Source organism: Paenibacillus agricola (genome assembly GCF_011440305.1).
Lineage (GTDB): Bacteria > Bacillota > Bacilli > Paenibacillales > NBRC-103111 > Paenibacillus_S > Paenibacillus_S agricola.
Genome location: NZ_JAAOIW010000012.1, coordinates 196,505 through 248,007, shown reverse-complemented (window position 1 = coordinate 248,007; position 51,503 = coordinate 196,505). Strand labels below are relative to the sequence as shown.

Below are 51,503 nucleotides of genomic sequence, written 5' to 3'. Positions count from 1 at the left end.
TCCTGCTCATTTTTACTAAAGTGTTTTTTACTCATATGCTCGCCCCCACTATTCTCTCTAGTATACAAAAAGGTACCCATACGCTAAACACTTTTTTTAAAGTGTCCAGTGTATGGGTACCAGTTTAATCTGGAGGCTTCTCTTTTCTTTATATAGCAAGGCGTGGCGCGAGCCTTAGCCAGCCTGGCTGTCACGCAGCTGTCGTGCCTGCTCAATATTATGGTAATAGTCCCGACTAGCGCTTAGAATCCAATTGCGGTGAAGCACGGCAGTTTCATCATGCTCCAGCTCGCCGTACGGCCATGCATCCAAGACGCCTATGGCATAATCCTTCATCAGCATCAGCAACGCTATGCTCCATTGGCGGGTTCCGCGGATACCGGGAACCAGCGGGTAGTACTGGTCGTATGCTGACCTGATCAGCGCATGCACAACCTCCTGCAGTACGCTGGGTACATCGGCTTGCTCCAGCTTCTCAGCCAGCTCAGTCGGCAGCTCAGGCTCATCCGTGGAAGCGAACTGCTCATATTCCGCTTCCGTGACAAAGCCTTGCTTCATCGCAATCCAAAGCTTCATACGGTCCAGTGCCGGCTTGTAAGCGGCTGGAACTGATACCGTCAGCTCAGGAACAGGATTATCCAGATTAATGACGAAGGATTCATCCATTTTTTGAATTCTCGCATTACCGCGAACGCCCAGCCATCTAAGCGCGAGCAAGGCATGGGTTCTCACTTTGCCATCTACCTCTTCATTGCGGCATACCCTGCGCAGCAGCTTCTCGCTGCGATTATCCGGCATCATGCAGAGTAGCCGGACCGCGGAGAGGATCGATTCCGGATCTTCCAGCCAAGCCTGGATCACGCCATATACGGTATCAATCGGCTCCGACATCAGCCAATCCAGCTCGATTTTACGTTCAGCGAACTCATCCAAGCTAAGCATGCCTTGTTCCTTCAATGTATCTTCGCCATGGCGAGTAACCAGGTCTGCGTAGGAAGCCTCCAAATCATCAGCCATTTGGATAAAGGCCTGGCGCTCTTGGGCGTTTACTCCAAATCTTATAGACATGGCCCGTGTCCACTCCGACATCGCATTAGGACTTTGCTGGAACATCATCAGGGCAAAGGTCACCATATCCTTATCGTAGGGCAAGGGCTGCTTAGCGAACCTTGCCAGAATCGTCTGGGCATCATTTTCCCTGCGCATCAAGCTAAGTGACAGAACAAGCCCATTCCAGGCATTCCCATTGTTGGCATCTTCAAGGACGGCACGATAAAAGCAAAAAGCAGATGCTCCATATGACTCCGCTTGCAAATAATGACGACCTAAACCATTAACATCTTGACTCATTGTAAGTTCAACCCCCGTGTCTTGTTTTAAACAAGTATACAACACTAGTAACATCAAGCAAAATTATTTATTTGAGAACGCTCTTCTACACTAAACAAGCCCAAAATATCCTCTTCACAAAGCTCGATTTGGAAGGTTTGCAGGTAGCCAGTTGAAGAATAACCTGTCCCAAAATCATTCATCGCAATAGACAGGCATAGCTTTTTAACTCCATATACCTTTGTGCCTGGTCGCCGTGATCCATAGCATAATGGGAGCGCTCACCGTCGGTATATTCTATACTTTTCCATATATGCAAACGTCATGAAATAGCTCCTTTTAGCTGTCCCTAGTTAGTCATACCGTGTTGTGAAGAAGCCTATAAACCCATATATTCGACATAGCCTGGAGTTTTCCTTTGTAGCTTGCACTAAACCTAAAGCCCTGATCTTTTAGCCGAAGCATGGACTGTGAACATCTTCGCCTCACTTGGGCAAGACAGCAAAAAACCTGCCTACGGGCAGGTCTAAGCTTTATGCTTTGGCAGGGTTATTGTGGTGGTTGGTATATCTTTTATGTCAAACGTTTGGCGCCAACGAACTTCCTACCCCAGTAACCCGTCGTAATACTCTCGACCGAGACCCCACCAGAGGAGGTAGCTGAGATGAATTGCTCGTTGCCCAAATATATCCCTACATGAGAGGTTCTGCTTCCTTCAGCAAAAAAGACCAGATCGCCTTCTTGCAATTCGTTTACTCTTGTTCCTACAGAATCGTACATCTCCACGGAAGTTCTGGGTAGCTTGATCCCGCTTTGTTGAAAAATATAACCTACATAACCAGAGCAGTCAAAACCTTTGGGTGAGCTTCCACCCCATACATATGGCACGCCTAAGTAATTAAAGGCTGTTTGTAAAACAGACGATTGTGGCTTCGGAGCATACCAAGCCGGGGCGTGATAGGCACCATCTACACCGATGATAGCAACGCGATTCGTGACATCCCATTGAACCCTGTAGCCGAGCGAATCCGCAATCAAACGAAGTGGGACATGCTCGCTTTCTGGTGAAAGTCCAGAATTCGCATTCTTGAATAACGGCAGTTGGTTCGCTTGAAAACCGAGCTGCTCACTTAAATACTTCAAAGGCACATACAAATTACCGCTACCACGTTCGATAAAGGGCTGTGGTGTACCTTCGGGGAAAGCCACTACACTATCATTGATTTGGATCCTTACTCCGATTGTTGCAGCGGCATGTACTTCTTGCGTTTGCAGGAGCGAAAACAGGCTCAGCGTGAAAAAAGCGATCAACAAATAAAGCTTCATAGAAAAAAGATTCAAATGATTCCTCCTGCGGCCTTCGAGGTTAGTTGACGGATTCGGGAAGAGGTAGCTCCCTAGTTCGAAGTAAACGAACATTCACCCCATGTGAATAATCCCCCGTACCAGCTCTTATGATGAGCTAGATTCGACCTTTTTTAACAGGTTAGCACACTTTGTAACCAAACTTCAAACTTATGAAACGATTCAACCGTCCTTTTTTATGGATTGGGTACTAATTATTTTTGATTTTCGTCATAGTTTTACCATATTTAGGGATATATCAAGAGAAAAGGCAATCTATATCCGTCAATACCTGCTCCGTTAATGGAAAGACTAGCTCTTCCTCTTTAACAAAATGCTCCTGCAAAATACGGCACGCTTGAACCAAATACGCCGCTGCCTGGTTTAAGCTCATGGCTTCGGGATTCGCCTTAAGCTTATGAACCGCTCTTAAAAAAGACTGCATGTATTCGTCCGCCAACTCGTGGTCCTTCTCTATCGTCCAAAAGGATGGAATCATGGTGGGTGCCATATTACTATTGAAATAAGCGTTCAGGAATGGGAATAGCTCTGCTTCCTCCCAATTGGAATGTCGCTCTAGCTCTTCTCTGAATGCCAACGTCCATAACCGCAAATGGAGCAACGACTGCATGGATCCTAACTTATCATTGGACAGTTCAACTTGTGTCGCTTGCTTCTCCATCTCTTGCAGCACCAGCTTCAGCTCTCCGTGCTCTTGCTTCAAGCGCTCCAATGCCTCCGACAGGGCTGTCATATGGGCAACCCCAAACTCGGCTTCTACTTGTGGTTGTTGATATCTTTTCATTCTTACCCCTCCTAATAATGATGCGGAGCTATTACAGCTCCGATGTGATTAGACTATGATGATCCCGAATTAGACTATAATTAACCTGAACTGGCATTAGCCTTCTCTAGACGTTGCAGTACGTTGCAGCATTGCGTGTAATCGGTCCTTGTTTTGATCGCCATAGTAAAATTGCATTCGATCCCGGCCTCTCTGAACTCAGGCTCAATCGCTTCCTGCCAGAGTAATACCTTGCCCAGAGCAGAAAGCTGGGTCTCCTGATTTTTCAGTAGCGTCCAAATAGGCGTCGCGCAATCACGGTCATAAATGCCATGCAGCGGGTGCATAACGCCCTGAAGCCAAGGGATGATTGCTTCCATGCCTTGCTTTTTCTTAAGCAGCATCAGCCTCGCTGCTTGAGGTGACAGAAACGGCATATCACAACCTACCACCCAAGCATTCTGGTTGAGCGAGAGGGTGAGCCCGGCATGCATGCCACTTAACGGACCTTTGCCAGGCACATAGTCCGTTATAATCCGCACTGATGCATCTACTGTGCGCAGAAACGATCTTGGTGTATTGGTGACTACAATAATCTCGCTGCATAACTCCCGCATCATTCGGATCTGGCGTACAAGCAGCGTTTCAGCTCCAAGCATTAGCAGGCTTTTATTTTCACCGCCCATGCGTACGCTTTCCCCACCTGCCAAAATAATTCCTGACAGCATACCGACCTTCTCCTTTCAATGACACCTTCATAGAAAAAGAGGCTGGATCGTAGCCCATGACGACCTTAACCCAGCACTCACATTCCTTGGGATCCTTAGTGGTTAGGCATGGGCGCGTTTATTCGTCCCCGTTGGTGTGGGATGGTCGTCATGCCCTTCTTTATTAAATTTATGAAGCAGCTTGTGCAGTAAAGGGGTGAAGTAGTAATCAACACCAAACCTGCCTGCATTCGTTCCTGCCAAGAGGATAATACCGCCTAACATTATTAACCATGGGTTGGTGCTAACTGTTCCTGCAAGCATGAACATGAAGTTCATTAGCAATCCGAAAAACGCCGCGACCGTCGTAAGTGCACCCACGATAAGTCCCAAACCTACCAGCAGCTCTCCGATGGGGATGACCGTATTAAATATAGCTGCATTGGGTAAAGCAAAGTGCTCTAGAAATGCTGTAAAAGTTGGATAAATCAGCTCATTCGTCGCTTTATCTATAACAGGTTTGGCTACGGCTCCCTTGATAAAGCCAGTAGCATCAAACCCTCCTGTAAGTTTATGCCAGCCTGCTAGAGTCCATTCCAAGCCTAGGTAAATCCTAAGCACGAACCATATTCCCGCCGCATACACATTTTCTCGCATCCATTTCATCATCTTAAACATCTCCTATTTGTTGGTGAATCCCATTCAGGTAATATCATTCAGTGGCACTTAGCAGCAGTTATTTCATACTAGATCGTTTGTAAGGCAATGTGGTATCCATAGCCATTCCCCTTCCAATCCTTGTGCTTGCGGAGGTTTGTTGCTTCATCTCCATGGCTTTAATTTATCACACCGCATCGGTATTAGATGTGAATTACATCACACCCTTCACTAAACTTTTACACGGCAACAAACATAAGAAAAGACCGTCCGATGGGCATCGGACGGTCTTTTGATGTGCTGACCCTTACCTTTGTGCGCTGGTGAGGATATAGGTATGAGGTTCCAGCCGTTGTTGAAGGACCAAGCTTACCTCTCACGCTTATGAGGAATGACCAAGATAACCTCAGTCCCCATTCCCGGCTCGGACTGAATCGTTAGCTTGCCGCCCACCGAGCGAGCACGCTCCTCCATACTGAACAAGCCTACCCCCTTGGAGCTAGACTGCCGGGCAAACCCGATACCCGTATCTCCAACCACAGCCTTAATTGCATCAGGCAAATCCTCCAGTGTAACCGTAGCCTCACCCGTATCGGCATATTTGCCAACATTGGTTAACGCCTCCTGAACCGTCCGATAAATCGTCGTTTCCTCTTGGGCCTCCAGCCTTCGACGCAGATTGGTATCGAATTTTACTTTAATTCCGTAATGCCCAGAAAAATTGTCGATGTACGTGCGAATCGCAGGTACAACGCCAAGATCATCCAGCACGGAGGGCCTTAATTGCCAAGCAAGCCCGCGGACATCCTCGATAATATGTGACACATAATTGCGTATAGCTTCCAAATCGGGATGGACCTTTTCACCAATGAGCCGATCCATCTGGATAATGAGCGAAAATAGGCTTTGCCCGATCCCATCATGCAGCTCACGGGAAAATCGCCTGCGCTCCTCCTCCTGGATATTCATCACCTGCTTCATCATCAATTGAAGCTCTTCCTCCACACGCTTTAGCTCGGTAACCTCGTTACGGATCGCCAGAAACTGGTAGGGATTCCCCTTTTCTTCCAGAAAAGGGACTATGGTTGTATTGACCCAATACAAGCTGCCGTCTTTGGCGCGGTTTCTAATATCGCCGCGCCATACCTTACCTGCGGAAATCGTGCTCCACAAATCCTGCATAAAAGCTTTGCTATGGAAGCCGGAATTAATAATGCGGTGGTCTTTGCCTATGAGCTCAATCTGCTCATACTTGGAAATTTCGCAAAATTTATCGTTTACGTATTGGATGAGGCCCTTATGATCCGTCACGGCTACAATCGATGATTCGTCTAACGCAAATTTAAGATCCGCCAGCTGCTTCAGCGATTGCTCAAGCTCCAGCCGGATCTCCGGGTCTTGGATATGCGCTTCGAGCTTGGCGATTAAAGCCACTACATGCTGCCCAATCACCTCGGTGGGCACCTGCTCTTGCTTTTCCACTCGCTTACGTTGTTCTACTTGAGCAGGCTCCTGCTTTGGCTTATTCAAAATTAAGCAGCCCCTTTTTCATGGCATATTTAACAAGCTCTGGCCTCGTTTTGAGGTGCAGCTTTTCCATTACATTGGATTTATGCGATTCCACGGTCTTTACGCTAATCACCAATTGCTCCGCAACCTCTTTATTGCTGTAGCCCTTTGCTACCAAGGAAACGACTTCCTTTTCACGGTCGGAAAGCGTATCAAAGCTGCTGCTATCTCCACCTTGAAGCTGGTCCACATATTGACTCATTAAGCGTTTGGTTGCGGTTGGATACAAATACGCATGGCCGGCTGCAACCGAGCGGATCGCCTTTAAAAGCTCCTCATGTGGAGCTGTTTTTAGAATATAACCAGATGCTCCGGCATGAATAGCCCTGAACAAATATTCGTCGTCATCATGCATCGTTAAAATGAGCACAGCTAGATCCGGCAAAGCCTGCTTTAAGTCTTTGGCCGCGCTTAAGCCATCTTTGCCATTTGGCATGCTTAAATCCATCAGTACTACATCGGGACGCAAGCGTAAAGCCAGCTCGATCGCTTCATTCCCTTCGGAGGCCTCGCCAATAACCTCCATATCTTCCTTCGCATTCAACAGCATCATAAGCCCGGATCGAACCACGGCATGGTCATCGACAATACATAGCTTAATCATGTTATTCCCTCAGCTTCCCTACTGCCTACACAGATGGTTTCATTCGTACCTGCTTCAAATTTTAGCATATTCCTACCTCTTCTGCTTGCACTACTTTACCTAATTAGCTAAAACCTGCGGGCAGGCCAGGGAATTCCCTGATCCACTATCAGGGATTACCTTGAAAGATCAGGTGATACCCCGATGCCATTTTATAGAAATAACGGCTATGATAAAGATATCGAATACGGAGAGGGGATGGCTGGGATGGCCATTAATGAATATATGCGTACAGCGGAAATCGAAATCAACACCAAAGAGGGAATCTCCAATTTCTTCTCGGCGGAAAATCTGGAAAGACTTAAAAGCATTATGTACACCAAAAGTGCAAAAGCTGACTCTTTCCTCTTCTGGGAAGGTGATCGTGCTGACTACCTTTACTATGTAAAAAAGGGCCTCGTGAAATTAACCAAAACGACGGATACCGGGAGCAAAATCACCTTGTATTTGCATCATGCGGATGATCTTTTTGGACAAATTGACCCTTTCCAGGAATCGGCGCATACCTTCAATGCCGAGGTCATCGAGGATGCGGAATTCGGAATTATTCAGCAAAAGGATCTGGAAACCCTGCTGTGGCAGCATGGGGACCTCGCGATTGAATTTATGAAATGGATGGGCATGACACATCGAACAACGCAGACCAAATTTCGCGACCTCATGCTGTATGGAAAGCCGGGTGCGCTTTGCTCATTATTAATTCGTTTGAGTAATTCCTACGGTGTCGCTGTTGGTGAGGAAATTACGATATCGAAGAAAATCAACAATACTGAGATGGCTGAGATGATTGGCGCTACCCGTGAAAGCGTCAACCGGATGCTCAGTGATCTTCGCAAGCAAGAAGCGATTGTCGTGGACAATGGCACGGTTACGATCAAGAGCTTAAGCTTCCTTCGCGATATTTGCAAATGCGAAAACTGCCCGAAAGAAATTTGCAGGGTATAGCGGTATTGCGGTATACCGGCGAACGACGGCGCTGAGCCATTACTTGTTACCTGACGGGCAGCCCGCCCGTTAATTATCTATAAAATGTAGGATATCCCTAACAAGGTAAACAGTTCTCTCTCATAAGCCAAGAAAAAGCACCTCTGAGCTCCCTATCGAAGCAGGTTCAGAGGTGCTTTTTGTTTGCAATTCAACAATTACTCAGTCTCAGCGACCACTGTAAATCGTTCGTTGATATGCTTGGGCCGCTCAAGCTCATCAATGACGGCAATCGCATAATCGGCATAGCTAATGTAGCTTTCTCCCTTAGCGTTCATCAACAGGTGATCTTTACCCTGCTGGTATGAGCCTGTTCTTGCACCACCCGGAGTAAAAGCAATCGCAGGGCTAATAAATGTCCATGAAAGAGAATCGGTTTGCTGCAAAATATTCAGGTTCTCGCCTTGATTCGAAGCCGTTGGGAAGTATGCTGCTGGAAATTGAGGCGTATCCATTAATCGGGTCGTTTTGTCTGGATCAACGAACAAGCTTCCCGCACCACCTACCACAACTAATCGTGTGGAGGAGTTTTTAAGCGCTTCGATCAACACATTACCTGCTTCCACATGTTGCTGCTCTTGCCCTTGCGGTGCGCCGAAAGCATTAACTACCGCATCAAATGCCGTTAAATCTTCAGCCGTAAGCTTCAGTATATCTTTCTCCAATACAGAAACGCTTGATTCTACGATTTTAGCAGCATCTCTTACGATAGCTGTTACTTGATGCCCTCTGCTAATTGCCTCTTGGCTAATCAAGCTGCCTGCTTTACCACTGGCTCCAATAATTGCGATCTTCATTGTATGCTCGCCATCCTTTTTTATCATCATTATTTTGATTGTAAGGTCAGTCTTAACTCGATTTGTGAAGGGTCCTTAACAATCCAGGTCGCATTCTGCTCAGTAACCGCATATCCGCCACTGCGTAAATTGGCAAGGATTCGCTGCAGCTCCTGTTCGCCAGGGACGACAACCTTGTAATACTTCAAGCCGGTTCCGTCGACAGGTGCTGGTGGAGCTCCGATTCCCGCCCATACATTCAGGCCGATATGGTGGTGGTACCCACCCGCAGATATAAATAAGGCGCCCATCGTTGCTGACATATTCGCGATAATGTCGAAGCCAAGAATATCGCAGTAAAATTCCTTCGACTTTTGCAGGTCGCTAACATGGAAATGGATATGCCCGATGATCGTGCCTACTGGCATGCCCGTCCACGGATGCCCCTCTGCTTCCTTCAGCAAGCCGTCCCAATCGATCGGATCGGTTGCCATCTTCACATTTCCTTGGGCATCATACGTCCAGCTTTCCCGTGGGCGGTCTCGGTAAATTTCGATGCCATTGTTATCGGGATCGGCAATATATAAAGCCTCACTCACCAGATGGTCGGCTTGCCCGATATGAATACCGGAGTCAATGAGGTTCCTCAAAGAGAGGCCCAATGACCTGCGGTCAGGCAATAAAATCGCAAAATGATAAAGGCCTGCTGCCGAGCGGCGCGGCACGATGTTGGCAGTAGAAATCTCATGCAGCACTACCAATGGCTTGATTCCATCGACGGTGAGCTCTGCACGATTCGCAGCTTGTGTTAAAACGCGTAAGCCTACCACATCCTGATAAAACCTTAATGACCTTTCCAGGTCACTTACCTTAAGATGCACTTCACCAAGCACTGTATCGGAATGAATAGATTGCTGTACCACTGAATCATCTCCCTTATAAATAAAACTTTTAATCTAATTACTATTTGTAACTAAATATATAATTATAATTACAATATGTCAAATATAATGTTTACTTTTAGTAACCGATCTATATAGGTTTGTCAAGGATTTCGACAAAACCAAAAAAGAGAGGCTTTTATAAGCCTCTCCACTACGTGTTTCTTCTATGATAAGGTGCCCATTACTGGTTTGATGGAACTCTGCTTATATCTAAAGTGATGCTACGCCTTAAGTGCAACGCTCGATTTGAACTCGATCCGGCGGCGATGCAAAATCGGCTCTGTATAGCCATTCGGCTGATTGTAGCCTTCGAACACCAGCTCGCATGCCGCTTGGAAGGCTATCGAGCCTTCGAAATTAGCGGCCATCGGGCGGTAGATCGGGTCGCCTGCGTTCTGTCCATCAACAACAGCAGCCATCCGCCTCAATGTCTCTGTCACCTGCTCCTTGGTGCAAACGCCATGATGCAGCCAGTTTGCGATATGCTGGCTGGAGATCCTCAGTGTCGCGCGGTCTTCCATCAGCCCTACATTGTTAATATCCGGCACCTTAGAGCAGCCGATGCCTTGCTCTACCCAACGAACTACATACCCTAGTATGCCTTGGGCATTGTTATCCAGCTCCTGCTGGATGTCCGTGGCGCTCCACTCGGGATGCTCCGCTACCGGAATTTGCAGAATATCATCACGTAAATCGCTGATCGCTGCTTTGAGCTGGTCCTGCACATCCTTCACCACCACTTGGTGATAGTGGAGGGCATGTAAGGTAGCTGCTGTAGGCGACGGAACCCACGCTGTATTGGCGCCAGCCTTCGGATGCCCAATTTTCTGCTTCAGCATATCGCTCATCAGGTCGGGCATCGCCCACATCCCCTTGCCGATCTGCGCATGGCCTTGCAGCCCACAATCCAAGCCTACGTTTACATTCGACTTTTCGTAGCTTTGCAGCCATGTCGAAGCTTTCATATCACTTTTTCGAATCATGGGGCCTGCTTCCATAGAGGTGTGCATTTCATCGCCCGTGCGATCCAAGAAGCCCGTATTAATGAACACGATCCGATCCTTAACTTCACGGATGCAAGCCTTCAGGTTCAGTGAGGTACGGCGTTCTTCATCCATAACCCCGATTTTCAAGGTATGGCGCGCTAGTCCGAGCAAATCCTCGATACGATCAAACAAAACGTTAGCAAATGCCGCTTCTGCGGAGCCGTGCATTTTGGGTTTTACAATATAGATGGAGCCTTTAGCCGAATTCTGGTAAGGCCCGTTTCCTAAAAGCGTGTGCTTGGCAATCAAGCTGGTCATAACGCCATCCAGAATACCTTCGGGAATTTCCTGGCCATCCTTGTCAAGGATCGCATTAATCGTCATCAAATGGCCTACATTACGTACAAACAACAAGGAGCGTCCACGCAGACTAATCGCATCACCGGCAGGCGATGTATACTTGCGGTCAGGATTCATCGCACGTGTAACGGTGCTATTGCCCTTGGAGAAGACCGCTTGCAAATCGCCCTTCATCAGCCCCAGCCAACTGCTGTACACCAGTACCTTATCCTCGGCATCGACAGCGGTAACTGAATCCTCACAATCCATAATCGTAGTGATCGCCGATTCCAGCACGATGTCCTTCACATTCGCTTTGTCAGTCTTGCCAATGGCATGGCTGCTGTCAATCTGGATTTCAAAATGCAGCCCATTATTGACCAGCAGCACAGCTGTCGGGCTATCCGCTTGCCCTTGGTAGCCTACAAGCTTGGAAGCTGCCTTCAGGCCGACCGTGCTTCCATTTTCAAGTGAAACCGCCAGCTGCCCCTCAACTACCGAATAGTTCACGGCATCGGCGTGAGAGCCTTCCGAAAGTGGCGCTGATTGGTCTAGAAAATCCTTCGCAAATGCGATCACCTTCTCGCCACGTATGGGATTGTACGCAGCTTGGCGCTCGGCGCCGCCTTCATCACTGATGGCATCGGTTCCATATAAAGCATCATAAAGGCTTCCCCAACGGGCATTGGAAGCATTCAGGGCATATCGGGCGTTATTGACCGGAACGACCAATTGTGGGCCAGCCTGCACCGCAATTTCATCATCTACATTTTGTGTAGTGACCTGGAAGTCCTCTGCCTCTGGCTCAAGGTAGCCAATCTCCTGCAAATAAGCTTTATAGGCCGCGAAATCAAAGCTATCCTTATGTTGGGTGTGCCACTTATTTAATAAATGCTGGAGATCATCCCTCTTGGCTAATAATGCCTTGTTCTTCGGCGCCAAATCGTGAATTAAGGCTGCGAAGCCCGACCAAAATTGCTCGGCATCAACTCCGCTACCAGGAATCGCCTGCTGGTTAACGAAATCATAAAGAGCTGAAGCAACTTGAAGATTACCTACTTGTTTATAATTGTCCAATGTGTTGTCCTCCTAAGAATTCGCTCTAGCAAATCAGCAGCATAAGTTGAAAGCTGAAACCAAATAAAGAAGTTAATATGAATCTGTTCATTATAATGAACCTTGTTCATGAATTATGCCTTTATTGTAGCATCATCCGGCAAACGGGTCAATGAAAATGCAAACGTGGTTTGAAGCTTTAACTTTTCTCCCCCTTTTATTTGTTCTGTGGTAAACTGCTGTATTAGGATTACATCTGCTATCACACTTATAATAAGGCAGGAGGCTGGTATGGGAGAATTTATTGCTATTTGCGCGCTTATTATGTTTTCGGTTAACGTCATCATAACCAAAGTTGCCAGCACCCGACTTGATTTAAATACCGGCTTTTTAATCTCGATAGCTGTCAACGTGCTATTTTCCGGATTCGTGCTGATCACCCTTTTGCTGACCCGAGGACAACCTCTGCAATTCCATGCATTGGGCTTTTTTATGTTTGTTTTGTCGGGATTGTTTGCCTCGTACTTGGGGCGCTATCTTTACTTCGATTCGATTGCCAAATTGGGACCAGCCAAAGCAAGCACCTTCATGGTCAGCAATCCACTATTTACGGTTGTGTTCTCATGGCTGTTCCTTAACGAACGGCTGCAAGCTTTGGAGCTGGCAGCTATGCTGGTCGTATTGGTCGGGTTGTTCGTGGTCAGCTATGTTCCGGCAGCTAACCGCAAGAGCGAATCGAGGGAGCTCGGCAGTCGGATAAGCTGGAAGGGGTTAAATGGGCTAAGTCGGTTAAGCAGGCTAAGTGGTCTGGCCAACCCTGGCGTAATGCTCGCTTTGATGGGTTCGATCAGCTATGCCTTGGGCAATATTACCCGTGGCTCCGCTATCTTGGATTGGAACGAGCCGGTGCTGGGTGGTTTTCTGGGTGCCCTAACAGGTCTCGTGCTGCAACTATTGCTGAATAAAAAAACAAGATCATTCCTCAGCGACTTACGTGTTGCCGATAAGCGAGGTATTTGGCTGTATGCGATTAGCGGGGTACTGACGATCTCTGCACAGGTCGGGCATATTGCCGCCATGCACTATATCCCAGTCTCGATCGCGACAATGATTACGAATTCCCAGCCCTTGCTGGTTATACCGCTCAGTTATTTTTTGCTTAAAAATCAGGAGGGCATTAATTTACGGACGATATGCGGGAGCTTGCTCGTGTTAGTGGGGATTGGGACGATTACGTTAGTGTAGACCATCTGTGAAACGATGAAAGACATCGTAAGGGGCAAGCTCTGCCCACCCCCTAACACTTCTACATAGATGTCCTATCTATATCAGCCCTCAATTCTCTCAACAGCCTCTAATAAGGCACGGTCACCGCCAACATTACCCGGAAACACGATATAAGGAATGCCACTGAACTTCGCTTCGTCTCCGGTCAACCACACCGGAATCCCCGCTGCCACCTGGCCCAGTACCCGCGCCTTGCGGATGGAAAGCCCCTTTGTCGCCACATCGCTTGAGGTAATGCCGCCTTTGGCAATGATAAACTTCGGAACGACCTCAAGCGATTGCACAACCTCAACAAGCGCACCTGACACCTTTTGGCTGATCTTGAAGTTATCGGCTTTGTTGTCTACAGCGATCAACCTGCGGCTGCTGGATACGACCACATTGCTCCCAGCGGCAAGCTGCCGGTTGGCTTCTGTAATAACGCGCCCAAGCTCCTGCCCATACTGGGTCGGGTCGAGAAGCTGCTCCACATCGATCTCCAGACTGATTATCCCCGGATAGGCCAGCAATTGCTCCAGCTGCCGTGTGGTCTTCTGGACATAAGAGCCAACGATGATGAGGCCTCCGTGGGCCTCCTGCCCGCTCGCAACCAGCTTTTCCTTGGGCAGGTAATCTTGGTTAGTGATGCCTGCATAGGATTTGACAAAAGAGGCCGCGGTGCGGAAAATAAAGGCTTTACCTTGCCCCTCTGCTTGCTGCAAGGCTAACGACAGCACATCCATATCTGCATAAGTGAGCACATTGACAATAATCGGGATGTTGCCCGTTGCTCCCAGCAGCACTTCCTTCACTGCATCTGGTCCCCTGCGAATTTGCTCCAGCGCAATAACGAGGCATTCAGCCGCTTGGATACGGCCCTCGGTCTTTTCTTCCACCCATTCGGTTAAATCGCCGCTTTCATAGCCAAATACTTTATCCTTGGCAAATTCTGTTTCATGCACGGGAACAAGCCGTTGATCCTCTATCATATAATGCGTGTTGCCATAGGTCACCCGTCCCCCCTCGAAAAAAGCGGGAATGATCAGGTGCCCATCATAGCTACGTCCGCTCAAGTGCGCTACTTCCTCCGCTAACACATCGGTTTCCAGCGGATAATATCCCCGCAGCATCGAGTCACTGCGGCTGATCAAGGTGAAAGCTTTACCCTTCTCCGTTGCTACGGCCTGAACATTGCGCGCGATTTCGCGGTTGATTCGTTCTGCGTTCGTTGCATCAAGGCCACGTGTGTTCGTAAGGATATAAAATAATGATTCCGGGGCATCGAACGCTTCGCGCAGCAGCTCCTTATCCCATGCGGTCAAGACATCGATGTCATGGACGGTCTGAACACCTGTCGGGTCATCATCCAGAACGATAATTTTCCGATGCTGGGAATTAAGATTCTGTTTAATCTTCTCCCGCAGGCCGCCGTCATTCCATTCAGCAGGCAATCCCGCTTGAAGAGCATCAAAAGCTGTATAGTTGGCTTTATTCATAATGCTTGCCACTAGGCTTAACCTTATGCGTTACCTGAACGCCAGCTAGCTTCTCAAAATATTGGACGATGCCTCCATGGTCGTCCGCAGCTTTGCCGTCAACCTTAAGTGCATGGAAGATTTCCAGCAGCTGGCTGCTCAGCGGCAACGGCACACCCAGCTCATGCGCGGTTTCCATAACATTCGCCATATCCTTAAGATTGATGTCTATCCGTCCACCAGCTACAAAGTTGCGATCCAGAATAAGTGGTACTTTCGCATCTAACACGTTGCTACCAGCCAGCCCACTCCGGATGGCCTGGTACATCTTCTCGATGTCAATTCCAGCTTTTGCAGCAAACACAAGTGCCTCTGACATCGCAGCAATATTCAGGTTAACGATAATTTGGTTAGCCAGCTTGGCTGTCGTGCCGGAGCCACTATCCCCTACAAGTGTGACATCTTTTCCAATTATTTGCAGAATATCCAGTACATTTGCAAATACGCTCTCGCTTCCGCCAACCATAATGGCCAGAGTGCCATCTACAGCTTTGGGTTCGCCTCCGCTTACAGGCGCATCCAGCATATGCAGACCCGCTTCAGCAGCCGATGCTGCCAGCTCCCGGGATACAACAGGCGAGATGGAGCTCATATCGATGAGGATACTTCCTGCTGATGCCCCTTGCAGAATCCCATTCTCGCCCAGGATCACTTCTTTCACATGCTGGGAATTAGGTAGCATAGTGAAAATAATATCGCTTTTACTAGCCACTTCCTTTGGTGATCCTGCTGCGAAGGCTCCTTTAGCCGCAAGTGCAGCAACTGCCTCTTGATTAATATCAAAAACGCTGAGCGCATAACCCGCCTTTAACAGGTTCGTTGACATAGGCCGCCCCATGATGCCCAAGCCAATAAATCCGATTCTTTGCTTCATTATATATGCCTCCCAAATTTAATATTGTAAACGTTATTTTTATTAACTAAAATTAATTGTACACATTTAATTTATTTTTGTATACAATATAATCAGTGGCGTATCCTTTATCATTTTATGTGGTACTTATTGTTTATGCACGCGCTTTTCGCTAAAGTAGAAGCTAGAGGTGAATAATGATGCAGGACAGCAACAATAAGTCGCTCTCGGCTTATCAACAATCGTATGAAGCGTTACGCGACATGATCCTGACCGGAACCATCAAGCAGGGAACCAAGCTTGTCGAGGAAAAGCTTGCCACTGAGCTTGGCGTCAGCCGGACTCCGATCCGCGAGTCCATACGCAAGCTGGAGCAGGAAGGGCTTATCGTAAATAAGCGTGTCGTCAAGCTTTCGGAAACCGACTTGCGTAATACCTTCGAGCTGAGAAAGCTGCTGGAAGGCCATGGAGCGCGAAGTGCCGCCGCTTACATGTCGGAGCAGGAGTATTTGGCACTGGAGCGTTGTGTGAAGATCGGGCGCTCGGGTAGCCTTGAAGCCATCATGGAAGCTAATAAGGAGTTTCATGAAATTATTATGCGTGCCAGCAACAATACGCTTATGATCGATTTGTTCGACCGCATGCAGTCTGTGATTTACCTGTTCCGGCAAACGGTCGTCTACCATAATCGCCCTTTCCTCATTGACGAGCACCAAAAAATCTGTGAAGCGATCGGTGCCCACGATGGCGATACGGCGGAGCAGCTAATGAAGGAGCATCTTCAGGCCGATCTTGATTTTTGCCTGCACCAGATCCGTTAGCTTCTATATCTCTCATCTAACAAAGAAGGAGCTCCACGATATCCGTGAAAGCTCCTTCTTTGTTAGATGTGTTGTTGCGTATGAGCCGACTTTAGCACGAGCTACAGATGCTGCAGTTATATGAATTAGCTGGTCCTGTTTTAATCTGTAATCGATTTCCTGTAGCAAGCCGGAGATGATCCTGTCCACCTTTTAAATTGTCTGCTGAAATGAGATAGCTCCCGATATCCGATCATCTCAGCAACATGGTCGATAGAAAGCTCTTTTTGCATTAATAGATGCTTGGCTTTTTGCAGGATTAAGTTTGATAGATATTGACGCGGTGATATTTGATAATGCTTCTTAAAGATCCGGTTGCAATAAGAAGGACTGATGCCAAAATCCGCTGCAATATCATCAATGCCGATTCGGTCTTCATCAGCTGGACCGTGAAGATGTGTATTTTTCACCATATTTTCAATTTTCTCCGCAATATTAAGCGCTAGTCGCTCATTCATCTTGGGGTCAGTTTTTCTTTCTTTCTCCGAAGTCAACTCATCGGCTATGCTCCCAAACAATTGAAACAACTCAGACAACATGAACATGCGGTCGCTGGCTTGTAGGGAAACTGTCTTTTGGGTAAATTCGATAAGCCGGTTCAGTAGGGGCAACACTTTGTTCGTCATTTGAGAATCACAAGGGTAATAGATTTGACTTGAACTATTAAGGACAGGAAGTAATTGACAGTCATCGATCTGAAAATGCAGACAAAAGTAAGTGAACTCTTTTTCATTACCAGAACGGTTATAATGGATAGCACCAGGTTGAATCAACAGCAGATCACCGGCTTGCTGGGCATACGTTTTTCCATTAATCGTGAAATCCTGGCAACCTTCTATCAGGTAATTGATTTCGTATTGAAAATGCTCGTGGGAAGGAAAAAACCAAGTTCCTTTTACATGACGAACATGCATACTGAACAGATGAAGATTCGTTTGAATGTCCTTTGCAAAGTATTCCTCTAATGTAAAATCACTGGTTTGCGCTCTTGCCGAATTAACCAAGCTGCATCACCCCCTCTTGCTTGCTAGCCATTCTTAGTTTCAAGAACATTCATCCTTTGAAATTATCATAACCCAGCCGCTGCAAATAGGCTTTGCTTATCTGGACAGCCTCTAAGGAAGCATGCATCGGCCGGCCTTTGCGGGTTTGGCTCCACTGATTTCCATCTAATTCAACTTGCGCATACCCCTTATAACCGATCTCTTCTAGGTAGTCCAGAATTCCCCTCACGTTCACACTGCCTTCGCCCAGAGGGGTATAGCCCAGAAATCCGGTAGTATCCACCTCCCGTCCTTCGGAATCATGTTCTATAGGCCCTCCAAGATAATCCTTGAGATGAATAATCTTAATAATATCATGGTATGCTTTGACAATTTCCAGAGGGTCAGAGCCTCCTTTGGCAATTTGACCAAGGTCAGGCGCAAAAGTAACGACACGCGTATCCACAGCATCCATGATGCGATGAATTTCTTCCTCCGTTTCTACGGGTGTGCCTGTATGCGGATGGAAGCAGCACAGCAGTCCCTTATCGGTGATCTGCTCGGCCAGCTCATTTAATGTTGCCATCATGTTAGGGATATGCTCATCTATAGAGAACAATTTCCGCTCCAGCATCTTGCCCCCGATGATCACCACGGCACCGTTATACTTCTTATAAAGCTCGACCCACTCCAGTACCTTACCGATTTCCTGCTGGCGTATGTCCGGATTCATAATATCCAAGTGGCAGTAGAGGGATGTCAGCTGCAACTGGCTTTGCTGAAAAATTTCCAGCAAATTGCGGTTCGCCACCTCCCACTCCTCCAGCACCCAGCCAAACGTTTCCGTCCCCCAATAGCCGCAGGCTGCGATCGCAGGTACAGCTATCGCAATATCTTCATTGGCCCATGTAATGGCCGTATGCCCGAATCGGATCTGTTTATTCATAGCGTCCTATTCCCCCTATTGATGATTTGGCTGATTTCTCCACGAGTATTGAGGCTTGTAACCAAGCTTCGTACGCAATTTGTGAGCTGTAATGAGTCCTTCCGTCCCTTCCAAATGAGTCGCCATTCCAACAAGATCCGGCCAAACCTTGCCCACCACTTCCCTCGTATCCTCTACATGACGGCTGTCTGTCAGCAAATGAAAGGCTTCAAACATATCCAAATTCTCAGCCTCGATCGCTAATGTAAAGGCTTGTGCCGCATCACGCGGATCCACATATTGATAAGTGGTTATCACCGGTCCGCCGATATGATCAGGCTTCGCCGCAAGCGTTATTCCGTATTTGTAGTCATCCTTGCGAAAAGGCCAATCAATCCCCTGTAAGCGAAAAGCAACCGCTCGAATACCATAGGCTCTGCTGTATGCCCGTAATATTTCTTCACCAAACACCTTCGACAACGCGTAGGTATCCTCGGGGCGATTCGGATGCTCTTCATCAATCGGCAAATAATCGACCTGGAACGGAGTGCCACTTAATCGGCGACCTAATCCCAAAGCGTAATAGGAGGAGGCAAAAGCAACCGTTCTCACATGCTTGAACCTCCGTGCAGCATCCATCAGGTAATAGGTTCCCATCGTATTCACCTTCATACACTCGTCTTCCGGCAGATTTTGGATTCGTGGCTGCCCCGGATGAAGATCAGTATCATACGGGATTGCAGCCAAATGGATGATCGCATCCGCCTCCGATAACGATATCGCCCGCATACAATCCTCCAAGGTTGTTAGATCGCCTTTGACAAACTGTACTCCCTTGGGATAGTCAGCTCCACTCGGTGCCACACAGTCAAAGCCTGTCACTCGGTAATCCCTTTCCAATAAATAATCAATCACATAACGCGCCAACCGACCGCTTCCACCCGTAACCAAGACACTTTTCATCCGTTTACCCGCTCCTTTATACATGCTGCATCCCTTTCAAATAAGCCACGCTTTGCTTATAGAAGTCCGCCTGCTGCGTACGCACATCCAACTCCGGGTTCCATCTCATCCAACCAGGTTCAATAATCAGATGCAAGCCCTTGGCACGAGGGCTCCGTTGGGCCAATAGCTGTACGGCTCTGTGTAAATTCACATGCCCATCACCAAATGGGCACCCATATGCTGTGAAGGGAATCGTTCCGCCTACCGTAGAGCCAACCACAATCATATCCTTCATATGCGTAGTAAACGCATACGGCGCAAGCGCTTCAATATCATCATTAGGGTCACAAAATACGGTAAATCCATTAGCCGTATCGAGTGCAGCTCCCACATGAGCCGAATCCACGCTATCCAACAGCTGCGCCATCTCACGTCCTGTAAAATCACAATGATTTTCCACTGCCAATAAAATATCGGCATCCTTGGCGATCGCTGCGGCCTCCTTCAATGCAGGCAGCAGGGAATTGATATGATCGTGAACGCTCATACTGCGGTTAAACCGGCTACTCGCTATCTGTAACCTACCATATCCGGTTCTAACCACCGGAATTTGCAGCAGCTTCGCTGTTTCAATCGTCTCTATGAATTGGGCTTTCATCTCTGCATTGACGTTCGCCCCCGCTAATTGAAAAACGCCGGGTACGGACGTTTCCAGCTCAATCCCTAACGATTCCGCCAGCTTTCCTATGGCATCCAGCATGGATGGCTCCTTAGGGAGATACCGAGTTTGCAGCACCGTACAACCAAGCTCGGCGGAAAGATGGAGCAGCCATTCTGCTGTATGCTCCTCCAAGATGTCCTTGGGAACGGGATAAAATCCGCCTTGCATGCCAATTTTCATAGAACTTATGGTCGCTCTAATCGCTGCATCCGCTACTAACACCAATAGGCTCATCCCCTTTTAACGAAGAACAGGGAAGATGGTTTTTCTCCCCGTTGCCTCCGTATTTATTTTTTGCTTCCCTTCCATTTGGCATCATATTCTTTTTGCATAATCGAGACATATTCATCGTTGCCTATATTCTTGAGCTCAGCTTGGAACTTATCCCAATCCTTCTCGATATCGCGGTTTCCTACAATAAAGTCAGCAATATCTGCTTCCATTTTTTTGTTAATCTCCGTTTTTAATTCATTAAAGCGGGTTGCCGTCTTGGGCTCAAAAAAGAACTTCGGTATCGATACCTTGCCTGCAGTTTTATCGTACAACTTGGCGGCATCGAACAGCACCTTTTCCAAGTCAAATTTCCCTTCTGGAAGCACCTCTCTGGAATCAGAGCCGAACGACGGCCATGTCGTGTTAGCCCCCTGCCAATGTGTATTTTGTGGCTCCTGCCATAAATCCTTACCTACCAGCTTGAATTTGGCCGGTTCGCCATTAGCTGCAAGCGTGCCCTTCGGCACTTCCCAATTCACGCCCTGCACACCGTAACGGCTGCGTAAATAAGCTTCCTGGCCGTACATGAAGTCGACCAATTTCATAACAACGTCCGCATTTTTGCCATTCGCCGGAATGGCGAACTGGTAGGAGCCAACAATACCAAACTCATTGAAATACGAGGTTTGAAAGCCGCCTGGACCTTTTAAAGGAGGGACAATTTCATAATTCATTCTCGTAGCATCATTAGCCGCAAAAGCGTGAGGTCCACCACTCGGAACCGCAGCAACGCTATTCCCGTTATTCAGCTCGACGATTTGCTTTAATTGTGCCTCATCATTGGTGAAAGAGGTCTGGTCAATTAATCCTTCCTTAGAGAGTTTATTGAGGTAACGTATCCCATCTCTCCATGCTGGAGTCGTATACGCGGCGATTACCTTATCATCCTTTACATACAAACCATTGCTGTCCTGATAAGTAAACGCATTCATAATAAACTGGTCGGCTTTGGCAAACCAGCTCGATTTCGAACCGGCGATGCCGATTTCATCCTTCTTGCCGTTACCATTTGGATCTTTTTCCTTGGCAGCCTTTAAATATTGATAGAGCTCATCTGTTGTTGTAGGCACAGACATATTCAAGCTTTTCAGGAACGACTTATTGACCCAAAATCGCATGGCGCGGTCACAATTATAGCAAATCCCTACTTGCGGGATCCCATAAATATGCCCGTCAGGGGCAGTGGTAGCCTGCTTAATATTCGGAATCTCCGTGTACATTTTTTTTAGATTCACGCCATGCTTATCCACTAAATCTTCGATTTTTCGAATAATCCCTTGCGAACCGTAAGTAGCGAGCGAAGAGTTATCCAAAGCAAAGTTGCCCATAATCAGATCCCCAAGATCTCCACCTGATGAGAGCTCCAGATTGAGCTTGGTTTTTGCATCAGCCGCCGGATAGAAATTCCATTTAATATGAACATTCGTCTGATCCTCCAGCCAGGTGGTTAGCTCGTTTTTTCCATACTCCCATGAAAGAACGGTCGGGCTTGAAGGTACCGTAATCGTAATCGTGACCTTTTCCTTGGAAATGGGCAATGCGCCTGCGGTCGATAGACCCGTGTTTGCCGATTCTTCTTTCTTTGCCGTTTCTTCTTTCTTTGCCGTTTCTGCCGGTTTTTCTGAAGAACACCCGCTCAACACCACAAACGCGCATAATAAGGTAACTACAATGCGGTTACTCACCCTACTTGTTCTCATAGATATGCTCCCTTCGATTTTCGTACCTTTCCTGTCATGTTTACAATCAAATCAGCCCTTAGCGTGTTTCACGCTAATATCGACTGATGAACAACCTAACCCTGTTCAACCTTTAATTGATCCAATCATGACCCCTTTGACAAAATATTTCTGCACAAACGGGTAGACGATCCATATCGGTAGACTGGCAACAATAATGATCGAATATTTCAACAGATCGGCCAGCCCCTGCTTTTTGGTCATAGATTCGGGATCAGTGATTGACGCTGGATCGACCTCATTCTGAATTAGAATATCTCGAAGAATGATTTGCAGCGGGAAAAGCTCCTTGCTTTTCAAATAAATAAAGGCGTTAAAGTAAGCATTCCAATGGGAAACGCCATAAAAGAGAACCAGAACAGCTATGATGGCTTTGGACAAAGGCAGTACAATACTCCACAAAAACCTTAGGTGCGAGCAGCCATCCATAGATGCGGCTTCAAAAAGCTCGTGGCTGATCGTTGACTGGAAAAAGGTACGGGCAATAATCATATTCCAGACGGCGATAGCACCGGGAATTAATAAGGCCCACGGTGTATCAATCATCCCCAGCTGTTTGACCAACAAGTAATTGGGAATCAAGCCGCCGTGAAAAATCATCGTAAACGCGAATAGATACATAATGAAATTGCGGCCTACCATCGTTTTACGAGATAAGGGATAGGCGACCATAATCGTGAGCACCACATTAATGAATGTTCCCACAACTGTATAAAATATAGTATTGGCATAAGAGGGAAGAATTCTTGGATCCTTCAATATTGCGGTATATCCTTCTAGGGAAAAATTAACTGGCCACAAAAACACTTTTCCCGAAACGACAGCCAGCCTGTCACTGAAGGAAGCACTGAAAATATATATAATCGGATACAAGACAATTAGCAGCGCACACAGCAATATCAAATCATTGATTAAATAAAAAATTTTGTCGGCATTCGTTAGTCCAACTCGGTTGGATTTCATGCTCTTCCCCCTCCTTTACCATAAGCTTGTTTGTCCTACCTTTTTGGCAATCTGGTTAACTGCCAAAATGATTGTCATATTAACAATGGAATTAAATAAACCGATAGCGGTTGCATAGGAGTAATTGGGAGCACTTGAAGCAAGACTGACTGAGTAAACGTAGGTTGAAATAACTTCGGAGGAAGAAATGTTCAATGGGTTCTGCATTAAATATATTTTTTCAAAGCCAATGCCCATAATCGAGCCGGCATGCAAGATGAGAAGTGTCACAATCGTTGGAAGGATTCCAGGAATATCCACATGCCTGATCCGCTGCAGCCTGCTCGCTCCATCAATCGTTGCAGCCTCATGAATCTCGGGGCTTATGGCGGATAATGCCGCCAAATAAATGATTGTTCCCCACCCTGTCGTTTGCCAGATGCCAGACCATACATATATCGACTTAAACCAATTGGGGTCACCCATGAAATTGAGCGCATCAATACCGAATAAACCCATGCCTGTATTCACGATACCTACTCGAGGATTGAGGAACTGCAGAATCATACCAACCATCACCACAGTGGATATAAAGAAAGGCATGTAAGTGACGAATTGAACGGTCTGCTTGAATTTGCTTCTAAGTGTTGCGTTCAACGCCAAAGCAATCACAATTGGGAGTGGGAACCCAGCTATAAGCTCATAAAAGCTAATAATTAACGTGTTGCCAACTACCTTCGTGAACTGGTAGGAATAAAAAAACTTTTCGAAATATTCCATCCCCGCCCATGGACTTCCCCATATACCATCCATAATTCTGAAATTTTTGAATGCCAGCTGAAGGCCAAACATCGGAACATAATGGAACAGAATCAGCCAAGCAACAGGTAAAATAATAATTAAGTACAATTGATAATCATGCCTCATTTGTCTGAGCCGTATTATATGGTCTCGCCTAGCAGTCGATATCTTCTTCGCAACCACCTTTACTGTTGTTGATTGCATATTACTAAACCACTCCTTTTCAGGACAAAATTTATTGAAGCGTTTACATTTCCATATAGTTAACATTGATTTCAGATTTGTTGTTAGTTTATACCCACTTATAAAAAAACGACATATCCAAATCGAGTCCCATATTTACCCATTTCGACACACTTATGGAAGTTGTGCATTCCCCCTCCCCTTATCAATTTACTTATCAACAATTGATCCACAGGACGTTTCAGATATCATATCCTATACAAAAAAACAGCAAGCCCCGAAGTATTATCGGAATGCTTGCTGTTTGGACACCTGCTCAATTTAATTTACGTACGTGCTTACTTTGCCTGAATGTAACCTTCTGCTTTAAGCAGTTCGGCGATCAGAACAGCGCCACCTGCTGCTCCGCGTAAGGTATTATGCGACAGTCCTACAAATTTATAATCGTAAATGGAATCCTCGCGCAATCTGCCTGTCGAAACGCCCATACCACGCTCAATATCACGATCTAGCTTTGTCTGCGGCCTGTTCTCTTCTTCAAAATACGTAATAAACTGCTTCGGTGCGCTAGGCAGTCCAAGCTCCTGCGGCCGTCCTTTGAAGTGCAGCCAGCGATCGAGAATTTCTGCTTTGGAGGGCTTATTCTCGAAGGATACAAATACCGTAGCCAAATGTCCATCCGTAACTGGAACCCGAATGCACTGCGTTGTAATTATAGGTGCATTGGCTTTTACAATTTCATTATTGACAATGCTGCCCCAAATCCGCAGGGGCTCCTGCTCGCTTTTTTCTTCCTCGCCACCAATATAAGGGATAACATTGTCCAGCATATCCGGCCAATCGGTAAAATTTTTACCGGCTCCGGAAATCGCTTGATACGTCGATGCCACCACTTGGGTTGGTTTATAATCCAACAGTGCATGAAGTGCCGGCACATAGCTTTGAATGGAGCAGTTGGGCTTAACGGCAATAAATCCGGTCGAGGTTCCCAGCCGTTTTCTCTGTGCAGCAATCACATCAATATGCCCTGGATTAATTTCCGGAATGACCATCGGGATGTCTGGCGTCCAACGGTGAGCCGAATTATTGGAAATAACGGGCGTGCCCGTTTTGGCATATGCCTCTTCCAAATCTTGAATTTCATTCTTTTTCATATCAACAGCACAAAAAATAAAGTCGACATCCTGGGCAACTTCCTCTACTTTAGATGCATCCTGAACGACGATATTTTTCACGCCTTCAGGAATTGCGCTAGAAAGCTTCCATCTGCCTTGTACCGATTCTTCATAAGTTTTACCTGCCGAGCTGGCACTGGCTGCAATAGCCGTTACCTGAAACCAAGGATGCTGATCCAGCAACTCAACAAACCGCTGGCCAACCATGCCCGTTCCTCCGACAATACCCACTTTCAGTTTTTCTGTCATATATGATTCAAATCCTTTCAAAATGCCATGAATAATGACATATTATCATTGTACTGAATTATAAAGGATATGAAGTAGTATCTCAATATGCTTATTCTTTTCTTTTGCGTGTGAACGTGATTAATGAGAAAATAATAGCGAACAAGCTTGATTTAATCATCTTGTTCACACAGTTTATGGATTATTAGTGAATATTTATATTCATTCCTCTGTAAGATAGTTCACAAATCGGTTCCTTTTTTAAAGCTAGGAGGATTTTGTCTGGGAACTTATATATTTGTGCTTCTTGCAGGACTAGCAGCGGGTGCAGTCAGCGGAGTTATTGGAACAGGCTCATCGATCATTTTATTACCTGTTCTTGTGTTTGCATTTGGGCCCAAAGAGGCCGTCCCCATCATGGCAATGGCTGCGATTATGGGAAATCTAGCAAGAGTAATGGCTTGGTGGAGGGAAATCGATTGGAAGGCCTTTGCTGCTTATTCGATTACAGGTGTGCCCGCCGCTGCTTTTGGTGCACGAACATTATGGATATTACCTGTGGATATGATCAACATCGGGCTTGGTCTATTTTTTCTTCTGATGATTCCCACCAGGCATTGGCTTAAATCACGGAATTTTCAAATCAGCTTATGGCAATTATCCATTGCTGGGGCCATCATCGGCTTCATGACCGGCATGGTTCTGTCGACTGGCCCCCTCAGTGTGCCAGCGTTCACCTCCTATGGACTGCTGAAGGGTGCTTTCCTCTCAACCGAAGCAGCAAGTTCGCTTGTCCTTTATATCAGTAAAGTTGTGACCTTCAGAGAGCTAGGGGCTCTTCCCTTGGAAATTATTTCACAAGGACTGATCGTTGGCGCTTCTCTCATGCTCGGTACATTCGCCGGTAAGGCTATTGTACTCCGGTTAAATGTGGGTACATTTCAATATTTATTAGATGCTCTATTGCTTGGCTCCGGGCTGTTATTGCTGTGGGCTGCTTTATTCCAAAGCTGAGAAACCCAAGCCTGTCTGGGCTAAGGTATTCAAACAGGAGGTACACCAACTACGCTGCCTACTGCACCTTAGGCAGCTAACCCCCTCGTTACTTTAATAGCAAAAGAGGAGCTCCCCGAAAGCAAGCTCCTTCACTATTACATCCAATTGCGTTAAAACGTGCTTTGCGGAGTGGTTGTCGGGCACCAGCGCGAGTTCAGCAGAAACTCGATCAGCACGTTTTTGGCGGAATCTGTACCAATATAATGCAGCGCCTCGGCGGCATGGCCGCGTACGTAGCGATTATCGTCATCAAGCGCTTCCTCCAGAGCAGGAACTGCCGCCTCTGCGATCGCTCCCATCCTGCACAGCGACAATCCGGCAATGAAACGAACTTGCACATCCCCATCCTTCAGGCAGCGGATAAGCGCATCGACTACTTGCTCTGACGGAGTCCCGATCATGGCCAACGCCTCCGCAACCGTTTGCCGAATAACGGCATTCGTCGAAGCGTCGAGCAATGCCACAAGCTTCGGTATCACCGAAGCCGCAAGCTGCCGCAATTCTCCCAGCGCAAATACGGCATGTACGACAGTTTCCACACGATCTTCAGAAAGCGCTGCCTCCAATCCCGCCACAGCACCGGACCCGGCAGCAGATAAACCATATGCCGCGGTACGTGAAACCTTGACGTTATCATGGAGCAAAGCCTGCAGCAGCGCCTTTATCCCCGCTTCTCCCATACCTGCCAGCTTGTAGGACGCATTGATGGCATCCGGTTCGTATGCACCTTCAAGCTGGTCCACCTTCTCTTGTATGTTCAACGTCTCCGTTTCTGCTTCTGTATCCGCCAAGCTGCCTAACTTGCCGGACAGCCAGTTCCAAGTCTCTTTCCAAACTACTTCTTGTTTAGCTATATCTGTACTGAAAGCTGTAGGAGCACTCCACTCGTCTTCTTTGCAATCCCAGCTCGGAGCTACTGGCGCTTGCGTCCGCATAAATTCAAATTTCAGCATATATCTAGGCTTGCCTAGCGTATTCGGTGTGGAGCGGTGCCAAATATCGTAATGGATCAAGGCAAACGTGCCAGCCTTGCCGCTTGCAGTCGCTTCGCCCTGGGGATCTTCCTCCGTAAACGTGCGGCTCTCGTAATTTTGTGTACCCGGCATGACCCCGGTCGGCCCCAGCTCTATCGGCGTATCCTGCGGGAAATACATGACCATCGCCCACCATGGATGATGGTTGCGCATTTTTTTGTGGCCCCAGTAGCTGTCCTTATGCCAGCCACCCGCCTTAGGAGAAGCATTAAAATGTCCATGTCTGTGGGTGTGCATCAAATAATCAGGTCCAAGAACACTGGTTAGTGCTCCCGTCACGATCGGATGATCGAATACTTTTTGCAAATCACGAATACGCGGCAGCAGATTATTGCCTGGATTGCCTTCCTGCTCGTACACCTGATTCAACTGCTCGGCCAATTTGTGATGGAAAGCTTCTGGAAAATCAGTATTAAGAATTAGAAATCCTTCAGTAATAAACGTTCTCATTTGCTCATCGTTCAACAATACTGGAATGCCACGTGCCATGATCGTACCTCCCAAATAAAATGTAAATGTGTTCTTATTGCAAGTATACGGGGACTTACAGCGTAAACCCATACAGGATGATAATCAAAATTTGCACAATATTAAGGTCTCATATCAAGGTGTAAGCAAAAAAAAAGACAATAGAATCATTTTCAATCTGCGAAAAACAGAAAAAGCTTAAGCACTATCTCTGCTTAAGCTTACTAATATATCGAGGGAGTTAATGAACGGGATCTAACGACTACCTAGCCGTCGGCATTGGCTTCTGCTCCTTAAACTGGAGCTCATACAGCCGGTGGTAATAACCACGTTGTGTTAGCAATTGGAAATGGTTGCCGATCTCACGAACCTTCCCCTTGTGCATCACGATAATTTGGTCCGCATGCTGAATCGTGGACAAGCGATGGGCTACGATCATCGTCGTGCGCCCTGCGGAAATATTATGAAGCGCATGCTGGACAATGATTTCGGTTTCTGTATCGATATTGGAGGTGGCTTCATCCAGTATAAGAATTTGCGGCCGGAAAGCGATCGCTCTGGCAAAGGATAGAAGCTGCCGCTGGCCCAGCGATAAATTAATCCCCCGCTCGCCGAGCGCCGTTTTATAGCCGTCGGGCATGCCGCGGATAAATTCATCCATATGTACCATTTTCGCGGCTTCGACAACCTCATCTTCTGTAATATCAGTATTGTTCAAACGGATATTCGAGGAAATATCGCCTGTAAACAGGAACACATCCTGCTGCACAATACTGATGCAGCGACGCAACTCATCCATCGGAATATCCCGAATATCAATGCCATCAAGGCGGATGCTGCCCTTCTGGATATCGTAGAACCGGTTGATGAGCTGGATGATCGAGCTTTTGCCAGCTCCAGTTGCCCCAACAAAAGCAATCGTTTGCCCGGGCTGGATCGTGAAGCTTACATCCTTAAGCACCCATTCTTCCTTATTATAGGCAAACCACACATGGTCAAATGTAATTTCGCCGCGTACTTTGTCCGGCAAGCTTTGGGTCTTCTTAGCATCTACAATAGATGGCTTTTCGTCCAGCATTTCGAAAATTCGCTCCGCACCAACCATAGCCGTCTGGATTTGGTTATATTTCTCAGCGAGGCTTAAGAGCGGCTGGAAAAACTGCCGTACATAATGCGTAAACGCATAAACCACACCGAAAGTAATACTGCCATCCATTACACTGGCTCCCCCGTACCACAAGAGCAGGGCAATCGACAGATTACCGAGAAAACCAATCGCCGGTTGAAATACCGAGTTTATCGTAGTAGAGCGCATACCCGCCTTGTAATAATCAGTGTTATGCTTGTCAAAATGCTGCTCCTGCCGTTCCTCACGGATAAATAGCTGGGTAATACGAATACCTGAGAGGTTCTCGGCAAGAAACGAATTGAGCCGGGATAAAATAACCCGGGTATCCCGTTGTGCTTTACGCATCGCGCGGCGGAACCAGAAGGTCATCACTGCCAACACGGGCAGCACTAAAAATGAAAGCAACGCGAGCTTCATACTCATTTGCATCATAATGAGAATAATACCGAGAAGCATAATCACATCTTTAATCAGATTAACTACAACCTGTGAATATAATTGGTTTAAGGACTCCGTGTCCTGAGTTACCCTGACGACAAGCCGGCCAACAGGGTTGCGGTCAAAGTAGGACATCGACATTTTGCTCAAATGCTTGAATAACATTTCTCGTATGTTGAAAATAATGCGTTGCCCCGTGTACTGCAGCAGATTGCTTTGTAAGTAGCTGAGCAAAGAGGCTGCCGTTACCGTCAGCAGGAACAAAGCACCGATCTTGGCAAAGCCGATATAATCCTGCTTGCGAAATAATCCCATCGTTGTCTCGTCAAGCATAACCGCCTCGAAAATTTGGTTGTCCGCGGAGATCCGGGCATTCCCGGCTCCATCCATGCTTAGCAGCTTGACCTCGCTATCTTGGGTCGTTAACCAGCCTTTAATAAGGAAGTCCTGATTATCTGCGCGCACAATTTGCACCTTCTCTGCTTCAGCGGGGAAGCCTCCGGCTTGAACGGCTTCAGGCTCAATTCTTGCATAGTCCCGCCCATTCCAGCTCATAAGCGGATCATAGGCATCGAGCTTGGGGCTTTGTACACTTTCGATGGCAAGCATCGGTTTATTCAATCCATTGATATGCCCATCAATCGCTACTTTCATCAAGTAAGGTCTGGCCAAGTCAGAAACTACGATTAAAAAAGCCAAGAAAATACAGAACACAACCATTTTCCAATAAGGCTTGGCATAGGACAACAACCGCGACAAGAGCTGGCTATCCTTGATATACTTAATATCTTTCTCTATATGGATGTTCATACGCCCGCTCCTTCTTGGGACAGGGTGGCCTGGATGCTGTCATCGTCTTGGCCATCCTGGCGCTCCGCTTCCTGGTCTAGCTGCTGCTTATGATACAAATCCGCATAAATTCCATTTCGTTGCAGCAGCTTCTCATGGGTTCCTCGTTCCACAATTTGGCCTGCTTCCATAACTATAATTTGATCGGCACCTTGAACCGAAGAAATCCGATGGCCGATAATGATCGTGGTCCGTTTGTTCATAACCGACTTTAAGCCTTCTAAAATTAAATCCTCCGTAATGGTGTCAACAGCCGATAAGCTGTCATCAAATATCAGGATTGATGGTTTTTTAATAATAGCCCGGGCAATACTTACGCGCTGGCGCTGTCCGCCGGATAGCGAAATGCCGCGTTCGCCCAAAGTGGTATCAAATTGATCGGGAAACTCTACAATATTCTCATACACCTGCGCCACCTTCGAGGCTTCCACCACCTGCTCGTCCGTGTAAGGATGCGGATCAAAACCGATATTATCGCGAATTGTGGAGGAGAACAGGAATTGGTCCTGCGGCACAATTCCAATTTGCCCGCGTAGAATATTCAGCGGGATTTCATGGATATCCCGTCCGTCTATAAAGACAGTGCCCTCAGGTGGATTATGCAGCCTGACCAGTAGATGCACAAGCGTGCTTTTGCCGCTGCCCACACGCCCAACTATCGCTAGGCTAGTGCCTTTGGGTACCTTAAGTGAAACGTTTTTCAGCATAGGGCGATCTTCTTCTTCTGGGTAAGCAAAGGTCAGATTGCGGACCTCTATCTCCCCACCTATACGCTCAATCGTTTGGTCAGCAACCAAATCATCAATGACCTGGGGTTGGGTATTGAATATTTCCATAATACGCTTCTCCGAAGCTTTACCACGCTGCATCAGGTTAACAACCTTGCCCAGGTTCTCAATGGGTCCCATCAATAGAGAAAGATAGGTGTTAAAGGCTACGAATTGGCCCAACGTAATCACATGGTTAAGCACCATAACACCGCCCATCACGACAGAAACCAGAAAGCTGAAACCAACGATACCCGTGCTTAAGGAGCTGAATAAGGAGTTGGTACGGACGAATTTGCGGTTCATATCAACAGCATGCTCGTTATCCTTCGTGAATAGCTTGCTCTCTTCTTTTTCTTGCACAAAAGCCTTGACGACCCTAATCCCGGCAGTAAATTCCTGCACACGGCTCGTTAAATCGGAAATGGCACTCTGCATGTTAGCCGATTGCTTTTGAATACGATCATTAAAACGGTAGGCCAATATACTGAGCAAGGGCAAGGGCAGCATCGTTACTAACGTCAACCAAGGGTTAACCGATGTTACCATCGCTATCACCGACACCGTAATTAACAGGATCGCCTCTAAAATATTAAAATATCCTTGCATCGATACCTCACGGATGACCTGCACATCACTAATCGCATGTGACATCAAATCGCCAATCCGTTGATTATTGAAATATTGGGCGGATAGCTTCTCCCAATGCTTGAACAAATCACCGCGCACGCGCGTCTCCAGCACCCGCGCCAAACGGAACAAATAAATCCGGCTTGTCGAGCGAAATATCGCAATCCCGAGTCCAACTGCTGTCATCCATATAGCGAACTGGATCGTTTCGCCATAGGTCAGGCTAGAAATCTGAAGCCGGTCTGTAAATTGCCCCAATAGTACAGGAATTAGCAATTGAAGCAAGCTTGAAATGGACAATAATGCAAATCCGATAACATACGACCAGCGGTAATTCTTAATGTGATTCCAGAAAATACTCGTTCGTTCCATCTGTATCCCTCCGCGTTCCCCCGCCATGTAAGCGTATCTATATCCGTACCAATAGAAAGGCTATAGTAAGATTACCGCGATTGGTAAAAAGATACCATGGATTTACTTATCTCAAATTATGGACTATCTTACTTTATTAAAATGCCATATATGGATTTTTGCTGCTCCTCCTTCAATCCATGAGTCCAGCCTACGCCAATCTACGTCTATATAGCCTGCTACTGGCCCAGGCTCGACCAAAGGCCGTTCTATATCGGATTTCCTGCTTGTTTTCATCCGTTCAAAAGCCTCTCGAGTCATCCCATTCCAAACCTCAATGAACAAACCTGGCTGGTCAACGCCTTCAAGAAGCTCCATCTCCGGGTTTTTATCTTTAACGTTTTGGATCCAACCTGAATAAACTGGTCGATGTTGGGGTAATATTTGATATTCAACAAAAACTTTAGACATTTTTTCACCTCTGTTGCTTTATTTTAAGGCAGAAAATGATAAACTATAAGTAATGCACGCATAGGCAACACTTACGAAGTAAGTGATCCGTACAGGATCACTCATAGGAGGTAACCGCATGGATAGTGGAACACATCTAGTGATTGGATTCGGTTTGGCGGGGCTGGCTCATATCGATCCCATTGTAGCTACCAACCCTATGATTGCCACCGCGGTCTTAATCGGAACCGTAGTTGGTTCACAAGCTCCTGACCTAGACACGCTTTTACGGTTCAAAAGCAATGCCTCTTATATTAAAAACCATCGCGGTCGCTCCCATTCTATTCCTGCGGTGCTTATATGGACGGTACTGATCACCTTCATCCTTACCCTGCTGTTCGATAGCCTTCCTATTGCCCATGTGGGCATGTGGGTTTTTATCGCGGTTGCTTTTCACGTATTCACCGATTTATTCAATACATATGGTACCCAAGCTTTTCGACCCTTCACGGAGAAATGGATTGCTTGGAATATTATCCATATTTTTGACCCGTTCATCTTTCTATCCCATATCGTAGCTATTTTCTTATGGTCTGTCCAATTGGTTCAGCCCGAAGTGATATTCCCTATTTTATATGGCTGCTTGGCCGTGTATTATATATGGAGGTCATGGCATCATCACCAATTGGAAACAGGGCTTTACCAAAAGGACCCCATTTATGAGCAGGGTGACAGCTATACTTTAATTCCGACCTTTAACCTTAACTTTTGGCAAATTGTAAAACGCAAAAAGGATGGCCAGTTTGTTTTAGGCGAATATAAAAACAGTCGCATCAAATGGGTCGATGAGGTAGCCTGTGCGGTACATCCAGCTATTGAGATATCCAAGCAGCACAATGATATTGCTTCCTTCCTATACTTCACCTCGTTTGCCTGCTCGGATTTACGCAGCCATGATTGGGGCTATGAGGTGCGTTGGGCGGATGTCCGCTATAGGCATCGCAAACAATATCCTTTCGTTGCCGTTCTTCTGCTGGACAATGAATTGAATCCGATTGATTCTTATGTGGGCTGGGTCAGTGATACCCGCCTTGAAAAGAAGCTTCGCGTCAATACATGATCGCCGTCTGAGCTACAGCATCATATTGGTACACATCTTATGGGCTGTTGCGGCAGCCCTTTCGTTATGGGGTTTACAATAAAAACTTGCATGTAAAAAAGCCCAAGGATAAAAGCTAGTTGCGCTTCTATACCTTAGGCTTATAGGATTAGGGAATTTAGCGATCAGCTACGGTTTAACGCGTTTGTCCACCTGCAAGCGATTGTTCAGCGATTTGCACCAAACGGCGGGTAATATGACCGCCAATGGCTCCAGTGTCGCGTGTTGCCATATAACCATAATAGCCGTCTTGCGGGATTTGGATGCCCAGCTCTTGGGCTACCTCATACTTCAATTGCTCTATTGCAGATGATGCTTGCGGTACCACTAGTACATTACTGTTACGGGATTGTCCTTGTGCCATGATAATCAATTCTCCTTTCAAATCTGAATGAATAACTTTGATGTATTTGTTGCTTGTCTTGCAAGCTTATTATGTGATATTAAAAGAAAAGTATACATGGCTTCGATTAAAAAAATTAAATTTCAAAATATGCTTGAAAGAGGCTGAACAACCCTTATGAATAAAAGCTTGGCTCTACTATTCGCAGTCATTGGCACTGCACTTCTTGCTTCCATCAGCTATGCAATGAGTATCGGAAACATTTGGCTGGTCCTGTTATTCTCGATTGTTTCGCTTTTTTTTATCGGATTTGGCTTTATCGTGAAAGCTAAAATAAGAAAACGCAATGGCGGCTAGAAATTAGTCAGCATTGCGTTTTTTTTCATTCATAGTACTAGAAAACCCATCTTCTCTTTGGTCACCCGCAGTGTTTTCTCTGCTTGCTCTATGGCACGCCCAGCGCCTTGGCGAAGAATATTATAAATCTCTCCGGACTCGCGAATCTCGTGATACCGCTGCTGCAAGGGCTCCAGCACCGCTACTACGCGTTCAGCCAATTCCTTCTTGAACGGCCCGTAGCCCTGCCCGTCATACATAAGCTCAATTTCAGCTATCGTTAAATCAGAGCATTGCGCATAAATGCTTAACAGATTGCTGACCTCTGGCTTATGCTGCGGGTCATATTTGACCTCGCGCCCGGAGTCGGTTACGGCTCGGCTTATTTTTTTGCGAACAACATCAGGCGGATCCAGCAAAGTGATAAAGCTGCCTTGATTAGGGCTGCTTTTGCTCATTTTCTTCGAGGCATCGTCCAAGGACATGATTCGTGCGCCCACCTTCGGCATATACGGCTCAGGCAATGTGAAGGTGTCGCCATAGCGCTGGTTGAAGCGTTGGGCCAGGTCACGGGTCAGCTCCAAATGCTGCTTTTGGTCGTCGCCGACTGGCACTAAATCTGCATTGTACAGCAAAATATCAGCAGCCATTAACGAAGGGTAAGTGAACAGCCCTGCACCTACGGATTCCTTGCCTGTAGATTTGTCTTTAAACTGCGTCATCCGCTCCAGCTCACCCATATAGGTTAATGTGGTCAGCAACCATCCCAGCTCAGCGTGCTGGTGCACATGGGACTGCAGGAAGATCGTAGCCTTCGCAGGATCGATCCCCGCGGCGATATAGAGCGCTATGACCGATTCGCTTTGCTCCTTCAATGCCTCCGGTTCCTGTGGCACCGTTATGGCGTGCATATCTACTGCCATAAAATAACAATCGTGGGTGTGCTGCAAGGCGACAAAATTTTTAATCGCCCCGATGTAATTGCCCAATGTTAGCTTGCCGCTTGGCTGAATGCCAGATAATACTCTTTTCATTAGTATTGCCCCCTTATTTCTTCGTGGTTTGATAGCTGCCTAGAAACGCAAAAAAGCCCCATTGTAAGGGACGAATAACCGTGGTGCCACCCTATTTCGCCTAAAGATCAGAACACTTATTACACAAAAGTGTCCGGCATTAAGCCTTACCTCCTATAACGGGGAGTTTCCGGACAAGCCTCGGATGGGGATAAATGCCTTATTGCTTGCAGGCATTTATCTTTGCATCGTTCAACTGTCAGCTCAAGGACCCATTCAACGCAAGCTTTCTACCGGTTCACAGCGACCACCGGCTCTCTGAAAGAAATGGCTGTCATTTACTTGTTCCTGTCATTGCTAATCCTGTTTATCAGCGGCAATATGAACCCGCCATGCTTTTTTTACATCATACGGCTTCAATCTGATACTGTCAAGACGATGAAGGAGCCACAGGCGCTGTCCGAATTATGGTTTTTGCTCGCTGCATGTCCTATGTGCTTGACTTCTTACATACGCTATAATAATAATTACGATTTGAAAGGGAGATATGTCCATTGCAAACACCATTTCTTCGCTGGAGTACCCATGTACTCACCCTTATATGCCTAGTTTTATTATTCCTTATTTTCACCCAAAGGCAGACTCCAGACTTTTCTTTTATGACCAGCACGAATGTACAAAGCTTTAAGACGATTTTTTTAAGCATCATTTTGGAGGCTTTTCCTTTTGTATTGCTCGGTGTATTGGTTTCAGGTATACTGCAAATGTTCGTTTCCGAGCAAACGATTCGTCGTTTGATTCCCAAAAATCCGGTGCTTGGCATTTTATTTGCCTGCTTGGTCGGAGTTATATTCCCACTTTGTGAATGTGGCATGATTCCGGTTATTCGTCGCTTAATGCGCAAAGGGATGCCCGTTTACGTTGCCGTTGTCTTCATATTAGTGGGGCCCATTATTAATCCCGTCGTCTTTGCTTCCACCTATATGGCCTTTCGAAGCCGCCCAGAAATTGCTTATTCCCGAATGGCTTTGGCTTTTATCGTCGCACTTGTGATCGGTTTAATCGTTTACCGATTTTTCAAAACAAATCCATTGCGTAATACACCCAGCCTGCCTGCTTTATCGGCTTCACATATGCATACTCATGTAGAACCCCACGCTCCAGAGCCTTCCACTGTTCACCTTCATGAGCATAAGCATGACCGCGGCCACCAGCATGACCATCAGCACGATCACGACCACCAGCATGACCATCTGCATGACCATGCCGCGCCAGCCACTGTAGGAAACCGAATTTTTGGAGTATTGGGCCATGCCTCAGATGAATTTTTTGATATGGGTAAATATTTAATGTTTGGTGCCATTATTACAGCCATTATCCAAACGCTGGTGAGCCGGGAAAGCCTTGTTTCCATCGGACAAGGGGGCATCACGTCACATTTGTTTATGATGGGCTTGGGATTCATTTTATCACTTTGCTCCACTTCCGATGCATTCGTAGCTTCTTCGTTTACATCAACCTTCTCCACAGGCTCGTTATTGACATTTCTTGTGTTTGGACCAATGCTAGATATTAAAAGCGTCCTGATGATGCTTGCTGCCTTTCGTGCCCGCTTTGTTCTCGCTTTATCTGTCTTAGTCGTTGTTGTTGTCCTAATTTGTTCGCTTATTTTTGAGCAAATTGTATTTCCTATTACATAAAAGGAGCTGCTGCGATGAATACCAAGCTGCTAAGCCTGCACCATCTCATTAAAGCCACGATTTTGTTCGGATTTGCTATGTATATTGTTTATTTGGTCAAAACCGACAATATCCTCTATTACATTGCACCACGGATGGTCGATTATGTGAAATGGTCGGCCGTTGGCTTTTATGCGATAGCCGTTTATCAGGTTTACCAAACGATACGTACCTTCTGGGGCTCCAAGGCTGCTTGTGATTGCGACCATGACCATACCCCGTCCCGATCAGTTTTGAAAAATGCTTTAATTTATGGCTTATTTTGCTTTCCCTTGCTGCTTGGCTTTGCTCTTCCGGATACAACGATGGGCAGCAGCCTTGCCGCCAAAAAAGGCATGAACCTAAGCAGTGCAAATTCCGTCAAAAAAGAAACTTCGTCCAATGCAACTGCATTGTCAGAGTCTTTATCTGCACCGGGTGCCACGGCAACGGCCCCATCTACACCTGGGATCGGCAGCTTAACACCAGTACCCTCCCCCTCAGGCAATAGCGCCGGCGCAGGAAATGCAGCTGGGACTACAGCTGGAAGCTCGGCAGGTGCCGGATCAAGTGCCAAATCATCCACTGACCCCGATGAAATGTTTCCTTCCGATAAATTCACCCAGCATTATGCTGCATATGCCAAGCAATTATACCAAGATGGTGGTGTAATTCCGGTTAAAGAGGAGTTGTTCCTGGAAACCTTGACCACAGTAGATTTGTACTTAGACAAATTTGTAGGTAAAAAAATGCAGCTAACGGGCTTCGTATACCGCGAGGATGACATGAAGAATACGCAATTCGTAGTCGGGCGCTTTACCATTCAATGCTGCTCCGCAGATGCTTCACCCTATGGGGTGCTGGTTGACTATGACCGAGCCGAGCAATTTGCTGATGATTCGTGGGTAACCGTTACGGGCACCATCCAGCAAACGAAATTTAATGACATGGATATCATGCTGCTAAAGGTAGAAAAAATTACAAAAGCAGAACCGGCCAAGGCGCAATATGTATACCCCAATTTCGATTTTGGCGCCTAATTCCCTTTGGCCTATCCAACCAGCGCTAGTACCATGACGCTGGTTCTTTATGTTACAATATGAACATTCAAAAACCCATTAAAGGAGATGACCTGATGATTAAGCAAATGGATTGGCAAGGCACAGTGGTGCATGTACTGGAAAATGACGTTTTAATTGTCTCTATTTGCCCAGAAATCGGTAATAATGTATACAGCATCTGGGACAAAAAGCTGCAACGGGAAATGCTGCGAACGCCAGAAAGCCCAGCGGCGCTCGCTGAGCAATTCGTCCAGTTCGGGACGCCTATATTGATGCCGCCGAATCGGATCCATAAGGGACAATTCCAATTTGATGGCCGCGATTACCAGCTGGATATAACCCAGCCCGCTACTGGCAACCATATTCACGGTGTAGTGCGCCAGCAGCCTTGGAAGATGACACAAGCTGGAGAGAATGAAACCGGACAGCTGTTTATTACCTCAGTGTTGCGATTGGCTGAGGATGAGCATGTACAAAGCCAATACCCACATGCTTTGGAGCTGGAAATCACTTATACCTTAGATGGCGGCAAGCTCATCCACTCCCTAAAAGCTACTAATAGTGGCGAGAAGCTGGCGCCATTTGGTTACGGCTTGCACACCTGGTTCTTAATCGACGGTGAGCCTGATAGCTGGAAGCTGCAGCTTCCTGTAGAAGGCATCTGGGAGCTGGATGCTGTTAATGTGCCAACAGGCAAGATCCTTCCTTTAGAACGGTACGAGGCTTTAATCGAAGGGGACAGCTTACAAGGCCATAACATGGATACCGTATTCCAGATTGGTGACAATCCTTGTGTTGCCATCTTATCCAAGGATCAGGTGCAAATTCGTTACAGCGGCTCCGAGTTGTTCAAGCAATGGGTTATTTTCACCAAGGGCGAAGCGCAGGATTTCATCTGCCTGGAGCCTTACACCTGGGTAACAAATGCTCCGAATATCGACCAGCCTGCTGAGGTTACAGGTTTGCGGGGAATTGCACCAGGTGAAGCCTTACAGCTCGAAGTTACTTTAGAAATCATTCATACTTAACCTAAACCTTCGAAACCTCTTGCGGCCGACTATGGCTACAAGGGGTTTTTGTATGGCCTCCTCTCGCAATCCCTATATATGAGCCTCATTGACTCTCTTATCTACTCGGTGCTAAGATATTCTTATATTTGTATTGCTCAGGTGAACTTATTTCAACATACGATACACTCAGAGGATGGAGCACTTATGGAAAAAAAATATTGGGTTCCCGCTCTCGAGAAAGCGCACTCCGTTATCCGCCTTATTGCTGAAGAGCCCTCCAAGCTAAAGCTCACGGAGCTCTGTAAACGATTGGATATTAGTAAAAGCTCAATGTTTTCTTTGCTGCAAACGATGGAAACGCTCCAATGGATCACCCGCGACCGTTCCGATACCTATACACTAGGCATGCATTTTGGTCTAATGGGCAATGCTTTTTTTAGGCAATTTGATTTGATCGATACATTCCGGGCAGAAGCGAATAAGTATATGCACGAAATGAATGAATCGATCCAGCTCGCAAGCCTGGATGGTACTGAAATCATTTATTTGGCTAAAGAGGCTGCACCGTCGCTGGTGCAAATGGTATCTGGACCAGGCACCCGCCTGCCCGCGCATGCAACAGGGCTTGGTAAAATGCTGCTATCAGGGTTTGAGGATTCGCAGATTAGCTTGCTTTATCCAGATGACGTTCTGGCAAGCCTTACGCCCTTTACTTTAAGGACGAAGCAGGAATTGCTGGAGCAATTAGGCATAATTCGAAATCTTGGCTACGCTGTTGACCTGCAAGAGGGCGTTATGGGCTTTAATTGCATTGCAGCACCCATTTATCAAACGGGTGGCCATATGGCAGCAGCGGTGAGCTTCTCTATGCCACTGCACCATTGGGAGGAGAAGCGTGATCGAGCGCTCAAGGGCGTGCTTACGCTGGCTAACAAGCTGTCCTTCAGCACAGCAGCAGATTAATGGGATTGTCGCAAAAAGAGAACCTCCACCCCACTTCGTATTGGGATAAGGAGGTTTTTTTGTGGCTCCATGAAGCTCGCGCTTTATTTATTGACCTCCGATCAGAGGGATGCTACAATTAGCTTAATTATGAACCTAGTTCATAATACAGAACTTAATTGATCCATATCAAAAATACATGCTTTTCCAAAGGAGCCCTTATACCATGAAATTTGCACGCTTTCAATTAAATACGGACGGTTCCATCCTGCAAGCAGTTTTGAGAGAACAAACGCTTTATGTAACAGAAGGCGATATTTGGGGCAAGTGGAATTACAAAGGGCCTTCCTACAATTTGAATGAAGTTACCCTGCTGGCTCCCTTTGTACCTAATTCGATTATTGGCGTTGGCAAAAACTACATAGCATCAGGCGAGAGTAAGCCCGAGAAGCTTCCGGATATCCCTGTATTTTTTTATAAGCCCGTATCCTCGGTTATCGGGCCTGAGGCTGACATTGTTATTCCAGCAGGTGCAAAGGAAATTAAATTCGAGTCTGAGTTAGCCGTAATTATCGGCAAGCAAGCCCGCCATGTCTCCGAGCAGGATGCGCTGGATTATGTTTTTGGTTACACGATAACCAATGACATTACAGCCTCGCAATTTTTTCATCCGGATGGCCACTGGATGGTCGGCAAATCCTTCGATACCTTTACTCCACTGGGTCCTGTTATCGAAACCGAGCTGGATTTAACACAAGTGAGGGTTCAAGCTCAGCATAATGGACAACGCAAGCAGGACAGTGGGCTGGACTTGATGATATTATCCATTCCCTTCCTTATCGCTTATTTATCACGGGTTATGACTTTACAGCCAGGTGACGTTATCTTAAGCGGCTCGCCAGCAGGGGCTGATTTTATGGGGGCAAGCGAACTGATTGAATGCCAGATTGATGGCATAGGGATTTTGCGTAACTCAACGGTGCTTGCATCCCACTAAGATATTGGCCTTCTCCCAAATTGAAACGTAAAAGAACCTCCAATCCACGATTTAGGTGAATTGGAGGTTCTTTTTTTGTAAATCAGCAATTGTCTGTCTGCGCCCTGTCGGTCCAATTAATAATAAGGCGAGATCAGCAAATACACAATAACTCCGGTAAAGCTGACATATAACCAAACCGGCATGGTCCAGCGGGCAATTTTACGATGGCGTTCAACTTGCATATTCAACCCTCGCGTAACGGAAATCAAGGCAAGTGGGACATTGATGATCGCTAACGATACATGTGTAATTAAGACAAAGAAATAAATATATTTCATCGTATCGCCCCCACCAAACTTGGCCGGCTCGGTAAGAAAATGATAAATCACATAAGAAATCAGGAATAACGTCGTAGAACCAAAGGCTGCAAAAATAAAGCTTCTGTGCAGGGGGATATTTCTTTTTTTGATCGCATACAACGCCAATAGCAGCACGATAAAAGTAAAGCAATTAAAAATCGCATTAAGCAGCGGGAAAATCGTCACATCAAAATCAAGATGTCCGTCATACCCCGGCAAAAAAAACAAAAGCGTTATAATCGATACCAAAACAATGGAAAACACAATGATAAACGGTGTGTAATTACGTTCCTTTAACAGCTTGTTACGGCCATCATCCTTACCCATCTACTTACCTCCAGCTACTAATATTCAAAATCATTACTATCAGCTATATTACGGTCAATTTAGATCTAGCTCTACAATAAATGATAATGGGGCCAACAACAAGTAGATACCTTCCGCTTTTATAACAATATTTCGAACAAAGCTTATTGTTGCTCACTTTGCTTTACCAGAGCAGACACAACCTTAACCGTGTCACCAAAATAAGGCACATAATCCAAGCCGTCTACAAACAACAGAAAATACTTGCCAATAGCAACAATTTGCTGCCTATACGATTGCAAATCCACCGCATAAACATTATGCTCCCTAGGCTCGCCATGCTGCCGCTCCTCCAGTTCCGTCAATTCCAGCGTTTGTCCACCATCCAGGTGACGAACACGAAAGGAAAAGGCCCGGCACTCCGGGTCGCCGCAGCCGCAGCAAAAAAAGGGCATACGTGCCCACTCCTCTACCTTTCCCCAGCGGTACGGTTCAACATCCTGCGATATGCTATAAATCAAAGCAGGCAGCCCTACGTCTACACATAGTGGTTCATCAATCAATATGTCCCCATCAGCTACGAGCTTAACGTCGGCATGAATGATTTGCAAATCTGCGTCCCAGGACCAGTTGTTGTAGCTTAAACTAAACAAAGTGCTTCCTCCTCACACTCCAACCTTTGATGGCTATTATTATAGGGATTCCTATCTGAATTGTATAGATTTTGCTCAAAACTAGCCACAAAGATCGCTGTGCCCATTACCTATTTATTTCCAACTATTTGCTTGTCTAATATTTAAAACTTCGTACATACTAACTCTATGAAACGGAGGTGATTAAGATGGCACAAGGGCAATCCCGTAGCAGTAATGTACTAGTGGTACCTCAAGCCTCACAAGCTTTGGAGCAACTGAAGTATGAAGTGGCACAGGAATTAGGCATTCAAATTCCTCAGGATGGTTACTATGGCTTTATGGCTTCTCGTGATACAGGAGCAATCGGTGGTCATATTACACGTCGATTGGTTCAAATCGCTGAGCAGCAGCTAGCTGGCAGTAACTTCTCGAGATAATGGAACACTTTTCATACTTAGTTAGGGTGGCCCGCACGGGTCGCCTTTTTTGTTCATGCAAAAAACAACCACCGACAGTAGCTGCCGGTGGTTAAAAGCGATTTCTTTTTGAATAAAATAAAAAATAAATAGATAAAGCTCATATAAGGGCGGAATACGCATCATAAAATAAGAGGACAAAAAAATCGCGAGTGCTTCTCTCTATAATAGGGGACCGAAAGTTACTTAATCCTTGTCTCTATCCTTTCCCCTCTGCTCCATTAAGCTTGCCATGTTGTAATTGCTTTCGAATTATTTTAGGTCTGTAACATCTTTAACGATAATGTCAAAAATGGCGGTATGACGGTGTTTTTATAATTTATTAGTGTAACATATTTAACTAAATTTACATGAGAAAATAGGATTGCGTGGGCAAATATGTGGTCAAAAGTTTTAGTCGGATCGGCTCATCGGTTCGGCGTTTCCTTTCCTTCTGAAAAGTATTTCCAAAAAAAAAAGCCCTGAGAAGATCAGTTCCCAGGGTTATCTACTTTCCAGATATCCAAGAATGGCACTTTGGTTACATCACCATACCTGCTGATATGAACCGTTCTGGAGCGAGGGTCCATATTTGTGATCCGCCCACGCACTTGTTCCGTCAGGCCCCATACAGTTAAAAGAACCTCTTGCTTCTCTTGGTGTGCTTCGACCAACTTTTCTCCCAACTCCTCCAGTTCAAACTCATCACGGGTTGGGCGTTTTGGTATGGCATTCTTTCCTACAGTTTTCGCTAACTTGGACATTGTTCATTCCTCCTATTTAAAAAGCTTGTTATATTTCCACCTGATCAAACTCCGCATGAATAATATCCTCGAACGGGATCCAGCGCCAATCATCCCCTAACTCATCAAGCAGGATCTTCACGCCTCTACGCGTTTCAATTTTGTCCACTTGCCCTGTTATATCTTCTCGATCGTATTCACCGTGTAGTAGGGTAAGTGTAACCGGCAGGCACGAAGCTCTGGCACTGCGGATCAGTCCATTGATATAGTCTTTTTCGTCGTCAGTTAGGATAGGTTTGACAAGCTGTTTGCTCTCCTCGGCCTGCCTTTTCAGTGCTGCTACATACTCGGGCAGCATCATCCGGCTGGACTCCCAAAGCCCGTTCCCGACAAGCTTTTTTCTCTGTGGTTCCTTCATGAGGTTCTCCTTATTTGTTCCAATGGATGGACGGCTAGAACGTTGTCGATTCGGAACACCTGCGGCGCTTTGCGTTCCATGCAATACGCCTTGATCGTCCTGCCTCCAATGGTACGGATCTCGATTCGCCGCTGGGTCAACTGCCCGTTGGGTCCCTGGTAGATGATTTCGACAATATGACCTATGTACTTACAAAGAGTTTTTTCCAATAGAACCGCCCCTCCAAATATACGAACACATATTCCTATATTCTACATAATATAGAACACAAGTTCGTATTACAAGAGATATTTTTGTGAAAATAAAACTGTAGAGAAGCCACCCTATAAAATGTTATACTAAAATATGACAATTATAAGTGTGTATTCAACATATGGAAGGTGTGTGGTTTGGTGGAGTATCAAGTTAAAGACGGGGCTCAGGTAAGAACGCAGGAGAAGTCGATGAAAAAAGAAGACGTTTACGGTAAATCCAGTTTAATCGGCAGTTTGCTGTTTTGGAGTGGTGCAGTCACCATATTCATTTCTCTACTTGCCGTTTTGTTTTTTAAGGCTCCTATGCTAACATCTACATTTTCGATAATCGGTGGAATTGCGATAGCCGGATTTGGAGAAATAATAATTTTGCTCCAGAAGATTTATATTAACACTAAAAAGGATTAATAAGCCCTCTACCTGGAAACAGGATGGAGGGCTTTTCTTTGTTCGAGTATTATTGAATTTAATCCCCGATCTTAACGCCGTTCTGCCTGGCCAACATAGTCGCCATAATCAGCAAAGCATCCGAAATTGTTATATCCCTGTTACTTGCTTGCTCAGCCCAGTTGTAATTCTCAAGCAGCCCTGCATGGTATAAGCCGTCCAAAGATTTAGCGAGCTGATCCCATTTCCAGTCTGCTTCGTATTCAACCATTTGCTGTTTTTCCATACCGTCCTCAGCCTCCTTCTCTTCTTCGATAGCGGCCAAACTCCACCAGCCCTCTGCCCCATAGGATTCGTTAAGGTCCACGCCGATCCCGTTAACCTCGATATCGTTCCTGAATTGGTAGATGTGAATGCCGTCCACCACTTTGCCACGGCTCCATGCATAGGTCTGCCAGTAGTGGGAGCAAACACCGGCAGCCTGAACAGCTTCCACCACATATGCGGATCCGTACACGCCTGTTGCATAGCCTGGCGTAGCTTCGTCAAATGCCTTCAGGTAAGCAAGTATCAAAGGCATCTGCCCTGGCGTTGCGTCGAAGTCTACAGCAGCATAGATCGTACTGCCCTCAGGCTGCCCGATATCCTTGGCTAGCTGGAGCGCTGTGGATCCGTCGTTCTTTCCTCCATCTTTCCCTGTTAGTGGTCTGCCGGCTGACGTCTCGAATACGGAAACGATGTGCATGCCAGCTGCCGTAATAATCTCGGCCTCTGCCAGCGTTAGCGCCTTCCAACTGTTCACCGGAACCAGGTAACGGGCTACGAAGGCATTCCCGTCTGCAGCAAATGCTGCGGCTGTATTAACAGTTAAAGCTGTTGCACAATCAATTCCCTTTGCCATCGATGCCATCCCCCTTTTTCTCGAAATTAGTAAACTCCTTAACAATGAAGCTTGGTAGGTTGACGCCAAGGATACCGAAATTCTGAATGACCGATAAGGCTTCCTTGCCTACATAAAAGTAGATGGCAAGTGTACGAAAGGCTGGAGCATCGTTACCTACGAACTCATCGAGCAAGATACTGAGCGCAAGCACAGCGAGGATTACGGCTTTTTTTATGCCTCCCCAAAACATAACTTCTGCGTCTAATTTCTTATTTTTAATGGCACCTGCTACTCCTGATAAATAATCCGAAACCATGCAGAACACAAGTATCCGTAACCCGATATCCCAGCCACCTAGGTACGAACTAGTAATGAAACCCAATATCGATAATATTCCGCTATAGGCAGCTATCTTTTCATTGGTGCCGATCACTGCCGTAAGTAAGCCGCCAAGCACTAATTTAATTGTCATTTCTATTTGTCCTCTCCGTTATCAGACATAAAAACAACCCCGATTGCTCGGGGCACGTTCTCTACTCTGGCAATGGCTTGCCGTCCGTGTCTAGTCCTAGCGCTAGTAATTCAGCTTCTACAGCAGGCTGTAGATTAACAGGAACCTGTGCAAACGTTTTGTAACCTTTGATGATGAGCGTTACGTATACAGTGACCATGATATCACCTCCTCCCAGTAAACAAAAAAGAAGCCACACCAGGGCTCCTTTAAGCATCTGCATCAAGTAAGGCTTTCACATCAGGTCGAAGATTCTCAGGCACGTCTCCAATTACCTTTTTACCAGCTTTGATTAGTTTGTAGTAAACAGTCGCCATTGACTAGACCCCTCCTAAAAACATTTCATACAGCTCGACAAGAGCTAGCATGTTATCGATATTCTCTTCTTCAAGTTGCGCAATCCGTTGATCCTTTTGCTGCTCAGGAGTGAGAGGTAACTGAGCACGAGTGTCAGTGAAATCGCTCGGATTAATCGCGTCAAGAAGACGGATTGTAGTTGAGCCATTCGTTATGAATTGCCCTGTCTCGTCCTCGCTGTGCGTGAAGCCGTCCACAACTAGAATATCGGCTGTTGTGCCTCTGGCTGCTGAATCAACACCCGTGACATTTCCACCATCAATGGAAATTAAATCAGGTATGAGCATTCGCACAAATCCATCTACATGCAAAATTGCTATCATCGAATAACACCCCCTGTGCTAAATGCTTCGGCAGTTGTACCCGCGGGCTGCGTACCGCCTTTTCCAATTGTTCCCGCAGTCGATGCATAAAGCCCTATCGTATTTCCTGTGCCCGTGTTGTTAGTGCTTCCAACTACAGACATAAAATCGGAATAAATAGCCACGCTACGATTTGACAATACATTCCCCGCAGTATATACAAAGGACGAAACGGCTCTAATACCTTCAAATGCGCCACTTGATGTTACAAAATTGGTATTCAAATGCGCCCATTGACATCCATCTACTGTAATGGCTGCGCCGGTTGTCGTGGTCACATTTAAACCAGACGATTTAACCTTGCACCCACATACTTGCATGAGAATGGATATAACGCTGACTGTAGCTGATGCTGTGTTTCCGATTAATTCTAAAATTCCTTTTCCATTAAACCCGGCAATGTTAATAGCTTCGGCATACGTCCCTGCGGCTATGTTAATAATTACCGAGTGGTTAACGATTTGAGGTATTTTGTTAATTGCAAACTGAACTGTTCTGTATGGTAGCCCAATCGATCCGTCTCCGGTTGTATCGTTCCCTGTTGTCGAAACGTAAAGCGTCATAGTCCCTGTTGTCTGTGCTGGACCTAAGGCCCCATTCAGAGCAGCAACGAGTGCAGTAAGATCTGCATCACTTACGCTAAATCCTCGGTTTGCACTTAGCTGTCCCAGAGCTGCCACCATAATGGATACTTGCCTATATAGCTTATTATGAAGGGCTGAAGGAGCTACACCAGGCACCACCCCGCCAACTCTTTGTGCATCCGCAAGATACTGTACGTCGTTCTCGATATTGCTCATCGTTTCGTTAAACACTTTAAAATTACTGGTTGCCACTATGCCCACTCCCCTTCGTCATAGCCTTTTAGCTGACTGTTGCTAATGTCATACGCGAACAACGGATACGCCTGAAACCAGTAACCCTCGTCATACCCTTTGATCGCCGAGTTGTCCAAGTCATAGCCGAATATCGCATCATCGTAAAAACTGAAATTCGCTCGGACTCCGGCTGGTTTCGGCAGGATATATCCGTTAGCAATCAAATCCTTTTCCAGCGGCGTGGACAAGCCGACAACGCCCAGGCTAATACTCATATCTTGGTTGTCCACGATGACCAACATCAGGTACTCGAAAATGTTTGCCCACAGGTCACGGATCTGCGAGATTGTCCCGTCCCACTGATTCGTCGCAATTTTAGTTTTAATGATCAACCGGAAATTAGCGTCGTCCAACTCAGGACTTGACCCATCTGTAGGCTGGAAGTCTACCTTGCGACTACGCCCCACGATCTCGCCAAGTGTGTCGAGCTGCTTGCCGATAGCATTGTCGATATCGAAAAGAGTCGGTACCGTTTTGGTTGCTGCAACACCGTCATCCGTGATCGTAAGGGCAGCAGACAGCCAAGCCATAAACTTGGGCTGCGTCTTGTGCTGGGAGGTGATAAGGTCTATCTGTTTATCGATCGCCATGGCTACCTCCTCATGTCACGTTTACGACGATGTATGCTGTGTTACCACGAGTTACTTCATTAAAGAGGATAACGATATCGGCTGTACTCGGCGAGCCTCCATGCTTTGCCGCTGTTAGCCCCGTGATCGAGAACTGGGGTTTGTTAGGTACCTCATTAGCAGCAAAGGAGGCGCTCCACAAGCTCGATACATAAAGGTCATCACCGATCAGCAGGCTGTCACAGTACGCCGCGATGGCTGCTTTGATATCGGCTGTAGTGTTGCTGGTGTAGCCTGACAGCGCCTTAACGTTCACGACCACATCAATGTCCACGTAGGTCGGCCGGTAGAAACGGACGAAAGTAGGATTACCGTACGCATCGGTAAGGATGATTTCCGTCGTGCCGTTGGTGTAGCAACCTGGACCCTTCTTCTCGTAGATGGCAGATGCGATCGACGTACTGTCGCCACCCTCCACAACTGCTGTAACCGAGTGAGCAGGCAGCCCGTCAGGATCTGTTACATTTGTATCGTTCTCGTACACCCTGAAACGCGTTACACCAGAAACAGCAGCGACAGCACCTTGCATACCTTCCAGCACCGTACGGCTAGGCTGTGCTGTACTGATCGCTTGCCTGGAGCGCAATTGCGCATCTGTCTCCACGTTAGTCCCGATGGAGGCAGCTAAGTCGTTTGTGATCGATGTCCAGCCGTATGTCGGTGTGACAATCTTATTAAGCTGCCCAGGGTTAGCTGTAACAGGTCCCGCAATTTGGCACGTTGCCAGCGCTGTAGCCTGCCCTGCGCCATCCAATACAATCGGACTGGATAAGCTCCAGCCGTTGCCATTGGTATCACCGGCTACGCCATTTGTGATCGTTGTTCCGGCTGTGCCTGTCAAAGTTACGTAGCACGTTGAGAATACGGCTGCTAGGCGTTTGATGCCGTTCAGTTTTACGATGATATCCAAAGGACTCCCGAGTGCCGTAGAGGGTCCTCTACTGTTATACACGCCCTGGCTTGTTAAGAACGAATCATAAATGATGTCAGCCACTGCCGAGATCCATTGGTAATCCTGTGTGTCTATGCCAAGATAAATATCAGACCCGAAGATCGTTTTAGCATCGGCTACCAGCTGGTCACGGATATCTGTGTAAGCCGGTATGTGTAAGCCGCTAGCATCGATGAAGGGTGCAAAATAAGCCATATTAGAAAATCACCTCTGTTTCTGCATCGCCGTAAATCGTTTCTACTTTGCAGGACAAGCCATATTTGCGATCCTCGTAGATGCTTTTGAAATCTTTAATCCGGAGGACTCCCAGCGTGGCCAAGATGTTGTCCTGGACCAGCAAGTCTGTTGCCTGTATGTGCTGAGGTGTGCCGGGCGCTCCGAGGATATGTTGGAACAATGGTAACCCGGTACCCGTTGATTCCCACCACTCCCCCTGCAGGAGCAGCAGATTTGTTTTGATGGCCTGGCTGACGGCTAAGGTGCCAGTTATAAAATCATCGCCGTTACCTCCGAATGTGTAATCTCCGTTATTGAGTTTTCGGTATCGCATGCTGCTCCTCCTTACGGCGTTATTGGTGTGCCGTTGATCCGCACAATCGGCGCATCGATGTCGATCGATCCAGCTCCCAGCGTAATCGCAACAGATCCGTCATCCGAACGGAGCTGCGCGGCATCAGAAGCATAACCAGCAAGCACCCGCGGCTGGCTCCACACACCGATGATCGCAAACCCGTCCGACAGTTCATGCCGCCGGGACTCGATCTGGTTCTGGACACCGCCGCTGCTAAACCACGCATCAATGCACCTATCTGCAAATACCACAAGGCATTCATCACCCGGTACGATCGGCAGCGTAAGCGCAAAACCTCCCGCTCGAGGGATCACGATGGGCACGTCCAGTAGCAATGGTATTTCAAACCAATGTGTCACTAATTGCTCATCGATTATCTTCTCCCTGATCGCTGTTTGAACTGTAACTGTTTGAGTAGCAGGGTCAAATTCTTGGATGATACCAGGAGTAGCCACGCGCAGATCCGCTGCGAAAGCTGCCAGCATCCTGCGGTAAAACTCTTCGTCTTCGTCCAGGCGTTCACTAATTGGGCTGGTCATCATTGCACCTCTTTAGAATGGGTTTGCCGTAACTGCTGATACCATGCCTGGGAGGATTCCCGCTTGGCTAACGGTTTCGCATTCACATTCCCATGCGTCTCCACGGGTATCGCCAGTGTAGGTGATCCCGATAACCCGGTATAAACCTTCTGCGTCCAAGTTGCGGATAATCTGACCCGTCTGAAAGGTCTGGGCACGGATCTGGCTGTTATCGATCCGGACAAACCGGTTGATCTTGATCCTTGGATTCAGCAGGCTTTTGAAGGTGATGCCCTGGTCATTTTGAACAGGTTGCCCGATCAATCCGGATGCAGGAGACAATTCGATAATCTCCCCTTCTGGCGGATCCGTTACCTTAACCAGGTTGATTTTGCCATCCTCCATATAAAACGAGGCATCCTGCGTTTGTGCAAGTTGCCTCAGATAATCCTTTGCTAAGCCGAAAACAACCTTGCCCCTGCTCAACTCCGCTTTGTCGAAACCGTCTGAAATGCTGCCGATCTGCGCCGGCACTTTCGCCTGGCTTGCGATCTGCTCCACCAAGTTACGTGAAGATTGCCCCTTCAAAACGGAGAAACCAACAAAACCCTGGTTCATGAATCGGTCGCCGTCCAGCGAAACCAGGGTAAGGCGATAGGTAACCGCGTCCTCTTTATCCCGGATTGGCTGGATGATATCTCCATCGAAAATAACGCCGTATTGGTCGCCCTCGTAACCGGCTTCTACGATGATGCGGTTGCCTTCTTTAATGATGGCATTCTCCGTGTTTGGCTCCAAGTTGTACAAGACGATTTCGCAAAAGTTCGGGGGTTGCAAGAGCGTCTTTTGGATCTTAAAGGTGCATCTTAACTGAGATACATCCAGCGCTGTGCCATCTGGACCGCTGACAATAATCCGATACCGCCTGCCATACAGGATACCGCCAAGCGCTTGGGAATTCGCCACCACTCCGAAATTCGTTTCGGGTATAATTGGCTCCTGCAC

General features: G+C 46.7%; 56 protein-coding genes, 1 riboswitch and 1 other annotated feature. Of the genes, 13 read left to right on the top strand and 43 right to left on the bottom strand.

Annotation, left to right across the window (positions count from 1 at the left end; all coding sequences use genetic code 11):
• Positions 1–174: 174 nt before the first annotated feature.
• From G9U52_RS27800 to G9U52_RS27770, 8 genes are all read right to left on the bottom strand, one after another.
• The gene (locus G9U52_RS27800; protein ID WP_166153917.1) at positions 175–1,350 is read right to left on the bottom strand and encodes a HEAT repeat domain-containing protein; all 1,176 of its coding nucleotides are present in this window, start codon (positions 1,348–1,350) and stop codon (positions 175–177) included.
• A 53-nt stretch (positions 1,351–1,403) separates the two neighbouring features.
• A complete protein-coding gene (locus G9U52_RS41060) occupies positions 1,404–1,532 on the bottom strand; it encodes a hypothetical protein (RefSeq protein WP_279538761.1) in 129 nt (42 codons plus the stop codon).
• A gap of 370 nt (positions 1,533–1,902) precedes the next feature.
• Positions 1,903–2,670, bottom strand: a complete 768-nt coding sequence (locus G9U52_RS27795; protein WP_243767587.1) for a C40 family peptidase — start codon at positions 2,668–2,670, stop codon at positions 1,903–1,905.
• A riboswitch (cyclic di-AMP (ydaO/yuaA leader) is annotated at positions 2,670–2,813 on the bottom strand. It overlaps the preceding gene by 1 nt.
• Positions 2,814–2,932: 119 nt before the next feature.
• Entirely contained in the window at positions 2,933–3,478 is a 546-nt protein-coding gene (locus tag G9U52_RS27790; RefSeq protein ID WP_166153916.1) for a hemerythrin domain-containing protein, read from the bottom strand.
• Positions 3,479–3,558: 80 nt separating this feature from the next.
• Positions 3,559–4,185: a molybdenum cofactor guanylyltransferase gene (gene mobA / locus G9U52_RS27785; protein ID WP_166153915.1), complete on the bottom strand. Its 627-nt coding sequence runs from the start codon at positions 4,183–4,185 to the stop codon at positions 3,559–3,561.
• A gap of 102 nt (positions 4,186–4,287) precedes the next feature.
• On the bottom strand, positions 4,288–4,833 hold the full coding sequence (locus tag G9U52_RS27780) for a DoxX family protein (RefSeq protein WP_207953243.1): 546 nt from the start codon (positions 4,831–4,833) through the stop codon (positions 4,288–4,290).
• 357 nt (positions 4,834–5,190) lie between these two features.
• Positions 5,191–6,303: a PAS domain-containing sensor histidine kinase gene (locus tag G9U52_RS27775; protein ID WP_166153936.1), complete on the bottom strand. Its 1,113-nt coding sequence runs from the start codon at positions 6,301–6,303 to the stop codon at positions 5,191–5,193.
• 40 nt (positions 6,304–6,343) lie between these two features.
• Entirely contained in the window at positions 6,344–6,994 is a 651-nt protein-coding gene (locus tag G9U52_RS27770) for a response regulator (RefSeq protein WP_166153914.1), read from the bottom strand.
• A gap of 246 nt (positions 6,995–7,240) precedes the next feature.
• Here G9U52_RS27770 and G9U52_RS27765 point away from each other — a divergent pair, with 246 nt between their 5' ends.
• Entirely contained in the window at positions 7,241–7,978 is a 738-nt protein-coding gene (locus tag G9U52_RS27765) for a Crp/Fnr family transcriptional regulator (protein WP_166153935.1), read from the top strand.
• 197 nt (positions 7,979–8,175) lie between these two features.
• Here the strand turns inward: G9U52_RS27765 and G9U52_RS27760 are convergent, their stop codons facing one another.
• From G9U52_RS27760 to G9U52_RS27750, 3 genes are all read right to left on the bottom strand, one after another.
• The gene (locus G9U52_RS27760; protein WP_166153913.1) at positions 8,176–8,814 is read right to left on the bottom strand and encodes an NAD(P)-dependent oxidoreductase; all 639 of its coding nucleotides are present in this window, start codon (positions 8,812–8,814) and stop codon (positions 8,176–8,178) included.
• A gap of 29 nt (positions 8,815–8,843) precedes the next feature.
• Complete coding sequence (locus G9U52_RS27755; RefSeq protein ID WP_166153912.1) at positions 8,844–9,716, bottom strand: VOC family protein; 873 nt, start codon at positions 9,714–9,716, stop codon at positions 8,844–8,846.
• 242 nt (positions 9,717–9,958) lie between these two features.
• Complete coding sequence (locus G9U52_RS27750; RefSeq protein ID WP_166153911.1) at positions 9,959–12,139, bottom strand: malate synthase G; 2,181 nt, start codon at positions 12,137–12,139, stop codon at positions 9,959–9,961.
• Positions 12,140–12,409: 270 nt separating this feature from the next.
• On the opposite strand from G9U52_RS27750, the gene G9U52_RS27745 reads away from it, so the two are divergent.
• Entirely contained in the window at positions 12,410–13,363 is a 954-nt protein-coding gene (locus tag G9U52_RS27745) for a DMT family transporter (protein ID WP_166153910.1), read from the top strand.
• An 83-nt stretch (positions 13,364–13,446) separates the two neighbouring features.
• Here the strand turns inward: G9U52_RS27745 and G9U52_RS27740 are convergent, their stop codons facing one another.
• Positions 13,447–14,880 (bottom strand): four-carbon acid sugar kinase family protein, encoded by a 1,434-nt coding sequence (locus G9U52_RS27740; protein WP_166153909.1) that lies wholly within the window; start codon positions 14,878–14,880, stop codon positions 13,447–13,449.
• Positions 14,873–15,793 carry a 2-hydroxy-3-oxopropionate reductase gene (garR, locus tag G9U52_RS27735; protein ID WP_166153908.1) on the bottom strand — a complete coding sequence of 307 codons (921 nt, stop codon included), beginning with the start codon at positions 15,791–15,793 and terminating at the stop codon, positions 14,873–14,875. The genes G9U52_RS27740 and garR overlap by 8 nt, the downstream gene beginning before the upstream one ends.
• A 179-nt stretch (positions 15,794–15,972) precedes the next feature.
• Here garR and G9U52_RS27730 point away from each other — a divergent pair, with 179 nt between their 5' ends.
• On the top strand, positions 15,973–16,593 hold the full coding sequence (locus G9U52_RS27730; protein ID WP_207953247.1) for a GntR family transcriptional regulator: 621 nt from the start codon (positions 15,973–15,975) through the stop codon (positions 16,591–16,593).
• Between the two features lie 140 nt (positions 16,594–16,733).
• On the opposite strand, the gene G9U52_RS27725 is transcribed toward G9U52_RS27730, so the two are convergent.
• The 8 genes from G9U52_RS27725 to asd form a co-directional block, all read right to left on the bottom strand.
• The gene (locus G9U52_RS27725; RefSeq protein WP_166153906.1) at positions 16,734–17,636 is read right to left on the bottom strand and encodes an AraC family transcriptional regulator; all 903 of its coding nucleotides are present in this window, start codon (positions 17,634–17,636) and stop codon (positions 16,734–16,736) included.
• Positions 17,637–17,685: 49 nt separating this feature from the next.
• A complete protein-coding gene (locus G9U52_RS27720) occupies positions 17,686–18,561 on the bottom strand; it encodes a sugar phosphate isomerase/epimerase family protein (protein ID WP_166153905.1) in 876 nt (291 codons plus the stop codon).
• A 15-nt stretch (positions 18,562–18,576) separates the two neighbouring features.
• Positions 18,577–19,503, bottom strand: a complete 927-nt coding sequence (locus tag G9U52_RS27715) for an NAD-dependent epimerase/dehydratase family protein (protein WP_166153904.1) — start codon at positions 19,501–19,503, stop codon at positions 18,577–18,579.
• Between the two features lie 16 nt (positions 19,504–19,519).
• Entirely contained in the window at positions 19,520–20,428 is a 909-nt protein-coding gene (locus G9U52_RS27710; RefSeq protein WP_311764935.1) for a sugar phosphate isomerase/epimerase family protein, read from the bottom strand.
• Positions 20,429–20,493: 65 nt separating this feature from the next.
• A complete protein-coding gene (locus tag G9U52_RS27705) occupies positions 20,494–22,179 on the bottom strand; it encodes an extracellular solute-binding protein (protein WP_166153902.1) in 1,686 nt (561 codons plus the stop codon).
• Between the two features lie 105 nt (positions 22,180–22,284).
• Complete coding sequence (locus G9U52_RS27700) at positions 22,285–23,181, bottom strand: carbohydrate ABC transporter permease (RefSeq protein ID WP_166153901.1); 897 nt, start codon at positions 23,179–23,181, stop codon at positions 22,285–22,287.
• Between the two features lie 15 nt (positions 23,182–23,196).
• Entirely contained in the window at positions 23,197–24,165 is a 969-nt protein-coding gene (locus tag G9U52_RS27695) for an ABC transporter permease (protein ID WP_166153900.1), read from the bottom strand.
• 317 nt (positions 24,166–24,482) lie between these two features.
• Positions 24,483–25,568, bottom strand: a complete 1,086-nt coding sequence (asd, locus tag G9U52_RS27690) for an aspartate-semialdehyde dehydrogenase (protein WP_166153899.1) — start codon at positions 25,566–25,568, stop codon at positions 24,483–24,485.
• Between the two features lie 279 nt (positions 25,569–25,847).
• Here asd and G9U52_RS27685 point away from each other — a divergent pair, with 279 nt between their 5' ends.
• Positions 25,848–26,561: a sulfite exporter TauE/SafE family protein gene (locus G9U52_RS27685; RefSeq protein WP_207953241.1), complete on the top strand. Its 714-nt coding sequence runs from the start codon at positions 25,848–25,850 to the stop codon at positions 26,559–26,561.
• Positions 26,562–26,713: 152 nt separating this feature from the next.
• On the opposite strand, the gene G9U52_RS27680 is transcribed toward G9U52_RS27685, so the two are convergent.
• The 4 genes from G9U52_RS27680 to G9U52_RS27665 all read right to left on the bottom strand — a co-directional run bounded on the left by G9U52_RS27680 (position 26,714) and on the right by G9U52_RS27665 (position 32,740).
• Complete coding sequence (locus tag G9U52_RS27680; protein WP_166153898.1) at positions 26,714–28,126, bottom strand: HEAT repeat domain-containing protein; 1,413 nt, start codon at positions 28,124–28,126, stop codon at positions 26,714–26,716.
• Positions 28,127–28,367: 241 nt separating this feature from the next.
• Positions 28,368–30,482 carry an ABC transporter ATP-binding protein gene (locus tag G9U52_RS27675; RefSeq protein ID WP_166153897.1) on the bottom strand — a complete coding sequence of 705 codons (2,115 nt, stop codon included), beginning with the start codon at positions 30,480–30,482 and terminating at the stop codon, positions 28,368–28,370.
• Positions 30,479–32,290, bottom strand: coding sequence for an ABC transporter ATP-binding protein (locus G9U52_RS27670; RefSeq protein WP_166153896.1), 1,812 nt, complete (start codon positions 32,288–32,290; stop codon positions 30,479–30,481). The genes G9U52_RS27675 and G9U52_RS27670 overlap by 4 nt, the downstream gene beginning before the upstream one ends.
• A gap of 123 nt (positions 32,291–32,413) precedes the next feature.
• Positions 32,414–32,740, bottom strand: coding sequence for a hypothetical protein (locus G9U52_RS27665; protein WP_166153895.1), 327 nt, complete (start codon positions 32,738–32,740; stop codon positions 32,414–32,416).
• 118 nt (positions 32,741–32,858) lie between these two features.
• Here G9U52_RS27665 and G9U52_RS27660 point away from each other — a divergent pair, with 118 nt between their 5' ends.
• Positions 32,859–33,839: a metal-dependent hydrolase gene (locus tag G9U52_RS27660; RefSeq protein ID WP_166153894.1), complete on the top strand. Its 981-nt coding sequence runs from the start codon at positions 32,859–32,861 to the stop codon at positions 33,837–33,839.
• A 175-nt stretch (positions 33,840–34,014) separates the two neighbouring features.
• Here the strand turns inward: G9U52_RS27660 and G9U52_RS27655 are convergent, their stop codons facing one another.
• Complete coding sequence (locus tag G9U52_RS27655; RefSeq protein WP_166153893.1) at positions 34,015–34,242, bottom strand: alpha/beta-type small acid-soluble spore protein; 228 nt, start codon at positions 34,240–34,242, stop codon at positions 34,015–34,017.
• A gap of 156 nt (positions 34,243–34,398) precedes the next feature.
• On the opposite strand from G9U52_RS27655, the gene G9U52_RS27650 reads away from it, so the two are divergent.
• The gene (locus G9U52_RS27650; RefSeq protein ID WP_166153892.1) at positions 34,399–34,578 is read left to right on the top strand and encodes a DUF5325 family protein; all 180 of its coding nucleotides are present in this window, start codon (positions 34,399–34,401) and stop codon (positions 34,576–34,578) included.
• A gap of 29 nt (positions 34,579–34,607) precedes the next feature.
• On the opposite strand, the gene trpS is transcribed toward G9U52_RS27650, so the two are convergent.
• The gene (gene trpS, locus G9U52_RS27645) at positions 34,608–35,591 is read right to left on the bottom strand and encodes a tryptophan--tRNA ligase (protein ID WP_166153891.1); all 984 of its coding nucleotides are present in this window, start codon (positions 35,589–35,591) and stop codon (positions 34,608–34,610) included.
• A 63-nt stretch (positions 35,592–35,654) separates the two neighbouring features.
• Positions 35,655–35,934 (bottom strand) — a binding site (T-box leader).
• A 190-nt stretch (positions 35,935–36,124) separates the two neighbouring features.
• On the opposite strand from trpS, the gene G9U52_RS27640 reads away from it, so the two are divergent.
• The 5 genes from G9U52_RS27640 (at position 36,125) to G9U52_RS27620 (ending at position 41,298) form a co-directional block, all read left to right on the top strand.
• A complete protein-coding gene (locus tag G9U52_RS27640) occupies positions 36,125–37,270 on the top strand; it encodes a permease (RefSeq protein WP_243767586.1) in 1,146 nt (381 codons plus the stop codon).
• Between the two features lie 14 nt (positions 37,271–37,284).
• Positions 37,285–38,328 carry a TIGR03943 family putative permease subunit gene (locus G9U52_RS27635; RefSeq protein ID WP_166153890.1) on the top strand — a complete coding sequence of 348 codons (1,044 nt, stop codon included), beginning with the start codon at positions 37,285–37,287 and terminating at the stop codon, positions 38,326–38,328.
• 95 nt (positions 38,329–38,423) lie between these two features.
• Positions 38,424–39,377 (top strand): aldose 1-epimerase, encoded by a 954-nt coding sequence (locus tag G9U52_RS27630; RefSeq protein ID WP_166153889.1) that lies wholly within the window; start codon positions 38,424–38,426, stop codon positions 39,375–39,377.
• A gap of 186 nt (positions 39,378–39,563) precedes the next feature.
• Entirely contained in the window at positions 39,564–40,322 is a 759-nt protein-coding gene (locus G9U52_RS27625; protein WP_166153888.1) for an IclR family transcriptional regulator, read from the top strand.
• Between the two features lie 205 nt (positions 40,323–40,527).
• Positions 40,528–41,298, top strand: a complete 771-nt coding sequence (locus tag G9U52_RS27620; RefSeq protein WP_166153887.1) for a fumarylacetoacetate hydrolase family protein — start codon at positions 40,528–40,530, stop codon at positions 41,296–41,298.
• Positions 41,299–41,414: 116 nt separating this feature from the next.
• On the opposite strand, the gene G9U52_RS27615 is transcribed toward G9U52_RS27620, so the two are convergent.
• Together G9U52_RS27615 and G9U52_RS27610 are read right to left on the bottom strand one after the other, a co-directional pair.
• Positions 41,415–41,966: a DUF420 domain-containing protein gene (locus tag G9U52_RS27615; protein ID WP_166153886.1), complete on the bottom strand. Its 552-nt coding sequence runs from the start codon at positions 41,964–41,966 to the stop codon at positions 41,415–41,417.
• A gap of 143 nt (positions 41,967–42,109) precedes the next feature.
• Positions 42,110–42,598 (bottom strand): hypothetical protein, encoded by a 489-nt coding sequence (locus G9U52_RS27610; protein ID WP_166153885.1) that lies wholly within the window; start codon positions 42,596–42,598, stop codon positions 42,110–42,112.
• A gap of 188 nt (positions 42,599–42,786) precedes the next feature.
• Between G9U52_RS27610 and G9U52_RS27605 the strand changes: the two genes are divergently transcribed.
• Positions 42,787–43,017 (top strand): alpha/beta-type small acid-soluble spore protein, encoded by a 231-nt coding sequence (locus tag G9U52_RS27605; RefSeq protein ID WP_166153884.1) that lies wholly within the window; start codon positions 42,787–42,789, stop codon positions 43,015–43,017.
• 509 nt (positions 43,018–43,526) lie between these two features.
• Here the strand turns inward: G9U52_RS27605 and G9U52_RS27600 are convergent.
• From G9U52_RS27600 to G9U52_RS27590, 3 genes are read right to left on the bottom strand one after another with little or no spacing between them, the layout of a single operon-like run.
• Complete coding sequence (locus G9U52_RS27600) at positions 43,527–43,799, bottom strand: YolD-like family protein (protein WP_166153883.1); 273 nt, start codon at positions 43,797–43,799, stop codon at positions 43,527–43,529.
• Positions 43,800–43,827: 28 nt separating this feature from the next.
• Positions 43,828–44,196 carry a YolD-like family protein gene (locus G9U52_RS27595; protein ID WP_166153882.1) on the bottom strand — a complete coding sequence of 123 codons (369 nt, stop codon included), beginning with the start codon at positions 44,194–44,196 and terminating at the stop codon, positions 43,828–43,830.
• A complete protein-coding gene (locus G9U52_RS27590; RefSeq protein WP_166153881.1) occupies positions 44,193–44,405 on the bottom strand; it encodes a WYL domain-containing protein in 213 nt (70 codons plus the stop codon). Before G9U52_RS27590 ends, G9U52_RS27595 begins: the two co-directional genes overlap by 4 nt.
• 234 nt (positions 44,406–44,639) lie before the next feature.
• Between G9U52_RS27590 and G9U52_RS27585 the strand changes: the two genes are divergently transcribed.
• Positions 44,640–44,858, top strand: a complete 219-nt coding sequence (locus G9U52_RS27585; RefSeq protein ID WP_207953240.1) for a hypothetical protein — start codon at positions 44,640–44,642, stop codon at positions 44,856–44,858.
• Positions 44,859–44,916: 58 nt separating this feature from the next.
• Here G9U52_RS27585 and G9U52_RS27580 read toward each other — a convergent pair whose 3' ends face one another.
• The 11 genes from G9U52_RS27580 to G9U52_RS27535 all read right to left on the bottom strand — a co-directional run.
• Positions 44,917–45,738, bottom strand: a complete 822-nt coding sequence (locus G9U52_RS27580; RefSeq protein WP_166153879.1) for a DUF1906 domain-containing protein — start codon at positions 45,736–45,738, stop codon at positions 44,917–44,919.
• Complete coding sequence (locus G9U52_RS27575; protein WP_166153878.1) at positions 45,722–46,192, bottom strand: phage holin family protein; 471 nt, start codon at positions 46,190–46,192, stop codon at positions 45,722–45,724. Before G9U52_RS27575 ends, G9U52_RS27580 begins: the two co-directional genes overlap by 17 nt.
• Positions 46,193–46,253: 61 nt before the next feature.
• Entirely contained in the window at positions 46,254–46,391 is a 138-nt protein-coding gene (locus tag G9U52_RS27570) for a CD1375 family protein (RefSeq protein WP_166153877.1), read from the bottom strand.
• 49 nt (positions 46,392–46,440) lie between these two features.
• A complete protein-coding gene (locus G9U52_RS41055) occupies positions 46,441–46,548 on the bottom strand; it encodes a CD1375 family protein (RefSeq protein ID WP_279538760.1) in 108 nt (35 codons plus the stop codon).
• Between the two features lie 3 nt (positions 46,549–46,551).
• Positions 46,552–46,911: a hypothetical protein gene (locus tag G9U52_RS27565; RefSeq protein WP_166153876.1), complete on the bottom strand. Its 360-nt coding sequence runs from the start codon at positions 46,909–46,911 to the stop codon at positions 46,552–46,554.
• Positions 46,908–47,786 (bottom strand): pectinesterase, encoded by an 879-nt coding sequence (locus tag G9U52_RS27560; protein WP_166153875.1) that lies wholly within the window; start codon positions 47,784–47,786, stop codon positions 46,908–46,910. The genes G9U52_RS27565 and G9U52_RS27560 overlap by 4 nt, the downstream gene beginning before the upstream one ends.
• Positions 47,786–48,418, bottom strand: a complete 633-nt coding sequence (locus G9U52_RS27555; protein ID WP_279538759.1) for a baseplate wedge 1 family protein — start codon at positions 48,416–48,418, stop codon at positions 47,786–47,788. The genes G9U52_RS27560 and G9U52_RS27555 overlap by 1 nt, the downstream gene beginning before the upstream one ends.
• A gap of 10 nt (positions 48,419–48,428) precedes the next feature.
• Positions 48,429–49,604 (bottom strand): baseplate J/gp47 family protein, encoded by a 1,176-nt coding sequence (locus G9U52_RS27550; RefSeq protein WP_166153873.1) that lies wholly within the window; start codon positions 49,602–49,604, stop codon positions 48,429–48,431.
• Between the two features lies 1 nt (position 49,605).
• Positions 49,606–49,959 carry a contractile injection system sheath initiator gene (locus G9U52_RS27545; RefSeq protein WP_166153872.1) on the bottom strand — a complete coding sequence of 118 codons (354 nt, stop codon included), beginning with the start codon at positions 49,957–49,959 and terminating at the stop codon, positions 49,606–49,608.
• An 11-nt stretch (positions 49,960–49,970) separates the two neighbouring features.
• Positions 49,971–50,435 carry a Gp138 family membrane-puncturing spike protein gene (locus G9U52_RS27540; RefSeq protein ID WP_207953238.1) on the bottom strand — a complete coding sequence of 155 codons (465 nt, stop codon included), beginning with the start codon at positions 50,433–50,435 and terminating at the stop codon, positions 49,971–49,973.
• Between the two features lie 96 nt (positions 50,436–50,531).
• Positions 50,532–51,503 (bottom strand): phage protein (locus tag G9U52_RS27535; RefSeq protein WP_207953237.1); only part of this gene is annotated, 972 nt, incomplete at its 5' end.

Excerpts from the sequence above, each read along its gene's own strand:
- G9U52_RS27675 (WP_166153897.1), bottom strand. The coding sequence starts at position 30,482 with ATGAACATCCATATAGAGAAAGATATTAAGTATATCAAGGATAGCCAG.
- G9U52_RS27615 (WP_166153886.1), bottom strand. The coding sequence starts at position 41,966 with ATGGGTAAGGATGATGGCCGTAACAAGCTGTTAAAGGAACGTAATTAC.
- G9U52_RS27620 (WP_166153887.1), top strand. The coding sequence starts at position 40,528 with ATGAAATTTGCACGCTTTCAATTAAATACGGACGGTTCCATCCTGCAA.
- G9U52_RS27595 (WP_166153882.1), bottom strand. The coding sequence starts at position 44,196 with ATGAAGGAACCACAGAGAAAAAAGCTTGTCGGGAACGGGCTTTGGGAG.
- G9U52_RS27720 (WP_166153905.1), bottom strand. The coding sequence starts at position 18,561 with ATGAATAAACAGATCCGATTCGGGCATACGGCCATTACATGGGCCAAT.
- G9U52_RS27655 (WP_166153893.1), bottom strand. The coding sequence starts at position 34,242 with ATGGCACAAGGACAATCCCGTAACAGTAATGTACTAGTGGTACCGCAA.
- G9U52_RS27780 (WP_207953243.1), bottom strand. The coding sequence starts at position 4,833 with ATGATGAAATGGATGCGAGAAAATGTGTATGCGGCGGGAATATGGTTC.
- G9U52_RS41055 (WP_279538760.1), bottom strand. The coding sequence starts at position 46,548 with ATGGCGACTGTTTACTACAAACTAATCAAAGCTGGTAAAAAGGTAATT.
- G9U52_RS27605 (WP_166153884.1), top strand. The coding sequence starts at position 42,787 with ATGGCACAAGGGCAATCCCGTAGCAGTAATGTACTAGTGGTACCTCAA.
- mobA (WP_166153915.1), bottom strand. The coding sequence starts at position 4,185 with ATGCTGTCAGGAATTATTTTGGCAGGTGGGGAAAGCGTACGCATGGGC.
- G9U52_RS27625 (WP_166153888.1), top strand. The coding sequence starts at position 39,564 with ATGGAAAAAAAATATTGGGTTCCCGCTCTCGAGAAAGCGCACTCCGTT.
- G9U52_RS41060 (WP_279538761.1), bottom strand. The coding sequence starts at position 1,532 with ATGAATGATTTTGGGACAGGTTATTCTTCAACTGGCTACCTGCAAACC.
- G9U52_RS27665 (WP_166153895.1), bottom strand. The coding sequence starts at position 32,740 with ATGTCTAAAGTTTTTGTTGAATATCAAATATTACCCCAACATCGACCA.
- G9U52_RS27760 (WP_166153913.1), bottom strand. The coding sequence starts at position 8,814 with ATGAAGATCGCAATTATTGGAGCCAGTGGTAAAGCAGGCAGCTTGATT.
- G9U52_RS27545 (WP_166153872.1), bottom strand. The coding sequence starts at position 49,959 with ATGCGATACCGAAAACTCAATAACGGAGATTACACATTCGGAGGTAAC.
- G9U52_RS27770 (WP_166153914.1), bottom strand. The coding sequence starts at position 6,994 with ATGATTAAGCTATGTATTGTCGATGACCATGCCGTGGTTCGATCCGGG.
- G9U52_RS27705 (WP_166153902.1), bottom strand. The coding sequence starts at position 22,179 with ATGAGAACAAGTAGGGTGAGTAACCGCATTGTAGTTACCTTATTATGC.
- G9U52_RS27565 (WP_166153876.1), bottom strand. The coding sequence starts at position 46,911 with ATGATAGCAATTTTGCATGTAGATGGATTTGTGCGAATGCTCATACCT.
- G9U52_RS27740 (WP_166153909.1), bottom strand. The coding sequence starts at position 14,880 with ATGAATAAAGCCAACTATACAGCTTTTGATGCTCTTCAAGCGGGATTG.
- G9U52_RS27715 (WP_166153904.1), bottom strand. The coding sequence starts at position 19,503 with ATGAAAAGTGTCTTGGTTACGGGTGGAAGCGGTCGGTTGGCGCGTTAT.
- G9U52_RS27790 (WP_166153916.1), bottom strand. The coding sequence starts at position 3,478 with ATGAAAAGATATCAACAACCACAAGTAGAAGCCGAGTTTGGGGTTGCC.
- G9U52_RS27585 (WP_207953240.1), top strand. The coding sequence starts at position 44,640 with ATGAAAAAAGAAGACGTTTACGGTAAATCCAGTTTAATCGGCAGTTTG.
- garR (WP_166153908.1), bottom strand. The coding sequence starts at position 15,793 with ATGAAGCAAAGAATCGGATTTATTGGCTTGGGCATCATGGGGCGGCCT.
- G9U52_RS27800 (WP_166153917.1), bottom strand. The coding sequence starts at position 1,350 with ATGAGTCAAGATGTTAATGGTTTAGGTCGTCATTATTTGCAAGCGGAG.
- G9U52_RS27600 (WP_166153883.1), bottom strand. The coding sequence starts at position 43,799 with ATGTCCAAGTTAGCGAAAACTGTAGGAAAGAATGCCATACCAAAACGC.
- G9U52_RS27570 (WP_166153877.1), bottom strand. The coding sequence starts at position 46,391 with ATGGTCACTGTATACGTAACGCTCATCATCAAAGGTTACAAAACGTTT.
- asd (WP_166153899.1), bottom strand. The coding sequence starts at position 25,568 with ATGACAGAAAAACTGAAAGTGGGTATTGTCGGAGGAACGGGCATGGTT.
- G9U52_RS27695 (WP_166153900.1), bottom strand. The coding sequence starts at position 24,165 with ATGCAATCAACAACAGTAAAGGTGGTTGCGAAGAAGATATCGACTGCT.
- G9U52_RS27700 (WP_166153901.1), bottom strand. The coding sequence starts at position 23,181 with ATGAAATCCAACCGAGTTGGACTAACGAATGCCGACAAAATTTTTTAT.
- G9U52_RS27630 (WP_166153889.1), top strand. The coding sequence starts at position 38,424 with ATGATTAAGCAAATGGATTGGCAAGGCACAGTGGTGCATGTACTGGAA.
- G9U52_RS27555 (WP_279538759.1), bottom strand. The coding sequence starts at position 48,418 with ATGGCGATCGATAAACAGATAGACCTTATCACCTCCCAGCACAAGACG.
- G9U52_RS27670 (WP_166153896.1), bottom strand. The coding sequence starts at position 32,290 with ATGGAACGAACGAGTATTTTCTGGAATCACATTAAGAATTACCGCTGG.
- G9U52_RS27650 (WP_166153892.1), top strand. The coding sequence starts at position 34,399 with ATGAATAAAAGCTTGGCTCTACTATTCGCAGTCATTGGCACTGCACTT.
- G9U52_RS27745 (WP_166153910.1), top strand. The coding sequence starts at position 12,410 with ATGGGAGAATTTATTGCTATTTGCGCGCTTATTATGTTTTCGGTTAAC.
- G9U52_RS27635 (WP_166153890.1), top strand. The coding sequence starts at position 37,285 with ATGAATACCAAGCTGCTAAGCCTGCACCATCTCATTAAAGCCACGATT.
- G9U52_RS27680 (WP_166153898.1), bottom strand. The coding sequence starts at position 28,126 with ATGGCACGTGGCATTCCAGTATTGTTGAACGATGAGCAAATGAGAACG.
- trpS (WP_166153891.1), bottom strand. The coding sequence starts at position 35,591 with ATGAAAAGAGTATTATCTGGCATTCAGCCAAGCGGCAAGCTAACATTG.
- G9U52_RS27575 (WP_166153878.1), bottom strand. The coding sequence starts at position 46,192 with ATGACAATTAAATTAGTGCTTGGCGGCTTACTTACGGCAGTGATCGGC.
- G9U52_RS27730 (WP_207953247.1), top strand. The coding sequence starts at position 15,973 with ATGCAGGACAGCAACAATAAGTCGCTCTCGGCTTATCAACAATCGTAT.
- G9U52_RS27660 (WP_166153894.1), top strand. The coding sequence starts at position 32,859 with ATGGATAGTGGAACACATCTAGTGATTGGATTCGGTTTGGCGGGGCTG.
- G9U52_RS27550 (WP_166153873.1), bottom strand. The coding sequence starts at position 49,604 with ATGGCTTATTTTGCACCCTTCATCGATGCTAGCGGCTTACACATACCG.
- G9U52_RS27765 (WP_166153935.1), top strand. The coding sequence starts at position 7,241 with ATGGCCATTAATGAATATATGCGTACAGCGGAAATCGAAATCAACACC.
- G9U52_RS27580 (WP_166153879.1), bottom strand. The coding sequence starts at position 45,738 with ATGGCAAAGGGAATTGATTGTGCAACAGCTTTAACTGTTAATACAGCC.